Here is a 43,376-nt window from a genome sequence, read left to right as displayed (position 1 = left end):
CTGGCGTTGATTTTTGGCACGCTGTTGAGTTCTCAAGGAACGGACGCTTCCTTTGTACTCACCCTCTCGGGCTTTCCTCCGGGCTTCCCTTCGGTATTTCGTGTTTCCAGCCTAGCAGATCCGATTTTCCGTTTCTGCCACCCGCTGGAGCGGGTTCGCTGGGCAGGAATTCACTTTCGTGCTTTCCGTTCCCGGCGGGGTTGAACATTACCAGGCTTTCTCGGTCCCCCTGACCACATCCCTGCGAGCATGCAGAGGTGTAGACCACTGGGGTTAGGATCTGGCTTGATAGGTGCTGCCGACCCGCGACTCAAGGCCGCGTTGGGGTCAGGCAGGAGTACGACAGTACATCCCACCGTCAGCTGAGGCAAATCGTTTCCGGTAGTCCCTAGCTCCGCCCAACTGGTACGTCTCGTGCGGAACTGGGACTTCTTATGACATACGCTTCTGAACAGTACGCCGTCCAGGACAGGTAGTGACGGCGCCACACAATCTCCGCCCCTGGGAGGCTTCCCATGACAACCGTGACGTCGCCGCTTGCCGGACGCGCCATCGGTCTCGCCGCAGTTCCCGACCCGGTCTTCTCCGGTGCGATGGTCGGGCCCGGCACCGCCATCGATCCCGTACGTGAGCGATCGGAGGCCGTCTCCCCCATCGACGGGGTCATCGTCTCCATGCACCCGCACGCCTTCGTCGTCGTCGACAGCGAGGGCCACGGTGTGCTGACCCACCTCGGCATCGACACCGTCCAGCTCAACGGGGAGGGCTTCGAGCTCCTCGTGAGCAAGGGCGACACCGTCCAGCGCGGACAGGCCGTCGTGCGCTGGGACCCCGCCGCGGTCGAGGCCGCCGGCAAGTCCCCCATCTGTCCCATCGTGGCCCTCGAGGCCACTGCGGACTCGCTCTCCCACGTCGTCGAGGACGGCGATGTGAAGGCCGGCGACCAGCTCTTCGGCTGGAGCTGAGCCGGATCGTCCCCGGGACGACCGCGAGTTCGACATTCAACGCGGTGGCGGGTGCCGCCGCTCTATCGGAGACGGGTGAGATGGAGACAACGCTGCGAGGCGTCGGCGTCAGCCACGGTGTGGCGATCGGCGAGGTCCGGCACATGGGCACGGCGGTTCTCGAACCGCCGGCCAAGCAGATTCCGGCGGACGAGGCGGAGCGCGAACAGGGGCGCGCCCGTCAGGCCGTCGAGGCTGTCGCCGCCGACCTCAATGCGCGCGGCAACCTGGCCGGCGGCGAGGCCCAGCACGTGCTCGAGGCCCAGGCGATGATCGCCCAGGACCCGGAGCTCATCGCGGATGTGGACCGCCGTATCGCCGTGGGCAGCACGGCCGAGCGCGGTATCTACGACGCCTTCTCGCACTATCGCGAGCTGCTCGCCGGTGCCGGTGAGTACATGGCCGGCCGGGTCGCCGACCTCGACGACGTGCGGAACCGGATCGTGGCGCGCCTCCTGGGTGTGCCGATGCCGGGTGTGCCGGACAGTGACGAGCCCTATGTGCTGATCGCGCGGGATCTGGCGCCCGCCGACACGGCGCTGCTCGACCCCACGCTGGTGCTCGGGTTCGTGACCGAGGAGGGCGGGCCGACCAGTCACAGCGCGATTCTCGCGCGGGCGCTGGGTGTGCCGGCCATCGTCGCGCTGCCGGGCGCGGGTGAGCTCGCCGAGGGCACGATGATCGCGGTCGACGGTTCGACCGGTGAGATCTTCGTGGATCCGAGCGAGGAGAAGAAGGCGGAGCTGACCAAGGCGGCCGCCGCGCGCAAGGCCGCGCTGGCGACGTCCAGCGGTCCGGGCGCCACCTCGGACGGGCACAAGGTGCCGCTGCTCGCCAACGTCGGTGGTCCGGCGGACGTGCCGGCGGCGGTGGAGGCCGGTGCCGAGGGTGTCGGTCTGTTCCGTACGGAGTTCCTCTTCCTGGACGACAGCGAGAAGGCTCCGTCCGAGGAGAAGCAGGTCGAGGCCTACCGCAAGGTGCTGGAGGCGTTCCCCGAGGGCCGTGTGGTCGTGCGGGTGCTCGACGCCGGTGCGGACAAGCCGCTGGACTTCCTGACTCCGGCGGACGAGCCGAACCCGGCGCTCGGTGTGCGGGGTCTGCGGTCGCTCCTGGAGCACCCGGAGGTGCTGCGGACCCAGTTGACCGCGCTGGCGAAGGCGGTCGAGGGACTGCCGGTGTACCTCGAGGTCATGGCGCCGATGGTGGCCGACCGTACGGACGCGAAGGCCTTCGCCGACGCGTGCCGTGAGGCGGGGCTGCGGGCGAAGTTCGGTGCGATGGTCGAGATTCCCTCGGCCGCGCTGCGGGCGCGCTCGATCCTCCAGGAGGTCGAGTTCCTCTCGCTGGGCACCAACGACCTGGCGCAGTACACCTTCGCGGCCGACCGCCAGGTCGGTGCGGTGTCGCGGCTCCAGGACCCGTGGCAGCCGGCGCTGCTCGACCTGGTCGCGCTGTCCGCCGAGGCGGCGAAGGCCGAGGGCAAGAGCTGTGGTGTCTGTGGCGAGGCCGCCGCCGACCCGCTGCTCGCCTGTGTGCTGACGGGTCTGGGCGTCACCTCCCTTTCCATGGGTGCTGCCTCGATTCCGTATGTGCGGGCGACGCTGGCGAAGTACACGCTGGCGCAGTGCGAGCGTGCGGCTGCCGCGGCACGTGCCGCGGACACGGCGCACGAGGCGCGCGTGGCCGCGCAGGCGGTGCTGTCCGGGGAGTGATTCCCGGGGGTGCTTGACGAAGGGGCTTTCCGTCACCGAGGTGGCGGGGAGCCCCTTCGGCGTGTGCGGGGTCAGTGGTGGGTGGTCCAGTCGTCGTCGGGGTCGGGGGTGAGGGGGAAGCCGGCGCGGTGGTCGACGCCCGGTTCCGGGGAGAGGGGTTCTCCGGTGCGGGCGTCGGTGCAGTAGGCGGCGAAGACCTCGGCCTCGGTGAGGGGGGTGAGGGTGCCGCCGGTGAGTCGCCAGCCGTGGAGCCGGTCGCGGGCGCCGGGACGGGTGGTGCGCAGGACGAGTCCACCGGGTGCTCCGAGGGCGATTCCCGCGGCGAGGACGGCGGTGAACTCGGCGGCCGCGACGTCCTCGACGTCCGTGGGTGAGGTGGTGCCGTCGGCGTGGAGGACGGCGACGAGCTGGTCGTCGGCGGCCGGGACGCTGCAGACGAGGTGGTGGGTGCCGGGGCCGGCGGCCTCCAGGAGTCGGGCGAGGAGCCGGGCGGCGCGCTCGAAGGCGGCCCTGCCGATGTCCTTGCCGCAGGTGGCGCAGTCGCCCGCGGTGGCGAGGACGGTGGTGGCGTACTCCCACGTGGCGTGGCGGACGGCGGTGTCGACCAGCTCGGGGAGGAGGGTGCTGAGGGGCTGCCCGGTGTAGGTGACCTGGGCGCCGGTGGCGGCGAGGTGGGCGGTGAAGCGGCTGCGGCTGGTGGGGTGGTCGGGGTCGAGGGCGGTTTCGGCGCAGTAGGCCGCGTACTCCTCGGGGTCGAAGAGGGTGACGGTGGTGTGGCCGCCCTGCGTGGCGAGGGTCCTGAGGAGGGCCTCGACCTGGCGGAGGTAGGTGGTGTGGTCGTCGAAGACGAAGGTGCGGTACTGGCGCATGACCGTGAAGTCGTGCTCGTCGGCGAGGAGGCCGACGGTGCTGGGGACTTCGCGGCGCAGGGCGCGGCGGAGGTTCGCTGGGGTGGTGCCGGTCCGTGTCATGTCTCCCCCTGGAATGCGGTCCGATCAGTGCTCACTCACCGTAACCTTCGCCACTGACAGTGACGGCTCGGGGAGGCGTCGGCGGACGAGGCGGTTCTGGGCGGCGCTGGTGGCGACGAGCGCGGCGCCGAGGAAGGGCCAGGCCAGGGGGCCTGCGGAGACGAGGCCGGTCATGAGGAGCGGGCCGACGAAGCGCTGGGTGGACTGGGCGAGGCCGTGGACGCCGAGGTACGCGCCCTGTGCGTCGTCGGGGGCGAGGGCGACGGAGATCTCCCAGGACGCGATGGTGTGGATCATCTCGGCGAAGGTGAGGACGACGGCCGCGGTGATCAGGGCGGCGATGGAGAGGGTCCGGCCGCCGAGGGCGGAGACGGTCAGGGCGAGCGTACCGACGGTGAAGAGGACCGCGAGGGGCCTGAGCAGGCGGCGGGCGGCTTCGGTGGAGGAGCCGAAGCGTGAGAGCGGGACCTGGAAGATCACGACGAGGGCGCTGTTGACGACCATCAGGAGCGGGGCGAGGCCGACGGGGGCGTCGGTGGCGTGGACGATCCAGAGGGGCAGGGCGACCTGGAGGATCGAGTCGTGGAGGAAGAAGACCGAGTCCGCGGCCGTGAAGCCGAGGAAGCCCCGGTCGCGCCAGGGGTTGGACGGCTTGGCCGTGGGCGGGGCGTCGGTGGAGGCGGCGGCGATCCGGGAGGTGGCGGGGGCCGGGGGTTCGGCGCAGCGGAGGGTGAGCGCCGCCATCACGAGGTAGGAGAGGGCGTCTCCGACGAGGAGGAGGTGGAAGGCGGTGGTGCTGCCGACGGCGAGGGCTGCCGCGGCGCCGAGGCCGCCCAGGGTCCAGCCGATGTTGGAGGTGGTGCGGTTGATGGCCTGGTAGCGGATGCGGTCGGGGCCGGCGACCCGGGCGGCGTAGAGCTTGGTGAGGACGTTGGTGGCGCGGTCGGGGAGGGCGCCGGCGGCCGAGAAGAGGACGAGCAGCAGGTAGTCGTCGGTGGTGAGGAGGGCCAGGAGGGCCGCGGCGCGGAGCAGTTGGGTGCAGATGATGACGCGGACGAGGGGGAAGCGGTCGGCGAGCCGTCCGCCGAGGGGGGCGCCGGCGATGCCGGCGGCGCCGGAGACGGCGATGAGGAGGCCGACCTGGCCGAGGTCGAGGCCGGTGACGAACGTGAAGTAGAGGGCCATGGCCGTGGACCAGAGTCCGGTGCCGCACTTGTCGATGAAGCCGATGACGAGCATGCGGCGGCCGTCCCGGCCGCCGGGGATGCGGTCCTTGAGGGCTGTTCGGGCGGGATGGGTGGTGTGGGTGGAGCGGCTCAACGGGTCCCCCTTGCCAACTGCTTTGTATTGATACATACTTGATTACGTGGCAGCACAATATTCGATCGATGGCACAACGGCCAAGGGGATTGCCGCGTCCGTGGAGCGGGGTGTCACCGAGGGCGGCCTCTCCCCCGGTGACGCCCTGCCGCCCGTGCGGAGGCTCGCCGACGAGCTGGGGGTGAGTCCGGGGACGGTCGCGACGGCCTACAAGGAGCTGCGGCAGCGCGGCCTGATCGTCACGCGGGGCCGGGGCGGGACGGTCGTCGCGGAGGTGCCGTCGGTGGCCTCCCGCCGTCCACCGCGGGTCCCCCAGGGCCTGGTGGACCTGGCGGGCGGCCATCCCGACCCGGCCTTCCTCCCCGTACTGCGTCCTCCGTCGTCGGTCACTCCGGTGTACGGGTCCCATCGCGCCGCCCCGCGGCTCGCGGCGCTCGAGGAGGTGACCCGGCAGTGGTTCGCGCGGGACGGGGTGCCGACCCGGCACGTGACCTTCGCGCACGGGGCGCTCGACTGCGTCGCACGGCTGCTGTCGACCGAGCTGCGGCCCGGTGACGCGGTCGCCGTGGAGGATCCGGGCTTCCACCATCTGCTCGACCTGGTGCCCGCGTTGGGGCTGCGGATGGTCCCCGTGGCCGTGGACGGTGAGGGGCTCGTACCGGAGTCGCTGCGTGCGGCGCTGCGGGGCGGGGTGCGCGCGGTGGTGTGCAGTCCGCGGGGACAGTGCCCGACCGGGGCGTTCCTCACCCGGTCGCGACGGGACGAACTGGTCGCGGTGCTCCGGGACTTCCCCGAGGTGCTCGTCGTGGAGGACGACCACAACGCGGACATCGGCGGCGCCGCGGCGCACACCCTGGCGGCGGCCGGGCTCGAACGGTGGGCGCAGGTGCGGACCGTGTCGAAGCACCTCGGGATCGATCTGCGCTGGGCCGGGGTGGCGTGCGACGCGATCACGCTCGCGCGGCACGACGGACGGATGCTGATGACCTCGGGATGGGTCAGCCACGTCCTCCAGGAGACGGTGGTCGGCCTCTTCCGCGACAGCGCGGTACGCGCGCTCGTGGCCGAGGGGGAAGCGGCGTACACGGAGCGGCGCGCGGCACTGGTCGACGCGCTCGGGGCGTACCGGATCCGGGCGGTCGGCGCGAGCGGGCTGAACGTGTGGGTGCCGGTGCGGGACGAGTCCGCGGTGGTCAACGGGCTGCGGACGCAGGGCTGGTGGGTCGCCGCGGGAGCGCGGTTCCGGATCGCGACCCCGTCGGCCGTACGGATCACCACGTCGACGCTCGCGCCCGAGGACGCCCCGCGCCTGGCGGCGGACTTCGCGGAGGTCCTGGGGGACACGCAGGCGACGTACGGCGGTTGACGCCGTCCGAGGATCGCGCGAGCCGACGGCAGGGGGCGGGTGCCCCCACGTCCTGGTCGGGGCCGGTACGCGGTGTGGCGCGGGTCACGGGAACCCGGACGAACCCGCGTCCAGTGCTTTGTGTGGAATCACCTATGAGAGATCGTTTCCGCGCCGGGGATCCCTCCGCGCTCGGTGAGGCGTACGACGAGCACGCACGCGTGCTGTACCACTACGCCTTCCGGGTGTGCGGGGACCGGGCGGCGGCCGAGGATGTCGTCTCCGCCGCGTTCCTCGAGGCCTGGCGCTGTCGCGGGAAGGTGCACGCCGAGGGCGGCAGTCTGCGCCCCTGGCTGCTCGGCATCGCGACCAACATCATGCGCGGGTCCGCCCGCGAGGCACGGCGGCGGGACGCGGCGCTGGCCCGGATGCCCGAGCGGGGCGTCCTGCCGGACTTCGCCGACGACGTCCTCGCCCGGATGACCGACGGGGAGCAGATACGGGCCGCCCGCGCCGCCCTCGGCAAGCTCCGGAGGCGTGAGCGGGAGGTCTTCACGCTCGTCGTGTGGGCCGGGCTCGACTACGCGGCCGCCGGGGAGGCGTTGGGAGTCCCGGTCGGTACGGTCCGGTCCCGGTTGTCGCGGGCGCGTGAACGACTCCGGAAGCTCGCCGACGCCGAACTGCGGACGGCGCGCCGGAAGGAGCGGGCGGCGGCTGCCGCGGTGCGGTCGGCCGGCGGAGTGCCGGGGCGGGCCACCGGGCCCACCGCCGGCCCCCGTCCCCGTACGGGCGCCACCGCCTCTGCCTCTGTCTCTGCCTCGGTGGCGATGCGCCCGGCCGCCGGCTCCCCCGGTGCCGTGGGCAGAGCCACCGCGCCCGATGCCGTGAGCCGTGCCGATGCGGCGCCGTCCACCGTCCGTCCCGCCCTCGTGCCCCGATCGATCCCGGAGAACCAGGCATGAACGCCTTCGCCCCTCGTACCCAGCATCACCGCAAGGCCGACGCGCACGCCGACGCCCTGCTGCGGGCCGAGCTCGCCGAACTGCTGCCCCCACCGCCGGTGCCCGAGCCGGCGCCGGAGCGGGATCGCGAGCTGCGGCACGCCGTCCTGCGGACCGCCCTCGCCTCGGGTGACGGCGCCGTGGCCCACCCGCCTCGAGTGCGCCGGTCGCGCGGCGGGCTGCGGCTCGGCTGGATCGCCGCGCCCGTCGCCGCCTGCGCGGTCGTGGCCGGTGCCGTCGTGCTCGCGCCCCCAGAGGGACCCGCAGGGTCTCCGGGCCGCGTCTCGGCCGGGCAGCCCGCGGCCCCGGAGGCCGTGCGCTTCCTGTCCGGTGCCGCGCTGGTCGCCGCGGCCGCCCCCGTGCCGGACGCCCGGCCCGGCGGGTACGTCTACGTCAGGAGCCTGGTCGCCCACGCGGGGCGCGACGCGGCCGGCGGTCCTGCCACCCTGCCGCCCGCGCACCGGCGCGAGGTGTGGCTCTCCGTCGACGGCAGCCGCCCGGGGCTGTTGCGCGAGCCCGGTGCCGCCGACACGGAACTCGGGTCCGAACTGCCCGTGTACGAGCTGGACGGTCCCGGGGCCACCCCCAGGAAGACCACGCTCACGGCGGCGGAGCCCTCCGTCACGAACCCGACCCACACGTACGTGGCGGCCCTCCCCACGGATCCGGACGCGCTGCTGCGCCTCGTCCAGGACCAGACGCGTGAGGGCGAGGGCGACGCCGATCAGCGGGCGTTCACCGCGATCGGGACCCTGCTCGCCGAGACCTGGGCCCCGCCGAAGGTCACCGCCGCCCTGTACGGGGCGGCGGCGCGGATCCCCGGGGTGACCCTCCTGCCGTCCGCGAAGGACGCGGCCGGCCGTGAGGGCGTGGCCGTGGCCCGTACCGCCCACGGCGAGCAGACGCAGTGGATCTTCGACCGGTCGACGTCGGCGTTCCTCGGGGAGCGCACCGTCCTCACCGAGACCTCCTCGGCGGGCAAGGCCGGGACGGTCCTCGGGGTCTCGGCGGTGCTCGCCAAGGCGTCCGCCCCGGCGCCCGGCGTGCTGCCGAAGGGCTGAACCGAGGGCGTGGGCCGAGCTGAGCCGAAGGGCTGACCGGACAACGGCAGGGCCCGCCGATCCGACCGGATCGGCGGGCCCCGCCGTGCGCTCAGCGGCGGCGGTCGGCCGCCAGGGTCTCGTAGAAGTGCAGGAGCCCGAGGTCGTCGACCGAGCCGGCGTTGACGGCCTTGGCCAGGGGGGTGCCCTGGAGGAGGCGCTTGACCGGGACCTCGATGCGCTTGCCCGTGAGGGTGTGCGGGACTCCCGGGACCTCGATGATCTCGTCGGGGACGTGGCGCGGGGAGAGTTCGGTGCGGATCGTCCGCTTGATGCGGGCGACCAGCTCGTCGTCGAGGGTGGCGCCCTCGACGAGATGGACGAAGAGCGGCATCCAGTAGCCGCCGTCCGGCTCCTCCAGACCGATCACGAGGGATTCGCGGATCTCCGGGAGGCGTTCGACAGCCTCGTAGATATCGGCGCTCCCCATCCGGACGCCCTGGCGGTTCAGGGTGGAGTCGGAGCGGCCGTGGATGACGACCGAGCCGTGGTCGGTGATCGTGATCCAGTCCCCGTGGCGCCAGACGCCCGGGAACATCTCGAAGTAGCTGTCGCGGTAGCGGCTCCCGTCCGGGTCGTTCCAGAAGTGGATCGGCATGGACGGCATGGGGTTGGTGACGACGAGCTCGCCGACCTCGCCGATCACGGGTTTGCCGGAGGGGTCCCAGGCCTGCAGGTCGGTGCCGAGGCCGGCCGCCTGCAGCTCGCCGATGTGGACCGGGAGGGTGGGGACGGCGCCCGCGAAGCAGGAGCACACGTCGGTGCCACCACTGACGGAGGCGATCCACAGGTCCTCGCGGACCTCGTCGTGGAGCCAGCGGAAGCCGTCGGGCGGCAGCGGGGAGCCGGTGGTGGCGACGCACTTCACCGCCGAGAGGTCGAAGTCACGGCCGGGGTGCACGTCCGCCTTCGCGCAGGCCATCACGTACGCGGCGGAGGTGCCGTACAGGGTGGCGCCGGTGCGCTCGGCGACGCGCCACTGGGCGGCGGTGTCCGGGTAGCCGGGGCTGCCGTCGTACAGGACGACGGTCGTGCCGGTGAGCAGGCCGGAGACGAGGAAGTTCCACATCATCCAGCCGGTGGAGGTGTACCAGAAGAACACGTCCTCGGGGCCCAGGTCGCAGTGCAGGCCCAGCTGCTTGACGTGCTCGACGAGGATGCCGCCCTGGGACTGGACGATCGCCTTCGGCAGGCCGGTGGTGCCGGAGGAGTACAGGACCCACAGCGGGTGCGAGAACGGGACCTGCTCGTAGACCGGCTCGGCATCGCCGGCGACGAGGTCGGCCCAGGCGAGGGTGCCCTCGGGGGCCGGGGTGCCGAGCAGCGGGATGTGGACGACGGCGCGGAGGGTCGGGAGCTCGGCGCGCAGTTCGGCGACGGTGTCGCGGCGGTCGTGCTCCTTGCCGCCGTAGCGGTAGCCGTCGACGGTGAAGAGGACGACGGGCTCGACCTGCTGGAAGCGGTCGAGGACGCTGCGGGCACCGAAGTCGGGGGCGCAGGAGGTCCACACGCCGCCGACCGCGGCGGTGGCGAGGAGGGCCACGACGGACTGCGGGACGTTGGGCAGGTAGCCGCTGACCCGGTCGCCCGGCCGGACGCCGAGGGCACGGAGTTCGGCGGCGAGGGAGCCGACCTGGCGGCGGAGCTCGGCCCAGGTGATCGGTGTGGGCTCATGTGTTTCGTCCACATGGAGCAGGGCCGTCTCGTGGGGGCGCTCGTCGGCGGCGCGCAGGGCGTGCTCGGCGTAGTTGAGGGTGGCCCCGGGGAACCAGTCGGCGCCGGGCATCGAGCGGTCGCCGAGAACGCGCTCGTACGGGGTGGAGAAGCGGATGTCGAACCACTCGACGACCGCCTGCCAGAAGGCTTCGAGCTCGTCGACGGACCAGCGGTGGAGCGCCGGGTATCCGCCCTCGGCCGGAGCGCCGTGGTGTTCGGCGGCCCACGTCTGGAAGCGGGTCACGGCGGCCGTGGCGATGCGTTCCTCGTCCGGCTGCCAGAGCGGCTCGGTCTGCGCTGATGTCATTGGGGCGGCTCCCTGGCTGTACGCGGGGTCGGCGTGTGTCCCGCGCACGTGCTGGGGTGTGCGCGTGACGCGGCTGACAGGACGATGCCATGTGATCGTCTTTCGCACCAGGTCTGCCCGCCCATGGTCGGGGAGTTGAATATGTGCTCCCACCACGGGTGAACGCCAGTTGAACGGAGCCTGTTCCACCCTGGGTGGATGGCAGGCTGAGCTGCATGGACGGTCGTGAACTGGTGCGTTCGATGAAGGTGTTCGGCTCGGTGCGGGGATTGCGGACGGTGCGGGCGGCGTGGCGGCAACGTCGTACGGACGCGTGGGGGTTGCCGCCGAGGGGTGCGGAGCGGGCCCGGGTACCGGGGTCGGCGACGGGTGCGGACGCCGCGCCCGGTGGGGGGACCATCCGGTTCGCGCGCTCCTCACTGCGGATCTGCGTGTCGTCGGGCGGCACCGTGTTCTGGGGGTGGGACGGGGCCGAGCCGCTTCCCTCGTACGCCCTGGCCGGTGAGGCGCCCGATCCGGATCTGCGGGCCTCCCTGGAGCCGGACACGGACGGCGGCTGGCGGATCGTGTCGGAGCGGGTGACGGTGGCGGTGTCCCGGCACGGGGCGGTCGAGATCCGGACGCCGGGCGGGGTGATGCTGCGCCGGGACCTGCCGCCGCGCTGGTGGGAGCCGGTGGCGCAGGCCGTTCCCTCGGGTGCGAAGCCGGCTCCCGGTGTCCGGTCGGCCGCCGGCACGGCTTCGTCCGGTGGTTCGGCGCGCTGGGTGCAGCGCAGTGAGGTGCCGGCGGACGCGCGGTTCTTCGGGCTCGGCGGCCGGTCGGCGGGGCCGCGGCTGCGGGACGGCTCGTACCGCCTCTGGAACACCGACCCCGGGGGGAGGTTCGGCCCAGGGGACGATCCGCTCTACCTCACCATGCCCGTGCAGTTCGTCGTCTCGGACGCGGGGACGCATCTGGCCTTCCACGACAACTCCTGGGACGGCCGGGTCACCCTCGCCGAGGGCGAGGAGGGCGCGGGGTCCGGGCACGACCGGCCGGGGACCAGCGAGGTCCGGATGGGCGGCGGTCCGCTGCGCTGCTGGGTGGTGGTCGGCACCCCCGCGCGCGTGCTCCACGGCTGGGCGGCGCTCACCGGCGCTCCGGCGCTGCCGCCTGACTGGGCGCTCGGACCGCAGCACGCGCGCTGGGGGTTCGGCAGCGAGCGCGAGGTGCGGCGGATCGTGGCCGGATACCGGGATCGGGGGCTGCCGCTGTCCGCCGTCCACCTGGACATCGACCACTACGACGGGCACCGCGTGTTCACCGTCGACCGGGAGCGTTTCCCCGACCTGCCGGGGCTCGCGAAGGAGCTGCGGGAGCAGGGCGTGCGGCTCGTGTCGATCGTGGACCCGGCGGTGAAGGCCGAACCGGGGAACGCGGTCTACGACAGCGGGCGGGCGGCCGGGGCCTTCGTGCGGGACGCGCGGGGCAACGAGGTCCACGGGGTGGTGTGGCCGGGCGAGTGCGCCTACCCGGACTTCACCGATCCGGCGGTACGGGAGTGGTGGGGCGAGCTGTACGAGGAGCGGCTCGGTCAGGGCTTCGCCGGGGTGTGGCACGACATGAACGAGCCGGTGTCCTTCGCGCCGTTCGGCGACACGACGCTGCCGCGCTCGGCACGGCACGATCTGGACGGCCGGGGCGGTGACCACCGCGAGGCGCACAACGTGTACGGCCTCACGATGGCGCGGGCCGGCTACGAGGGGCTGCGCCGGCTGCGCCCCGACGAGCGGCCCTTCCTCTTCTCGCGTTCCGGCTGGGCCGGGATGCAGCGGTACGGGGGCACCTGGTCGGGCGATGTGTCGACCGGGTGGCCGGGGCTTCGGGCCTCACTCGCCCTGGTCCTGGGACTCGGGCTGTGCGGGGTGCCGTACTCGGGCCCGGACGTGGGCGGTTTCGACGGCAGTCCGACGCCGGAGCTGTTCCTGCGCTGGTACCAGCTGGGGGCGTGGCTGCCGCTGTTCCGCACCCACGCGGCGATCGACGCGGGGCGGCGCGAACCGTGGGAGTTCGGTCCGGAGGTCCTGGAGCACGCGCGCGAGGCACTGGCCGAACGGGAGCGGCTCCGTCCGTACTTCACGACCCTGGCGCGGCTCGCCCGGATGACGGGCGCGCCGTACGTACGCCCGCTGTGGTGGGGGACGCCCGAGGACCGGGTGCTGCGCGACTGCGAGGACGCGTTCCTGCTCGGCGACGCGCTGCTCGTGGCGCCGGTCCTGACCCGGGGCGCCGACCGGCGGGCGGTGCGGCTGCCGCGCGGTCGCTGGTACGACACGGCGACGGGGCAGGCGTACGAGGGCCCCGGGCAGGTGCTGCTCGACGCGCCGCTCTCCCGGGTGCCGGTCCTGGCGCGGGCGGGGGCGGTGCTCGCGGTGCGGGGCGACGACGGCGGCCTGGCCCTGGAGGTGTGGGCGCCCGCCGCCGGGCGGACGGGCGGCGGGCTCGTCGTACGGGACACCGGGGACGGCTGGGAGACGGCCGAGATCGAGCGGTACCAGTCGCGGCTCGTGGACGGCCGGGTGGTCGTGGAGCGGGTGACGGACGACGGGGTGGAGGCGGCGGGGCTGCCGGTGCGGGTGCGGGGGGTGTGACGGGGGCGGCGGGGTCAGGGGCTCCGGAGTGCGGAGCCCCGCCCCCTCGCCGTCGTGCTCCCGGTCAGCCGTACTCCCCCGCGAACCACTTCCGTACCGCCTCCGTGTGGAGCGGGAAGGCGAGTTCCTCGGGTGCGTGGAGCACGTGGTGGCCGCTCGTCTCGTCCGTCGGGGCCGAGGGCGGGAGCGCGGCCGCCGGGCGGGGCGGGAGGAGGCCGAAGAGGAGGAGGTGGCCGGCCGGGGAGCTGAGCGCGTCGGCGAGGCGCACCTCCTCGGCGGAGGCCTCGATCCCGGTCTCCTCCCGGAGTTCGCGGGCCACCGCGGCGCGCCAGTCCTCGCCGTGGTCGATGAAGCCGCCGGGCAGGGCGACCTCGCCGCGCGCGGGTTCGATGGTGCGGGTGATGACGACGAGGCCCGTGTCCGTTCCGTCCGTGACGGGCAGCAGGGCGACGGCGACGGGCAGCGGGTTGCGGTAGGCGGTCTGGCCGCAGGCCGGGCAGGTGCGGGGCCAGCCGGCGTCGGCCGGGTGGGCGGCGCCGCAGAACGTGCAGTGGGAGTCCTTCACGGGCCGACCGTATGCGATCACCCTTTCCCGGCGCTGCCGGAACTGATAGACGGTGCGCATGACAGGACTTGCTTCCGCCCTCCATACCCTCGCCGTCACGGCCGCGGCCGGACTGCTCGCCGTCGCGGGCGCCGTCGCCGCGCCCGCTCCCCCGGCGTCCGCCGCGCCGGAGCCGAAGGCGCCACGGGAGTTCGTGGCGCTCGCCTCGGTGGACCGGACGATCATTCAGGAGATGCGCTACACGACGGAGCACAACTTCGTGGGCGAGCCGGTGGACGGGTACCGGCAGCCGCTGTGCATCCTGACCCGGCCGGCCGCCGAGGCCCTGCACCGCGCGCAGGTGCGTCTCCTCGCCCGCGGCTACACGCTCAAGGTGTACGACTGCTACCGGCCGCAGCGGGCCGTCGACCACTTCGTGCGCTGGGCGAAGGACCTGACGGACGAGCGGATGAAGGGGGAGTTCTATCCGCTCGTCGACAAGTCGCGGCTGTTCGCGGACGGTTACATCGCGGAGAAGTCCGGGCACAGCAGGGGCTCGACCGTGGACCTGACGATCGTCCGGCTGCCGGCCCTGCCCACGCGCGCGTACGTGCCGGGCGAGAGGTTGACGGAGTGCTACGCACCGCGCGCGGAGCGGTTCCCGGACAACTCCGTGGACATGGGGACCGGGTACGACTGCTTCGACACGCTCTCGCACACCGACGATCCCCGGATCCAGGGCGCGCAGCGGGCCCATCGGCAGCTGCTGAAGAGCACCCTCGTCGGGCAGGGCTTCGTGAACCTGCCGGAGGAGTGGTGGCACTTCACCTTCAAGCCGGAGCCGTTCCCGAGCACGTTCTTCGACTTCCCGGTGGCGCGGAGGTCGGTGGCCGGTCACTGAGCCTTTCGCCCGCGGGGCTCCCGTGCCACACTCCTGACGGTTCGTCAGTTCAGGGTGGGGCGACGGCAGGCACGGGAGGCCTCGATGGCACGGACACGCACACCGGTGGTGGCCGGGTGGTTCACCGACGACACCGTGCCGGAGGCGGAGTTCCGGCTGCTCGGGACCCGTTGCACGGCCTGCGCCTCGGTCTTCTTCCCGCGCGCGGACGACGGCTGCCGCAATCCGGTCTGCCCCGGGGGCGGGGAGCTCGCCGAGTTCCCGCTCTCCCCGCGCGGCCGGGTCTGGTCGTACACCGACGGGCGGTACCGGCCGCCCGCCCCGTACGTCTCCGATCCGGACGCGCCCTGGGAGCCGTACACCCTCGTCGCCGTCGAGCTGGCGGCCGAGGCGATGGTGGTCCTCGGGCAGGCCGCGCCGGGGGTGACGACGGCCGATCTGGCGGTCGGGACGGAGGTCGAGGTCGTGCCCGGGGTCCTCGACGAGGACGACGAGCACATCTGGACCACCTGGAACTGGCGGCCCGTCGGACAGGAGGAGCGGTCGTGAACGAGATCGCCGTCATCGGGGCGGGAATGCACCCCTGGGGCAAGTGGGGCCGCAGTTTCATCAGTTACGGGACGGCCGCCGCCCGAGCCGCGATCGCCGACGCCGGACTGGACTGGACGGACGTCGGCTCCGTCGTCGGAGCGAACACCATGCGGTGCGGATACCCGGGGTACGTCGCCGGGGCCACGTTCGCGCAGGCCCTCGGGTGGCAGGGGGCCCGGGTCACCAGCGTCTACGCGGCCTGCGCCTCGGGCGCCCAGGCGATCGGGACCGCACGGGCCCAGATCCTCGCCGGACTCGCGGACGTGGTCCTGGTCGTCGGCGCGGACGCGACGCCCAAGGGCTTCCTCGCCCCGGCCGGGGGCGAGCGTCCCGACGACCCGGACTGGGTGCGGTTCCGGGTGCTCGGGGCCACCAACCCCGCGTACTTCGCGCTCTACGCACGCCGCAGGATGGCCCTGTACGGGGACACGCCCGAGGACTTCGCCCAGGTGAAGGTGAAGAACGCGGCGGCCGGCGCGCTCAACCCGCTCGCCCGCTACCGCGCGCGCGTGAGCGCCGAGCAGGTCGCCGCCTCGGCCGTCGTCGCCGATCCGCTGCGGCTCCTCGACATCTGCGCCACCTCGGACGGGGGCGCCGCGCTCGTGCTGTCCAGCATGGAGTTCGCGCGCGCCCACGGGCACCCCGACCCGGTGCGGGTCCGGGCCGTGTCGACGGTGTCCCCCACGTACCCCAAGGCGGTGCTCGACCTCCCGGACATCGCGACCGACTCGGCCGTGGCCCTCGCGCCGGCCGCGCACTCCTTCCGCGCCTCGATCGCGCGCGCCGCCTACGAGGAGGCGGGGATCGGGCCCGAGGACCTGTCCCTCGCGGAGGTCTACGACCTGTCCACCGCTCTGGAACTGGAGTGGTACGAGGACATCGGGCTCTGCGCGCCCGGCGAGGGCGCCAAGCTGCTGCGGGACGGGGCGACCGCGCTCGGCGGACGCCTGCCCGTCAACACCAGCGGCGGACTGGCCTCGTTCGGGGAGGCCGTGCCCGCCCAGGCGATCGCCCAGGTCTGCGAGCTGACCTGGCAGCTGCGGGGTACGGCGGGCGACCGGCAGGTGCCGGGGGCACGGGTCGGCATCACCGCGAACCAGGGGCTGTTCGGGCACGGGTCGGCGGTGGTGGCGGTGCGCTGAGGATGCTCCGGAGGGAGGGACCTCGGGAGGAGGGGACCTCGGATGACGGCACCGCGGGTGGAGGGACCTCCGAAGGGCACCCCGGCTGGAGGGGCCTCGGAAGGCACGCCGAGTGGAGGGACCCCGGCGGCGGGCCGCCGAGGCCACCTCAGGAGGTCACCTCAGGACGCCATCTCAGGGGGCCGCCGTCGCGTGGCTCCGGTCCGCGAGGACGAGCGCGTGCTCGACGACGGCGACGAGGACGTTCTTCACGGACTCGCGGTCCCGGGCGTCGCACATGAGGAGCTCGACCTCCGGGTCCAGGTCCAGCGCCCCTCGCACGCTCTCCGCGGGGAACCGTCGCGCGCCCTCGAAGCAGTTGACGGCCACCGTGAACGGGATCCCGCGCCGCTCGAAGTAGTCGATGGCCGCGAAGCTGTCCTCCAGGCGGCGGGTGTCCGCGAGGACGACCGCGCCGAGCGCGCCCTGCGCCAGCTCGTCCCAGAGGAACCAGAAGCGGTCCTGGCCGGGGGTGCCGAACAGGTACAGGACGAGATCCTCGCGCAGCGTGATCCGGCCGAAGTCCATGGCGACCGTGGTGGTCGTCTTGGTCTCGACGCCGTGCAGGTCGTCGACGGGCCGCCCCGCCTCGCTGAGGACCTCCTCGGTCCGCAGGGGCCGGATCTCGCTGACCGCGCCCACCAGCGTCGTCTTGCCGACCCCGAACCCGCCCGCGACGAGGATCTTCAGGGTTACCGGCTCGACGTACGGCGTCTTGCGGCTAGAGCGCCCGAAGGCCATTGATCACCTCGCGGAGAATGCTCACGTCCGGCAGCTCGGCCGGCGGAACGGGGCGGGTCACATGGACGAGTTCGTCCTCGACGAGGTCGCCGACGAGCACCCGGACCACCCCGACGGGGAGGTCGAGTCCTGCGGCGAGCTCGGCGATCGACTGGGGCTGCTCGGAGCAGCGTTCGACGATCTCCACGTGCTCGGGGGAGAGCGTCTGGTCCCGGCCGGGGTCGTCGGCGGCGGGTTCGGGCACGACCACCGCGATCAGGTCGAGCCGGTGGCGGGTGGCGGCGCTCGTCCGGCCGCGGGTCATCGCGTACGGACGGACCACCGGCCCGGCCTCGTCGTCGAACCAGTGGTGGTGGGCCGGGGTGGGGCTCTGGTCCGACTCCGTGTGCCGGTTCGCCCGGTTCAGCTGGTTCCGCTCGGCTGCGTCACTCATGCCGTCCCCACTCACCCTCCCGCGGGCAGACCGGTCCGGGGCGCCGTCGCGAGGTGGACCCCGACCCGCTTCACCATCAGCGTCATCTCGTAGGCGACCTGGCCGACGTCGGAGTCCGCGTCGGCGAGCACGGCCAGGCAGCTGCCGTCACCGGCGGCCGTGACGAAGAGGAAGGCGTCCTCCAGCTCGACGACCGTCTGGCGGACCTTGCCCGCCTCGAAGTGACGGCCGACGCCCTTGGCGAGGCTGTGGAAGCCGGAGGCCACCGCGGCCAGGTGCTCACCGTCCTCCCGGGTCAGGTCCTGGGACGCGCCGGTGGGGAGGCCGTCGCTGGAGAGCACCAGGGCCTTCCGGATGGACGCGACGCGCTGCACGAGCTCGTCGAGGAGCCAGTTCAGCTCGCCGTTTCCGTGGCCGGCGGTGGTGCTGGATGCTGCGGCGTTCGGTGCGGTCATCGACCGTCCCCCTCGGGTGTCGTTCCAGGTGCTGTCGGTTCGTCAGGGTCGGCGTTGTGCTGTCGCCCGCGCTGCCAGCCGCGCTGCATGGCGGCCATGCGCGCGCGTACCTCCTCGGCGTCGCGCTCGAAGGAGTCGGCGTCCGCGGGCGCGGCGCCGCCGCTCGTACGGGCATCGGCGCGTCCGCCCGTACCGCGCTCGGCCGGGCCGTCGGTCGCCCGCAGCTGGGGCGCGAGGCTGGCCTGACGGACGCGGCGGGGCAGTCCGCCGAACGGCTCGGGGCTCGCCGGCGGCCGCACGGGACCCTCGGGCGGTACGGGGACGAGGGTGGGGCCGGTGCCTCGCGGGGTCAGGGGCAGACCGTGCTGCCGGCCGGTGCCGCGCGGGGGTACGGGCTGGTCGCCGGACCGGCCGGTGCCGCTCGGGGTCGCCGGCCGCTCGTGCGGCCCGGTGCCGTAGGCGTGGTGGTCAGCGGCGCCGGGGCCGTCCGTCACCCGGCCGAAGCCTTCGGTCACCCGGCCGGGGGCGGGGTGCGCCCGGCCGTTGAGCGGCTGGTCCAGGTCGGGGAGCGCGTGGGTCCGGTCGGGGAGCGCGTGGGTCGTGCGGTCGGGCCCGTCCGCTCCCCCGTTCCGGTCCGGTCCTTCGACGCCATGGGCCCGGTCGGGTCCGTCGGTGCCTCGGTCGCGGTCCGGCTCGTCGAGGCGGCGGCCGTGGTCCACGACGAGGGTCGGGGTGCGGCGGCGCGGCAGCGGTACGGGGCCGAGGACGCCCGTGTCGGCGGGCTTCTCCTCCTCGCCGTGGCCGTTCGTCCGGTCCGTGGCCTGCTGGTGCTGCTCGCCCGCCGGCGCGAGTCCGGCGCGGCGCCGGCCACGGGGCCGGAAGAGCCCGCCGCGCTCGCTCTCGGTGTCGAGGAGGTCCGCCGCGCCGTCGAGGAGCACGTCGAACTCCTCGCTGCCGAGCGGCCCCTCCAGCTCGACGGGGCCGTCGAGCGGGCCGGTCGCCTCGGTCACGTCCGGGACCCTGGCGAGGGCCGGGCGGCGGCTGGGCAGGACGTCGTCGTCGGTCCCGCCGTCGGCCGGGCCGGTGCGCTCCAGGGTCTTGCGATCCAGGCGGAAGCCGGCGCCCTGGGTCTCGGGCGCGTCGGTGAGGAGCGCGGCCGGGATGAAGACGACCGCGGTGGTCCCGCCGTACGGGGAGGTCTGGAGCGAGACACGGACGTTCTGGCGCTGGGCGAGCCGGCTGACCACGAAGAGGCCGAGCCGGTCGGTGTCCGAGAGCTCGAACTCGGGGGTCTCGGCGAGCCGGAGGTTGGCGTCGAGCAGGGCGTCGGGGTTCATGCCGAGGCCGCGGTCGTGGATCTCCAGGGTGAAGCCGTTGGCGACCCGCTCGCCGAGCACCTGGACGGCGGTGTGCGGGGGCGAGAACACCGTGGCGTTCTCGAGGAGTTCGGCGATGAGGTGGGTGAGGTCCGCGACGGCGGGGCCGCCCACGCCGAGGCGCGGGAGTCGGCGGACCTCGATGCGCTCGTAGTCCTCGACCTCGGCGACGGCGGCGCGGACCACGTCCATGAGCTGGACGGGCTTGCGCCACTGCCGGGAGGGCGCGGCGCCGGAGAGGATGACGAGGCCCTCGGCGTGCCGTCGCATGCGGGTGGTGAGGTGGTCGAGCCGGAAGAGGTCGGCGAGCTCGTCGGTGTCCTCGGTGCGCCGTTCCATGGTGTCGAGGAGGGTGAGCTGGCGGTGGAGGAGGACCTGGTTGCGGCGGGCGAGGTTGACGAACACCTCGGAGACGCCGCGCCGCAGCTCGGACTGTTTGACGGCGGCTTCGACGGCGGCGCGCTGGAGGGTGTTGAGGGCCTGGCCGACCTGGCCGACCTCGTCCTGTCCGTATCCCAGGTGGGGGACCTCGGTGCCGACGTCGACCTGTTCGCCCGCGGCGAGCCGCCGCATCACGCTGGGCAGGCGTACGCCGGAGACCTCCTGGGCCTCCTTCTGGAGGCGGCGCAGGTCGCGGACGAGGTCGCGGCCGATGCGGACGGAGATGACGATCGAGGCGAGCAGGGCGAGGAAGCCGAGGACTCCGGCGACGCCGGCCTTGAGGAGGACGCTGTACGCGGCGGGCTGGACGCGGTCCTGGTAGCGGTCGCCGGCCGCGGTGTTCTCCCTGGCCAGGTCGTCGAGGACGGGGCTGGCGTTGTCCTGCCAGTAGGCGGCGGTGACGGCGCGCGGGGCGTCGGTGGGGCCCTGTTCGATGATCGCGTTCTCGGCGGTGCGCAGCGGCTGGCTGTCGGGGCTGCGCCAGTACTTCTCGAAGCGGTCGCGCTCGGCGGTGGGCAGGAGTTCGAGGTTGACCTCGTAGAACTGCTCGCGGTTGGCGACGAGGTCGGATATCTCGCGGATCTCCCGGGCGGTGACCCGGTCCGCGACGAGCGCGGAGAGGACGAGCGCGTCCTCGCGGGAGAGCAGCTCACGCGCGCGGGTGATGCCGACGAGGGCGCGGCCCTGCTTGTCCATCTCCACGTTCTCGAGGGCGTGGAGGGTGATGAGGAAGCTGTAGCAGGGGTCGACGAGCCGGTTGTAGAACTCGAGGGCCGGCATCCGGCCGATGTCGCGCTTCTCCACGGAGCGGCGCAGCGAGGCGATGCCTTCGAGCGCCTGGAGGAGTGAGGTGAGCCGCTGGGCGGTGACGGGCCGCATCTCCTCGCGTACGCCGGGGTCGGCGGCGTTGGCGCGGATGCGGGCGATCTGGCGGTCGGTCGCCCGGCGAGTCTCGTTGAGGGAACCGAGGGCGTCGGAGCCCCGGGGGTCGGCGAGGTAGATGAGGGACTGGCGCCGTTCGAGCTGGATGACCCGGGCGGTGTCCTCGAGGGGGTAGCCGACCTTGTCGACGATGTAGCCGACGTCGAGGAGTTGGTCGGCCTCGCGTCCGGTGAGGGCCGTGGCGAAACCCCACAGGCCCGTCAGGGAGACGAGCGGTACGAGGAGCAACGCCACGATCTTCCGGCGGATGGACTTCCCGCGAAAGCGCATGGCCTCCCCCAGCTCGACCTCCGTGACCCCGGAGGTCCTTCACGTTCGTGACGTCCGGCGTCAACACGCGGCGTCAACCTTGAGATTCAACAAACGGCGGCGTGAGCCTACTACTGCATCACGGCCATCCCGAAGGCATGTCCGGGCTGTTTTCAGCCTGCCGAGTGAGCCTTGATCATGAGATGTCCTGGTATTCGGGGAGTTGGCATTGGTCAATGTGGCGTAGGACACCTGACGATGCGCCATTTCTCCGGCCTGCGGAGATGGCTGGAATTATTCGTTCCGGTCCCATCCCGCTCACGTTCATCCCAGGTCGGGCGAAACCTTTTCCCTCGCTCGTGCGTCAATAAGTACGGGGCGGGTTCTGTCCGTGTATAGGCGCTCAACACGGGCAACCGTTCCTGAAGACGGTCAGTGGTGGGGAGTGACGGGACAATGGAACACGAGGCGCGGTCGGCGCGGCAGTTGTGGGTGGAGGACGACCGGGCGCGACGGCGGATGCCGGATCCGGTGCGCACCGCCGCCGTACGGGCCGTGATGATCACATCGGTGACCCTCGTCCAGGGGGTCGTGGCGTTCTTCAGCTCCGTGACGGGTTCATGGCTGGCGTTCCCGGTGACCGTCGGCGCGGTGGTCTCCACCGTCGTGGCCACCTGGAGCGTGCTCGACATCTGGATCACCCGTCAGGTGTGGCGTCAGCGCAACGGTGTGGTGTCGGAGCCGAGCAGCACGGCGCGACCGCCGCTCCGCGCGAAGCGCGAGGAGAGCCGGGCGGAGACGGCGTCGCTGTCCGAGGCGGCCTGACCCGGGCGGAACGAGACCGAGCGGCCCGGCCCCCTGTCGAGGGGGCCGGGCCGCTCACTCGTGCGCCTAGACGGACGCCGGGCGGCTCGGGTCGTCCGACATGTGGCGGCGGAACATCCGCGTCGCCGTGATCTCGCCGTGGATCGTCTCGCCCTCCGCCGCGGTCTGCGGCAGACCCGGGCGCAGGTGCTCCTCCACGCTGATGTACTTGAGACCGGCCCGCAGGTCGGCGTCGTTGCGCAGCCGGATCACCAGGGGGAACTCGGCGAGCGCGGTCGTGTCGAACAGACCCGTCGTGTACAGGAGCTGCACGCCCAGCGCGTCCGACACGGCCCGCTGGAGCTCCAGGAGGTACGTGGCGTTGGCGCGGCCGATCGGGTTGTCCAGGAACAGGGTGCCCGCGTGCCGGTGCTTGTCGCGGCCCCGGTCGTTGGAGCGGAGCGCCGCCATCGTGCAGTACAGGGCGATGGCCGCGGTGAGCAGCTGACCGCCGGAGAAGACGTCGCCCATCTGCCCGACGGGCACCCGCTCGGCGCGCAGCACCGCGTCCGGCTTGAGGATCTCGACGGAGACGCCCTTGGGTTCGAGCGCCGCCTGGACTCCGCGGAGCAGCAGGGACATGCCGTCGCGGCGCAGGTCGGAGTTCTTCTTGACGGCGGCGCGGGTCGCCTCGTCGACGACCTCGCCGAGCCGCTCCGCGAGGGTGGCCTGGTCGGGCTCCTCGAAGCGGATCCGCAGGAACTCCTGGCCCGACCACTCCCCGAGGCCTTCGGGGAGGCGGGAGAGCCGCTGCGCCGAGCGGAGCGTCGCGAGCGAGGACTCCACCAGACCGCGCAGCCGGTCGACGATCGAGTCGCGGTTGCGCTCCAGCTGCTCCAGCTCGTCGGTGAGGACCCTCAGGCGGGGCGCGAAGGCCTCGGCCCACTTGGCGGCGTGCTCGGGCAGCGCCGACGCGGGCAGTTCGCGGATCTGCTGGCGGGCCGGAGTGCGGACCTGCTCGTAGCGGGTGGAGTTGGCGTGCCGTACGAGGATGTCGCTCGCCTCGCGCACAGCGGCGTCGGCCGCCGACAGCTCGGCCGTGCAGGAGCGCAGCGAACGACGCGCCTCGGCGGCCGTCGTACGGGCCTCCTCCAGGCTGCCGGGGTACGGCTCGGTCTCCTCCCGCTCCTCGTCGGTGTGGTCGCGGAGCAGGTCCCGCAGCAGGGCGGAGGTCTCGTCGAAGCCGCCCGCCGCGTCCTCGGCGGCCCGGTGGTCCCGGAGCAGCCCGGTGTGGGCGGCGCGGGCCGACTCCAGGGCGTCGGTGCGGGAGGCCAGTTCGGCGGTGGCGGTACGGAGCAGGGCCTGGGCCCGCTCGGCGTCGGCGGGGACGAGGCCCTCGGGCAGCTCGGTGTGCTCCTCGCCGTCCTCGGGGGCGAGGCGCTCCGCCTCGCCGCGCAAGCGGCCGAGCTTCTCACTGGCCTCCGACGCGCGGGTCTCCAGCATCTGGACGAGGGCCTCGGCGCGGGCGGCGGCGGCCTGCCGGGACGGGCCGTCGGCGCCGTCCGTGGACTCCAGGAGCTGCTCGGCGCGGGTGCGGACCTTGTTGGTGAGGCGGTCGAGCTCGGCGAGGGCGGCGGACTCGTCGCCCTCGGCGCGGGCCTGCTCGGCGCGCAGGTCGGCGCCGACGCCGACCTTCTCGTACAGCTGCGACGCGGCCCGGTAGGCCTCGCGCAGGGTGGGCAGCGCGGCGCGGGGCGCGGGCGCGTCGCCCTCGGGGAGGGTGTCGGGGGCGCCGGCGATCTCGGCGCGCTCGGCCCGCAGGGCGCGGGCGGTGCGGTGGGCGTCGTCGGCGGAGCGCTGGGTCGCGCGGCGGTCCTCGTCGGCGGCACGCGCGCGTTCCAGACAGGTCTGGGCGCGGGCCTCGGCCTCGGCGGCGTCGTCGGCGAGCTCGCGGAGCTTGGCCTGCCAGGCGGACCGTTCGCGCAGCCGGAAGGCGAGGCCCGCGAGGGCGTCGGCGACGCGGCGGGCACGCTGGGCGGCCTCCTGGCGCTCGTCCCGTACCTGGGCGGCCTCGGCGGCGGCCTCGTCGGCCTCCGCGCGCGCGGCGCGGGCCTCGTCGAGGGTGGCGGTCGCGGCCTCCGCGGTCTCCCGGGCGGTCGCGGCGACGGCCGCGAGTTCGGCGAGCATCCCGGGCGGGCAGTCGGCGCGCCAGGAGCCGATCCGCGCCGCGAGGGAACGGTCGCCGGCGAGGCGGGCGGCGAGGGTGCGGATCTCCTCGTCGCGGGCGGCGGCGCGGGCACGCAGGGCGTGCCGTTCCTCGTCGGCCGCGTGCTCGTCGTGCATGGCCGGGTTCGGCGGGACGAGGAAGACGCCCGTGTCGTCCGCGGTGTCCTGCGCCGGTACGGGGGCGAGCAGGGCGGCGGCGGTGCCGACGGCCACCGCGGAGCGCGGCAGCAGGGCCGCGGTGCCGAGGACCTCGCGGGCGCGGCCGTACGAGACGGGGTCGGTGATCACGACGCCGTCGACCAGCTCGGGGCGGGCGGCGAGGACGCGCGCGTGGTCGGCGGGGTCGACGGCCTGGGCGAGGTAGCGCCAGCCGGGGAGGGCGGGGATGCCGTGCTCGCCGAGGTACTCGACGGTGGCGAGGACGTCGGGGCCCGGCGGCAGCAGGCCGCCGTCGCCGAGGGCGCCGAGGATGCGGGAGTCGTCGGCCGCGGCGGTGCGCAGCTCGAAGAGCTGGCGCTCGGCGGAGGTGACGGCCTGGTCGAGCATGCCGCGCAGTTCGTCGGCGTACCGGTCGAACTCGGTGACGGTGAGCGGGCCCTGGGGCTCGCCGCCGGTGTCCGTCCCGGCGGCCTCCTCGGTGTCGGCGCCGGGGGTCGCGGCGCGCTGTCCGGGCAGGGGCGAGCCGGCGGCCGGGAGACCGGTGGCCGGGAGGCTCAGGAGTTCGGCGAGGCGCCGCTCTCCGGCGAGCGACTCGGCGGCGCGGCGCTCCGCGTCGTAGGCGTTGCCCGCGGCCTCTGCGGCGTCCGCGGCACGGGCCGCGGCGAGTTCGGCGCGGGCCTCGGCCCCGGCGGCCTCACGCGCGCGGTCGGCTGCCGTACGGGCGGCCTCGCGTGCGGTGTCCCAGGCGGCGACCGTGGTCTTCTCGGCGTCGCTCGCGGCGAGCGCGGCGCGGGCGGGGTCGGCGTCGGGCGCGGTGTCGTCGAGCCAGCCGGCCCGTACGGCCTCGGCGGTCTCCTGCTCGACCTCGGCGAGACGCTGGCGCAGGTGCCCGGCCTCGCTGCGGGCCCGCTGGGCCTCGGTCGCGGCGGCCGTGGCGTCGCGGTGGGCGGTCTCGCCGGCTTCCTGGAGGGCGGTGGAGCGTTCCTCCTCCTCGGCCGCGTGGCGCTCGCCCTCCTCGGCGGCGGCGGAGAGCGCCCGTACGAGGTCGGCGGCGGCCTCGGCGCGGGCCGCGAGGGCCGGGGCGGCGTCCCGCTCGGCCTCGCGGATGGCGGCGGCCACGCGCGCGGAGCGGTCGCCGGCGGCGCGGTGGCGGAGGACGACCTCGGCCGCCTGCCAGGCGGAGTGCACGGTGCGGGCGTCGGTGAGTTCGCGGCGCTGGGACGCGGCGCCCTTCTCGGCGGCGGTCAGCGCCAGGGAGGCGTGCCGGTAGGCGAGTTCGGCGGCGATGAGGGCGGCGCGCCCGCGGGCGGTCTCGGCCTCGGCGACGGCGTGTCCCGCGGAGGTGACCCGCTGGGCGAGTTCGGCTCCCCGCACGCGTTCCACGGCGGCGCGGGCGGAGAGCCGGCGGGCCAGGGTACGGGTGCGGCGCTCGGCCGCCGTGTGGATGTCGCGCGCGGCGGAACGGGTCCCGGCGGCCTCGACGATCCGGTTGAGGAGGTCCACGGAACCGGCCGTGAACTCGCGCTCGGCGGTGAGCTCGGCGCGGCGGCCGAGCTTGTTGCCGAAGCCTCCGACGAGGTCGGCGAGACCGTCGGTGTCCCGGGTGTCGGTGACGGCCCGCAGCAACAGGTCGGTGAAGTCGGAGTCCTTCTTGACCGCGAAGAGGCCGGCCGCCTCGCCCTCGTCGGCGTTCATCTCGCGCTGGTAGCGGAAGAGCTCCGGGTCGAGCCCGAGCTCGCCGAGGTGCTCGTTCCAGCGGTCGTGGATCTCCTCCCAGGAGACCTCCAGGTGCGGGTACGCCTTGCCCGCCTCCGTGAGCGCGTCGCGGAAGCCCTTCATGGTGCGGCGGCGGCCGGTGGCGCCGGAGGCGCCCTCGACGGGGGCGCGGACGGACGTCGCCTCGGCGACGGGGAGGTTGTCCAGGCTGAGTCCCGGGCCGGGCCGGAACGAGTACCAGGCCTCGGCGAACTTCCGCGGGTCGGAGGAGACCTGCCGGCCGCGCCACTCGCTGGCTTTGCCGACGACGACCAGTTCGCCGGTGAGGGTGTGCTGCCACTCCAGGGCGACGTGCCCGCAGTCGTCGGCGAGGAGGAACTTGCGCAGCACGCCGGAGCTGGCGCCGCCCAGGGTGTTGCGGTGGCCCGGGAGCATGACCGAGAAGATCAGCTTGAGGAGGACGGACTTGCCGCCGCCGTTCTCCAGGAAGAGCACGCCCGCGGGGGCGGGGCGGCGCGGCGGGCCGACCGGCTCCTCCTCGAAGAACTCCGCCTGGGTGGGGGCGGGGTGGGGCACGGGCGCGCCGACCCCGCGCAGGTCCAGGACGGTGTCGGCGTAGCGCGCACCGGCGGGACCGATGGAGTACAGGCGGACCCGGGACAGCTCGTACATGGCGAGGGACTCTCGTGCTCTCGTGCTCGGGAAGAACGGTTACGCGGGGCGGGCGATGACGCCGACCGGTCGCTCGGGGCGGTGACGCCGACGGTCACGCGGGGCGGTCACGCGGACGGTGGCGCGTGGAAGGGCAGGCCCGCGTCGGCCGCGATCTCCAGGTCGTCGCCCTCGGGCGGCGGCAGGAGGGTGGCGGAGCCGTCGCTGACGGGGACGACGCCGAGTTCGAGGAGCTCGGCCATGGCGGCGGAGCCGGCCATGTCGCGGACCTGGAGCTGGTAGCGGGCGGTGGTGCGGTAGGAGCCGCCGCCCTCGTCCCCGGTGCGCTGCAGGAAACCGGAGTCGGTGAGGAAGGCGGCCGCCTTGCCGACGATGCCGGTGGTGGATCCGGCGAGGCGGCGGGCGTCCTTGGTGGCGCCGGTGGCGCTGCGACGGGCGTAGATCCGCCAGGCGGCCTCCAGGCCGGGGGCGTCGGACGCCGGGTCGGTGTTCTCGCCCTGCTCCTCGGCACGCTGCTCAAGACGCAGACAGGCCTGCCGTACGAACGCGTCGACGCCGTTGACGGTGAGCCGGCCGATGTACGCGTCGTCCGCGAGGTCCTCGGGGCGGGGGAAGGCCATGGCGGCGACGGCGAGATGGGCCAGGCCGTGCAGGAACCGGTCGGCCGAGTCGGTGGAGGCGCGGCGCGCGTAGTCGCCCATGCGGACGGCGAAGACGGAGTCCTCGCCGGCGGTGACGGCCATTCCCGCGCGCGGGGAGACCTCCAGGACGATGAGGCCGAGACCGGTCGCGACGGCGTCGGCGAGGCGCGCGAAGGCGGGGTCCTCGCGATAGCGGCGCAGCAGCTCCGCGTACTCGGCGTCACGGGCGGGGAGCAGCTTGGGCTGCAGCCCGAAGGAGACGAGGCGGGCCGCGTCGGAGGCGTCGGCGGGGGTGACGGCGGGCGTGGCGCCGCCGCCCGTGGAGGCGGCCGGGGGCTGCGGGGGCTCCTGCTCGCCCCACGCGTCGGCGTACTCGGCGTGGGTTTCGCTCACGGCTGGGGCTCCTCGGTACGGCTCTCGGTCGATGGGGGGACGGCGGGGGTGATGGGTCCGGCGGGGCGGGGTACCGGCAGGGGGACCGGGGTGACGGCCGCGGGGCGCTCGGGGGCACCGGGGAGGCCGACGGGCGTGGCCGTGGTGTCCATGAGGCGCACGGGACGCACGGACGGGGTGCCGCTCCGCCGGTCGGACGTCGTGCGGGACGGCGGGGGCACCGCCACGACACCGAGGCGGGGCGGTGTGCGGGGGACGCCCGGGGCCGGGTCGTCGCTCTCGCCTCGTGCGCCGGCGGGGGGGTCGATCCGGACGTGGCGGAGGCGGGGGCCGGGGGCGGAGCCGACGGTGGGGTTGACCGGCTCGGGCTCCTGGCCTTGTTCCGTGTCGGCCGGCCGGGGCGGAGGGACGGGCAGGCCGGACGGGACGGGCGCGGCCTCGCGCGCGCCGGTCTCCGGCCGGTCTGCGACGGCGCTGTCCACCACGGTGCTGTCCTGGGCAGCGCTGTCCACTACGGCGCTGTCCTGGGCAGCGCTGTCCACTACGGCGCTGTCCACGGTCGCGGTGTCCGGGGCCACGGTCACGTCCGCGGGAACGGGCGGGACGAGGGTCACGAGGCCTCCGTCCGGCCGGCTGCCATGCCCGCGGCGTCGAGCAGCGCCGTACCGACGATGAGGTCGGCGCCGCCGAACTCGGGGTCGTCGAGCGGGGTGCCGTCGTCGACGGCGAAGAGGAGGCGCTCCTCGCCCTGGCGGTAGGCCGTGCCGACCGGGGGGCTCGCCGCGTGGACGGCGAGGAGGGCCACGAGGTACGGCAGGTCGGCGTCGAGCTCGCGGGCCTCGGCCAGCAGGCCGGAGAGCCGCCGCGGGGCGTCGTGCTCCAGGTCGAGCAGTCGCATGGCGCTCGCGAGCTGCTCCTCGCTGAAGCGAGAGTCGTCCGGGGTGGCGATGAGGTCGGGTTCGGGCATCTCGGCGCCGAGGTGCTCGCGCTCCACGGGCGGGGTGAGGAGCAGGTCGACGAGGTCGCCGAGCCGGACGGACGCCGGGGTGCGCAGACCGGTGCCGCGCGCGAAGAACGCGTCGGTGACCTTGGCTGCCTGCTCGACGGGGAGCGGCAGGGTCGGCGCCACGAGCTGCCCGTACAGGTCGAGGCCGGTGTACGACGTGGGCGCGGCGAAGGCCTGCCGGTCCTGCTCGGCGCGGAAGAGGGGCCCGGCGTCCAGGAGGCGGGACTGGAGCTGGGTGTGGCGCCGGATGCAGTCCTTCACTATGTCGACGAGCTCGGCGGCGCGCCGCTTGTGCTCGGCCGTCTTCGCGTCGGACGTGGCCTCGGCCTCGTCGCGTGCCTTGCGGATGTTGGTGAGGATCGCGTTCTCGTGGCGGTAGCGGTCGGCGACGTGGTCGAGCGCCTCGGCGATCATGTCGGGCACCGTGTTGAGCCAGTCCACCGCGCGCACGTTGCGCCGGGTGGCCTCCAGGGTCTTGCGGAGGGTCTCGGCGTACTGCACGGTCCGGTACCGCGCCTGCTCGGCGGCGAGCTGGGCGTCGGCGAGCCGGCCCCGGTTGATGAGGACCTCCAGCTTCACCTCGGCGGCGATCTGGGCGCTGGTGACGTCGGTGTCGAGGGCGCCGACCAGGACGTTGACCGCCTCGTCGGTGGTCCGGAGGTAGACGCCACCGCCGTACCCCGGGACCTCCTCGATGAGCTTGAAGTCGTAGTCCCTGCGGACGTACACGCCGTCGGTGCCGAAGGTGCCGTAGACGGCGCGGAAGCCGCGGTCGACGCTGCCGACGTTGATCAGGTTCTCCAGGACCCAGCGGGCCACGCGCTCGTGCTCGGCGGCGGGGCGGGCGGGTGCCTGGGCGGCGACGCGGGGCAGCAGGCGGGCGACGATCTGCTCGTGGTCGGCGCCGGTGTCGAAGTCCATGTTCAGCGTGATGAGGTCGATCGCCGAGAGGGCCACCTCGGCCATCGCGTAGACGGTGTACTCGCCCGCCAGGTTCGCCTTGCGCGCGTCCAGGTCGTGCAGCGGGGCGGTGCACGCGAGCGCGCGGAGGCGCCGCGCGAGCCCTTCGTCGGCGGCCGGGCCCTGCGCGGGCCGCGGCCCCGCGCTGAGCTGGGGCGGAGCGAGGTCCGTCGAGGCAGGCGAAGTCACGGTGGACAGATTAGGTCCTCGAACTGACAACGGTCGAAACGGCGCAGATGCGACCGGTCCCGGTCGGGGCCTCGGAGCGGTCAGTCCGAGGGGCCCGCCGGGGCCTCGACGGCCTTCGCGTACGCGGCGGCGACGCGGGTGCGGGAGTCGTCGAGGTAGCGGACGAGGAGCCGTTCGGCCGTGGCCCGCTCACCGGCTCGCAGGGCGTCCAGGATCTCGCGGTTCCGCGCCAGGTACGGCTCGTGCAGCGCCCGCGGGTCGTCGACGACGTGGAACGCGAGACGGAGCTCGGCGAGGACGCCCCGCATCAGCTCGTCGGTTCGTGCGCTGCCCGCGAGGGCGACGATTTCGCGGTGGAAGTGGATGTTGGCCGTGGAGACGCCCTGCCAGTCGCCCGCGCGGGCGGCGGTCTCGCCCGCCACCACGGCCACGGCGAGCGCGTCGAGGGCGTACGGGGGCTGTCCGAGGCCGCGGACGACGGCGCACTCGACGAGCCGGCGGGTGCGGTAGATGTCGTCCACGTCGTCGGCCGCGAGGACCCGGACGAAGACCCCTCGGTTGAGCTCGTGGACGAGCAGCCGCTCGTGGGTGAGGAGCCGGAAGGCCTCCCGCAGAGTGTTGCGGGACACACCGAGCGCGCCGCCGATGCCCTCCTCGGAGAGCCGGGTGCCGGGCGGGAAGTACCCCTCGGCGACCCGGGTGCGCAGGATGTCCGCGACCCGCTCCGCCGTGCTCGTGCGCCCGAGCAGCACGCGGTCGTCGGTCAGGCCCCCGGCTTCACTCGCTGTCACGGCGCTCCCTGTCGTCCTCTGCCGTCTTCTTGTCGGATCGTTCAACAATCCTCTACGTTGACGGCATCGTACGGTCCCCCGTGCCGCCCCGGCACGGCTCCCCCCTGCTGCGAGGTGCAGATGCGCACGTCCCCGGACCAGAGCCCGGCCGAGGCCCTGATCGACCTCAACGCCGATCTCGGTGAGGGCTTCGGACGCTGGACGCTCACCGACGACGAGCAGCTGCTGTCCGTCGTGACCAGCGCCAACGTGGCCTGTGGCTTCCACGCCGGGGACGCGGCCACCATGCGGCGGGTCTGCGAGCTCGCCGCCGCGCGCGGGGTACGGATCGGGGCCCAGGTCTCGTACCGGGACCTGGCCGGTTTCGGGCGGCGCTCGATGGACGTGCCGGCGGCGGAGCTGGCGGCCGAGGTGGCGTACCAGATCGGCGCCCTGGAGGTCTTCGCGCGGGCGGCCGGCGCGCGCGTGGCGTACGTGAAGCCGCACGGCGCGCTCTACAACCGGGTGGTCCGGGACGAGGAGCAGGCGGCCGCGGTCGTCGAGGGCGTCCTGCTCGCGGACCGCACGCTGCCGGTCCTGGGGCTGCCGGGGTCGCGGTTGCACGAGGCCGCGACGGAGGCCGGGCTGCCGGTCGTCCCGGAGGCGTTCGGCGACCGGGCCTACCGGGCGGACGGCACCCTGGTGCCGCGCGGGCAGGCCGGGGCGGTCGTCAGCGACCCGGACGCCGTGGTGGAACGGTCGGTCGCCATGGCCCGGTTCGGGGTGGTCACTGCGCACTGCGGCAGTTCCGTCGCGGTGCGGCCTCGGTCGCTGTGCCTGCACGGCGACACCCCGGGCGCGGTCGACCTCGCCCGGCGGGTCCGTGAGCGCCTCCAGGGTTCCGGTGTGCGGGTCGAGGCCTTCGCGTGAGCGCCACCGCCCCGCGCGTGTTGCGCGTGGGCGAGCGGGCGCTTCTGGTGGAGCTGGCCGACGGCGAGGAGACGGAGGCGTTCCACGCGGAGCTGCTGCGGCGCCGGGCGGCCAGGGTGCTGCCCCGCGTGCGGGAGATCGTGCCGGCGGCGCGGACGGTGCTGCTCGACGGGGTGGCGGACCCGGACCGGCTCGCGGCCGAGCTGACCGGCTGGGAGGTGGAGCCGCTCCCCGCGCGCGTGGGCGGGGCGATCGAGATACAGGTCCGCTACGACGGGCCCGATCTCGCCGAGGTCGCGGCGCTGTGGGGGGTGTCCGTCGAGGCGGCGGTACGGATCCACACGGCGGCCGAGTTCCGGGTCGCGTTCTGCGGGTTCGCTCCCGGCTTCGGCTATCTGACGGGACTCGACGAGCGGTACGGGGTGCCTCGGCGAGCCACTCCGCGGACGGCCGTCCCGGCGGGCTCGGTCGCCCTGGCGGGGCCGTACACGGGCGTGTACCCGCGCTCCTCCCCCGGTGGCTGGCAGCTGATCGGCACGACGGACGTGGTCCTCTGGGACACCGGCCGTGAGCCGGCCGCGCTGCTGGCTCCGGGCACCCGGGTCCGCTTCACGGCGGAGGGCGCCGCGCCAGGGGGTGGACGATGACCGACCGGGCCGTCGTCGTGGTCCGGGCCGGGGCGCTGACCACCGTGCAGGACCTGGGGCGGACCGGCTACGCGCACCTCGGGGTGCCCCGCTCCGGCGCTCTCGACCCGGCGGCCGTACGCCTCGTCAACCGGCTCGTCGGCAACCCGGAGTCCGCGGCCGTCCTGGAGACCACCGTCGACGGCTGCGCCCTGCGGCCCCGGCGCGCTGTCACCGTGGCGGTGGGCGGAGCGCCCTGCCCGGTACGGGTGGACGGGCGCCCGGCCGCCTGGGGAACGGCGGTCCGCGTGCCCGCCGGGTCGGTCCTGGACATCGGCGCGGCCACGCGCGGGCTGCGCGCGTATGTGGCGGTCGGCGGCGGGATCGACGTCGAGCCGGTACTGGGCAGCCGCTCCACGGACCTGCTGTCCGGCCTGGGCCCGGCACCGCTGGCCGTGGAGACGGTCCTGCCTCTGGGACCGGACACGGGAACGGAGACGGCGGTGCGGGGTTCGGTCGACGCTCCCCCGTGGCCCGGCCCGCCCGACGAACTCGTCCTGCGGGTCCGGCTCGGGCCGCGCGACGACTGGTTCACGGACGCGGCGCTCCGGACCCTCGTCACGCGCGCGTACCGGGTGTCGTCGGCGAGCAACCGCATCGGACTGCGCCTGGAGGGCCCCGTCCTCGATCGGGCCCCGCACGGCGAGCTCGCGAGCGAGGGCATGGTCCTGGGCGCGGTCCAGGTGCCGCCGGACGGGCGGCCCGTGGTGTTCCTCGCCGACCATCCGACGACCGGGGGCTATCCGGTGGTCGGAGTGGTGCGGGAGACGGATCTGGGCGCGGTGGCCCAGGCGGTGCCGGGCACCCCCGTGCGGTTCACGCCGGTGCGCTGAGCGCTTCCGGCCGGTACGCGGGTGGCCGACCGGACCGGGCGGCCCCGCGTCGGCCCTCACTCCTCCTCGGGCGGCGGGCCGTAGCCACCGCCGCCGGGGGTACGGAGGACCAGGACATCGTCGGGGCCGACTTCCGTGGTGGCCGCGCCGCCGAGCTGCTCGACGGTGCCGTCCGCGCGTTCCACGAGGTTCTCGCCGAGAGCGCCCGGTTCGCCGCCCGCCATGCCGTACGGCGGGATCCTGCGGTGTCCGGTGAGGAGGGCCACCGTCATCGGCTCCAGGAACCGGATGCGGCGCTCCACCCCGTGTCCGCCCCGCCAGCGGCCGCGCCCGCCGCCGTCCTCCCGTACGGCGAAGGCGTCGACCCTGACCGGGTGGCGCCACTCCAGGATCTCGGGGTCGGTGAGCCGGGAGTTGGTCATGTGGGTCTGGACGGCATCGGCTCCGTCGAAGCCGTCGCCCGCGCCGGAGCCGCTGGCGACCGTCTCGTAGTACTGCACGCGCGCGTTGCCGAAGGTGACGTTGTTCATCGTTCCGGAGCCCTCGGCCTGGACGCCGAGGGCCGCGTAGAGGGCGCCCGTGACGGCCTGGGAGGTCTCGACGTTCCCGGCGACGGTGGCGGCCGGAGGTTCCGGCGCGAGCATGGAGCCGGGCGGGACGCGGATCTCCAGCGGCTCCAGGCAGCCGCTGTTGAGCGGGATGTCCTCGTCGACGAGGGTGCGGAAGACGTACAGGACGGCGGCCATGACGACGGCCGTGGGCGCGTTGGCGTTCCCGGGCAGCTGCGGGGAGGTCCCGGTGAAGTCGAGGACGGCGGAGCGCCGTTCGCGGTCGACGCGGACGGCCACCTGGATGACCGCGCCGCCGTCGGTCTCGTAGCGGTACGCGCCGTCGTCCAGGCGGGCGACGATGCGGCGCACGGACTCCTCGGCGTTGGCGCGGACGTGCCGCATGTAGGCGCGCACGACGTCGAGCCCGAACTCGTCGACGGCCCGGCGCAGTTCCTCGATGCCCTTCTCGTTGGCGGCGATCTGGGCGCGGAGGTCGGCGAGGTTGGTGTCCGGGTCGCGGGAGGGATGGGGGGCGCCGGTGAGCAGGGCCCGCGTCTCGGCCTCGCGCAGGTGTCCGTCGCGGACGAGCAGCCAGTTGTCGAAGAGGACGCCCTCCTCGTCGACGGTCCGGCTGAAGGCGGGCATGGAGCCGGGGGTGATCCCGCCGATCTCGGCGTGATGGCCGCGGGAGGCGACGAGGAAACGGAGTTCGGCGCCGGATGCGTCGAAGACCGGGGTCACGACCGTGACATCGGGCAGATGGGTGCCGCCGTGGTACGGGTCGTTGATCGCGTACACATCGCCGGGGCGCAGGTCGTCGCCGCGCCGCCGCAGGACCTCCTTGATGGACTCGCCCATGGAACCCAGGTGGACGGGGATGTGGGGAGCGTTGGCGATGAGGTTGCCCTCGGCGTCGAAGAGCGCGCAGGAGAAGTCGAGGCGTTCCTTGATGTTGACGGACTGGGAGGTGTTCTCCAGGCGGACGCCCATCTGCTCGGCGATGGCCATGAAGAGGTTGTTGAAGACCTCCAGGAGGACGGGGTCCACGTCCGTGCCCGCCGCCACGCGCGCGGGGCGGGGGGTGACCCGGTGCAGGAGGAGGTGTCCGGTGTCGGTCGCGGTGGCCCGCCAGCCGCTGTCGACGACGGTCGTGGCGTCGGCCTCGGCGATGATCGCCGGCCCGTCCAGGGCGCTGCCCGGCCGGAGGTCCACGCGCCGGTGGAGGGGAGCGTCGTGGGGTGTGCCGGCGCTGAACATCCGCACGGTGGCGTGTGGGGCGGGCGCGCCGTCGCGTTCCGCCGGGTGCTCGTACGCGTCGGCGGTGGGATCGGTGATGGGACCGGTGTGGACGGGCCCGTGCGGCCCCGCCCGACCGACGGCCTCCACGGAGACGGCCTCGACGACGAGCGGCCGGTCCATGGTGAAGGCGTACCGCGCGCGGTGCACCGCCGTGAACGCGGCTCTCAGCTCGTCCGCGGACGCGAGGTCGACCTGGAGGCTCGCGTCGGTGCCCGCGTACCGCAGGAGTACGCGCGCGTGGGTCGTGACCGCCTCGTCCGGCAGGCCGTCGGCGCGGAGCTCCGCGCGCGTGCGGTCGGCGAGTTCGGCGCAGAGGGCCTTCACGCGGGCGGGGGTGCCGGGCGCGTCGAGCTCCGCCTCGACGGACCGCTCCCGCATGGCGGTGGCGTCGGCGAGTCCGATGCCGTACGCGGAGAGCACGCCGGCGAGCGGGGGGACGAGCACGGTGTCGACGCCCAGGGCGTCGGCGACGGCGCAGGCGTGCTGACCGCCCGCGCCGCCGAAGCTGGTGAGGGCGTAGCGGGTGATGTCGTGGCCGCGCTGGACGGAGATCTTCTTGACGGCGTTGGCCATGTTGAGGACGGCGATCTCCAGGAAGCCCGCGGCGACCTCCTCGGGGGTGCGGCCGCCGCCGACCTCCTCCGCGAGGGCCGTGAACCGCTCCCGTACGACGTCGGCGTCCAGGGGCAGGTCGCCGCTCTCGCCGAACACGGCGGGGAAATGGGCGGGCTGGACGCGGCCGAGCATGACGTTGGCGTCGGTGACCGTGAGCGGTCCGCCGCGTCGGTAGCAGGCGGGTCCGGGGACGGCGCCCGCCGAGTCGGGGCCCACGCGGTAGCGGCGCCCGTCGAAGTGCAGCACGGACCCGCCGCCCGCCGCGACGGTGTGGATGCTCATCATCGGCGCCCGCATCCGCACGCCGGCCACCTGTGTACCGAGTTCGCGCTCGAAGGTGCCTGCGTAGTGCGACACATCGGTGGAGGTGCCGCCCATGTCGAAGCCGATGACCCGGTCGTGGCCCGCCTGTGCCGAGGTGCGGGCCATGCCGACGACACCGCCGGCGGGTCCGGACAGGACGGCGTCCTTGCCCCGGAAGTGCGCCGCCTCGCGCAGTCCGCCGTTGGACTGCATGAACATGAGGCGGATCCCGGCGAGTTCGTGGGCGACCTCGTCGACGTACCTGCGGAGGATCGGCGAGAGGTAGGCGTCGACGACGGTGGTGTCCCCGCGCGGGACGAGCTTGATGAGCGGGCTGACCTCGTGCGAGGAGCTCACCTGGGTGAAGCCCGTGTCGCGTGCGATGTCCGCGACGCGGGCCTCGTGCGCCGGATGGCGGTAGCCGTGCAGGAGGACGACGGCGGCCGAGCGGAGTCCGTCGCGGTGGGCGGCGGCGAGCGCCTCGGCGACGGCCGGTTCGTCCAGGGGCCGGACCACGTGGCCGTGGGCGTCGACCCGCTCGGGGACCTCGATCACGCGCGCGTAGACCGCTTCGGGGAGCACGATGTGGCGGTCGAAGAGCCGGGGCCGGTTCTGGTAGGCGATGCGGAGCGCGTCCCGGAAGCCCTCGGTGACGAGGAGGACGGTCGGCTCGCCGCGCCGCTCCAGGAGGGCGTTGGTGGCGACGGTGGTGCCCATCTTGACGACGGCGATCCGGTCGGCCGGGACGGGTTCGCCGGGCCCGAGGCCGAGGAGGAGGCGGATTCCGGCGACGGCGGCGTCGTGACGCCGGGCGGGATCGTGGGAGAGCACCTTGCGCGTGACGAGCCGGCCGTCGGGCCGTCTGCCCACGATGTCGGTGAAGGTGCCGCCGCGGTCGATCCAGAACTCCCAGCGCCCGTTCATCTCCCCATTGTGGCCGCGAGGGCGTCGGCGAGGGCGTCGTCCGCGCGCGCGTCGAGGGGGGCGGTGCCGGTGCCGTCGGCCCAGTGGCGCAGTTCCGCACCGGCGAGCAGCAGCAGCTGCGGGAGCAGGTCGCGGCTGCGCCGGAGGAGCCAGCCGGTGCCGGCGGTGGCGAGCCAGAACACGGCCTCCGCGCGGCTGGGCGGCGGCTGGGCGGGGTCCCGCGCAGGCGGGGCGCCGTGGGCGAGTCCCCGCTCGGCGAGCAGCCGGTGGAAGCCCCCGGCGACGGCGCGGTGGCCCCGCTCGCCGGGGTGCAGCCGGTCGGCGCTCCACAGGGTGCGGTCCTCGGTCCAGGAGTCGTCGGCGAGGTGCAGGTGGACGGCCCCGTACCGGGCGGAGAGGGCGTGCACGACGGCGTTGACCGCCCGCTGGCGGCGGGCGAGCGGGCGCGCCAGCGGGGGCGGCAGGCCGAGCATCCGGCCCGGGTCGGGCAGACAGGCGGTCAGGAGTACGGCTCCGGCGGCGTCGAGGTCGGCGCAGACGCGGCCCAGGTGGCGGGCGAGCACCCCGATGTCGAAGGTGCGGCGCAGGGTGTCGTTGACCCCGACGACGACGGAGGCGAGATGCGGCCGGAACGCGAGGGCACGCGGGGCCTGCCGGTCGGCGACGTCGCCGCTGAGGGCCCCGCTGACGGCGAGGTTCAGTAACGCCGTGTCCTGCCCCTCGGCCGCGAGCCCGTCGGCGAGCAGCGGCGCCCACCCCCGCCAGGCGCCGTCCACCCGGTCGCCGACGCCCTCGCTGAGCGAGTCCCCGAGCACGACGAACCTGACGGTGCAGGCGGGTGCCGTACGGGGGCGGGGCGGGGGTACGCGCGCGAGGACGGGCGAGGCGGCCGGGGCGGGCAGGACGGCGGGGGCGGGCAGGACGGCGGGGGCGGCGCACGGAACGGCGCGGCCCTGGACGGACGCCGACTCCCGGAACGTGACCGGGGCGGACGCCTGGTCCGGTGTCATCGCCGCACCTCCTCGGGGTGGCGCGGCTCCGCGGCCGGGAGGGCGTCGTGGGCCCGGAGGAAGGCGGTGACGGAGCGCTCCCAGGTGAAGACCTCCGCACGCGCGCGTGCGGCGCGGCGGCGGGTGGCCTCCGGCGCCGCGAGGAGCCCCCGTACGGCGGAGGCGAAGGCTCCCGGGGTGTCCACGGCGGCGGCCCCGGCCGCGCCGACGACCTCCGGGAGCGCGGAGGAGGCGCTGACGACCACGGGCGTCCCGCAGGCGAGGGCCTCCAGGGCGGAGAGACCGAACGTCTCGGCGGGCCCCGGAGCCAGGCACACGTCGGCCGACGCCTGGAGGTCCGCCAGGGCCTCGCGGTCGGCGACGTGTCCGAGGAACCGCACCGGAAGCCGCCGCTCGCGCGACCGTCGCTCCAGGGCGCCCTTCAGCGGCCCGTCGCCCGCGACCACGAGCGCCGCGTCGACGCCCGCGTCCCGCAGCTCGGCGAGGGCGTCCAGGGCGGTTCCGGGCCGCTTCTCGACGGAGAGGCGCGAGCAGAGCAGGAGCAGCACCCGCTCCCCGTCCGTGTGCCGGGCGCGGAGCACGGTGCTGCGGCGGCCGGGACGGCAGCGCTCCAGGTCCACACCGAGCGGGGCCCGTACGACGTTGCGCGCACCGATCCGTACGAACTCCCGCTCCGCCCACTCGGTCGTGCAGACGATCCGCGCGAACGCCCAGGCCGTGCGGCGGTTCAGCCGGTCCGCCGCGCGGGCGGCGAGGGCGGGCGGCACGCCCCAGGTGCGCAGCACGCCGTCGGCGGTCTCGTGGGAGACCATCACCGAGGGCACGCGGGCGCGTCGCGCCCACTCCCCCGTCCACCGCAGGGTCGTACGGTCCGAGACCTCGATCCGGTCCGGCGCGAGGTCCTGGAGCAGGTGACGCACCCGGCGCCGGTCGGCGAGGACCCGGTAGCCGCCGGTGCCGGGCAGCACCGGGCCGGGGAGGGTGATGACCCGGCCCTGCTCGGTGCGGACGTCGCTCGCGACCTCTCCGGGGACGATGAGGACGGGTTCGTGCCCGGCCTCCCGGTATCCCCGGCCGAGCCGGTCGAGAGCGGTGCGGAGGCCGCCCGAGGTGGGGGTGACGAAGTTGGCGAGCCGCACGATGCGGAGCCCGCCGCGGGCGCCGCTCATGCCGCCACCACCGTCCGCTCCCGCAGAACCTCCAGGTAGTGCCCGATCAGCTCGTCGCCGAGGGCCTCCCAGGTACGGCCCTCGACGGTGGCCCTGCCGGCCCGGCCGTACGCGGCGCGCAGGTCGGGTGCCGCCGCGAGCGAGGCGACGGCCTCGCGCAGCGCCTCCGGGTCCCCCGGCGGTACGAGGAGCCCGGTGCGCCCGTGGTCGACCAGGTCCAGGGGGCCGCCGGCAGCCGGGGCGACGACCGGGACACCGCTGGCCATGGCCTCCTGGACCGTCTGGCAGAAGGTCTCGAACGGGCCGGTGTGGACGAACACGTCCAGCGAGGCGAAGGTCCGGGCGAGGTCGTCGCCGGTGCGGCGGCCGAGGAACCGGGCGTCCGGGAGGGCGCCGCGCAGCGCCGGCCCGCTCGGCCCGTCCCCGACGACCACCAGCCGTACGCCGGGGAGCTTTCCCGCCCCGGCGAGGAGATCCACGCGCTTCTCGGGGGCGAGGCGGCCCACGTACCCGACGAGGAGCTCCCCGTCCGGGGCGAGTCCCCCGCGCAGGGCGTCGTCGCGCAGTTCGGGGCGGAAGCGGACGGTGTCCACCCCGCGGCCCCAGAGCCGTACGCGGCCGATGCCGTGGGCCTCCAGGTCGCGGACGGCGGCGGAGGACGGGGCGAGGGTGCGGTCGGCGGCCCCGTGGACGGCGCGGAGGCGGCGCCAGGCGGCGCCCTCGCCGGTTCCGACGTAGGTGCGGGCGTAGCCGGCGAGGTCGGTCTGGTAGACGGCGACGGTGGGGAGGCCGAGCCGGGTGGCGGCGGTCATCCCGCGCACCCCGAGGACGAAGGGTCCGGCGAGGTGGACGAGGTCGGCGCGGTGGGCGGCGATGGCGGCGGCGACGCGACGGCTGGGCAGGGCGACGCGGACCTGCGGGTAGCCGGGAAGGGGGAGGGAGGGCACCCGGACGACGGCGCAGGGGGCGTCGGCGTCCGCGGCCGGGTCGGCGACGGCGGGGGCGATGACGAGCGGGGTGTGGCCCCGCCGGACGAGGTGGCGCGCGGTCTGCAGGGCGCAGTGCGCCACACCGTTGACGTCGGGAGGGAAGGATTCGGTGACGATGACGACACGCATACGGGTGTTGTCGTCGCGTTCGGCGTGTCCCCGCCAACGTCGATCTGGACGGGGAGGGAACGTCCCATGAGCGTTTCGCGCGGGGCGCGCGGGTGGCCGGGAACGATCAAGCACGGGGACTTCCCGCCAGGTCCTCCACGGACCGGAGGATCAAGCGCCTGGGCCGGCGGCGGGGCTCGTCAGGCGTGGGGCCCGGCGGCCGGGCCCACCGGTCACCGGTCCTCCGGGGCGGGGCCACGCGCGGCGGGTTCTCCGCCGGGGGCCGCGCCGCCCCGGAGCCGGGTGGCGGGGGACGCCCCGGGTCCGACCGGTGGGGCCGGACCTCGACCGGGCCGCGTCAGACCTGGAGGTCCGGCCCTATGCGGTTGCGCACCGCGGTCTGGACCTCGACCTCCTCGGCCGGGTCCGCCGCGAGGCGGCGCAATCGCTCGGCGACGCGCACGTCACCGGTCTCGGCGTGCTGGGCCGCGACCTCGCGGGTGGTCTCCTCGCAGTCCCAGAGGCATTCGACGGCGAAGCCGGTCGCGAAGGTGGGGTCGGTGGCGGCGAGGGCGCGGGCCACGCGCCCGCGGAGCTGGGACGAGGCCGTCTCGCGGTAGACGTGGCGCAGCACGGGGGCCGCGCAGGCGATGCCGAGGCGGCCCGCGCCGTCCACGAGCCCGCCGAGCGCGGGCGCGTCGGGGCCTTCGGAGCGGATGGTGTCGCGGAGCGCGCCGAGGACGGAGGGGGAGTCCTGGGCGGTGCCACGGCAGGCGAGGACGTCGGCGGCGGCCGCGCCGAGGGCGTCGGTCCGGCGGACCCAGGCGCGGGCGCGGGCGACGGCGTCCTCTCCGCACATGCGGCGGTACGCGGCGATCGCGGCCTCGGCGACCTCGCGGGAGTCACCGTCGGCGGCGGCCTCGACGAGGTCGAGGACGGCGGGGTCCCGTGACTCGGCGAGGTGGTGCAGGGCGGCGCCCCGGGCTCCCACGGAGCCGTGCCGGGCCGCGGCGAGGAGTTCGGGCCGGTCCTCGGGTCCGGCGACGGCGGTGAGGCAGCGGGCGGCGGGGCCGTACAGCACGGCTCCGCGCTCGTATCCCTCCTGTGCCCAGTCGAGGACGGCGCGCACGCTCCAGCCGGGGCGGGGCCCGGCGGGGCTCATCTGGCGCTGCCAGCGGTCGAAGGAGCCCTGTTCCTGGGCGGCCCTGACCCGGGCGCCGACGGCGTCGCGCTGGTCCTCGGCCCACAGCCGCCACGGGCGGGGCTCGAAGGCGTCGCGCACGACGCCGGCCAGCTCGGCGTCGCCCTCGGCGTCGGCCGGGAAGCGGGCCAGCACGGGAACGGCGAGCGCGCGGAGGCCGGCGTCGTCGTCGCGGAGCGCCAGCTCGTCGAGGGCCCAGGCCCAGTTGGTGCCGTTCGCCGCGTACCGCCGGAGCAGCAGCAGGGCGTCCTGGCGTCCGTAGGAGGCGAGGTGCCCGAGGACGGCGAGCGCGAGCCCGGTCCTGGACTCCTCGGTGTCGAGGATGTCCTCGGCGCCGAAGAGATGCGCCTCGATCTCGTCGAGACCCCCGTGGAGGTCCAGGTAGAGACGGGCGTAGTAGAGGGAGCGGTTCTCGACCTGCCAGTCGTGGCGGGGGTCTTCGAGAACGCAGTGGTTGAGGGCCGCGAGGGCCTCGGCGCGTGGCGCGGCGAGCGCGTGCAGGGTGCCGTCGCCGCGGCCCCGCTGCAGCAGGCCGAGCAGGGTGCCGCTCGGCGCTATGACTGGATCGAACATGGGGAGACGCCTCACATCAAGCTGTCGACACGACCGGGGGATACCGGGAAGACCCGGGTCGGGCGGTACTTCGCCCGTACGCCTAGGCCGTGCGGCGACATGTCGGGCCGCTCGTCGTCCATCGCCTGCCAGTGACCATCTTCCTCAGCCTCTCGTCGGTGGCCCGTTTTGCCGGGCCCGACGTCATGATGACCCACCCATTTCGCCACCGCGACCACATTTACGACGCCGCTCTCACCTGGGGTTCAGCGCTCGTTCACCGGGATCCGAAGAGCTCGACGAGTTCGGCCTTGCCGAACATCCGGGCGGTGTCGACGGCGGACGGAGTCCCGGCTTCCGGATTTGCGCCGCCGGCGAGGAGGGCGCGGACGACGGCGTCCTCGCCCTTGAAGACGGCTCCGGCGAGCGGGGTCTGGCCGCGGTCGTTGGCGCGGTCGGCGTCGGCACCGCGCGCGAGGAGGGCGGAGACCGCGGCGGCGTGACCGTGGTAGGCGGCGAGCATGACGAGGGAGTCGCCCTTGTCGTTGGTGAGGTTCGCGGGGACCCCCGCGTCGACGTAGGCGGCCAGCGCGTCGGCGTCCCCGGTGCGGGCGAGGTCGAAGACCTTGGACGCCAGCTCGATGACCTCGGGGTCCGGAGTCTCGCTCATCGGGTGGGCCCGCCCTTCTCCTGCGTTGTCGACCTGTGCACGGCAAGCGCGGCCGTACGAGTGAATCGACAGGGTACTGCCCGTTCGCCGACATGACCGCGCCCGGCCGAGGCAAAGATCACGGCAGTCCGCCGTCGGCCGCTCCTCTAGCGCACGCCGGGCATTTCGCCACTCGACAGCCCGTTCGACGTCCGCCGGTCAAGTGAAATCGCCCGTTTTTCACTCTAATGCACCTTTAGTCACATAGATACTTGCTGTGAACTTGGAAGGACTCATGGTGACTGTCCCCTCAACCAGGAGAACAACCAATGATCCTGTCCATCTCAGGCGTGGTCCTGCTCGGCATCATCTGCTTCCTGTTCTTCAAGAAGGACGGGATGAAGGCCTCGCACGCCCTCGTCAGCGCGCTGTTCGGCTTCTACCTCGCGGGTACGGCCATCGCCCCGAGCATCACGGCGGGCGGGCAGAGCCTCGCCGGCCTTCTGGGCGGGATCAAGTTCTGACGCCCTTCCGTCCCTTCCACCACCTCAGGAGTACCTCGTGGCCCGGCGACCACTCCCCCGCATTCTGAGCAGCGGCAGCGCACAGATCGCTCGTAGCCGAGAGATCGCGCGCACGGCCGCCGACAGTGCCACCGACGTGCTCCATCCACTGATCACGGTCTCCCGTGGTCTGCGGAAGCTGGCCGTGTCCGCGCGCGCCAGGTGGGCCGCGACCCCCAAGGAGCGGCGTGGTCCTACGCTGCTCCTGGTCGCGGCCTGCGTCCTGGTCGTCGCGCTGATGCCGTACGGGCCGCTCCTCGCGCTCGTCACGCTCATGGCCGCGGCCGCGTGGAGGGGGCGCGAGCGCCCGGTCGTCAAGACCGGGCCCGACGACGCGGAGATCGCCCGGCTCAAGGGCCTGTACGAGGCCCTCGTGCCGTACTTCTCCGTCCCGGACGACCCCGCCCCGCTCTTCGCCCACGGCGGCGACTGGAGCGGCGCCTTCACGGAGTACGCCTTCGACGAGGACGGGCGTCCCACCCGGCTGAAGATCGCCTA

The 43,376-nt window shown here is 74.3% G+C and carries 35 protein-coding genes (1 of these 35 cut by a window edge); 16 read left to right on the top strand and 19 right to left on the bottom strand.

All coding sequences use genetic code 11. From position 1 onward, the window contains the following. From ACIP8Z_RS28460 to ptsP, 3 genes are all read left to right on the top strand, one after another. On the top strand, positions 1 to 204 hold a 204-nt coding region (locus ACIP8Z_RS28460; RefSeq protein WP_401799422.1), incomplete at its 5' end, for a hypothetical protein. Between the two features lie 311 nt (positions 205 to 515). After that, positions 516 to 965, top strand: coding sequence for a PTS glucose transporter subunit IIA (locus tag ACIP8Z_RS28455; protein ID WP_402088282.1), 450 nt, complete (start codon positions 516 to 518; stop codon positions 963 to 965). A gap of 80 nt (positions 966 to 1,045) precedes the next feature. After that, a complete protein-coding gene (ptsP, locus tag ACIP8Z_RS28450) occupies positions 1,046 to 2,716 on the top strand; it encodes a phosphoenolpyruvate--protein phosphotransferase (RefSeq protein WP_383870922.1) in 1,671 nt (556 codons plus the stop codon). 71 nt (positions 2,717 to 2,787) lie between these two features. On the opposite strand, the gene ACIP8Z_RS28445 is transcribed toward ptsP, so the two are convergent. Beyond that, positions 2,788 to 3,687, bottom strand: a complete 900-nt coding sequence (locus ACIP8Z_RS28445) for a hypothetical protein (RefSeq protein ID WP_402088280.1) — start codon at positions 3,685 to 3,687, stop codon at positions 2,788 to 2,790. A gap of 24 nt (positions 3,688 to 3,711) precedes the next feature. After that, positions 3,712 to 5,007: an MFS transporter gene (locus tag ACIP8Z_RS28440; protein ID WP_402088278.1), complete on the bottom strand. Its 1,296-nt coding sequence runs from the start codon at positions 5,005 to 5,007 to the stop codon at positions 3,712 to 3,714. A 46-nt stretch (positions 5,008 to 5,053) separates the two neighbouring features. Here ACIP8Z_RS28440 and ACIP8Z_RS28435 point away from each other — a divergent pair, with 46 nt between their 5' ends. The 3 genes from ACIP8Z_RS28435 to ACIP8Z_RS28425 all read left to right on the top strand — a co-directional run bounded on the left by ACIP8Z_RS28435 (position 5,054) and on the right by ACIP8Z_RS28425 (position 8,414). Then, a complete protein-coding gene (locus ACIP8Z_RS28435) occupies positions 5,054 to 6,373 on the top strand; it encodes an aminotransferase class I/II-fold pyridoxal phosphate-dependent enzyme (RefSeq protein ID WP_402088276.1) in 1,320 nt (439 codons plus the stop codon). Positions 6,374 to 6,507: 134 nt separating this feature from the next. Next, positions 6,508 to 7,314: an RNA polymerase sigma factor gene (locus tag ACIP8Z_RS28430; RefSeq protein WP_402088274.1), complete on the top strand. Its 807-nt coding sequence runs from the start codon at positions 6,508 to 6,510 to the stop codon at positions 7,312 to 7,314. Further along, complete coding sequence (locus ACIP8Z_RS28425) at positions 7,311 to 8,414, top strand: CU044_5270 family protein (protein ID WP_402088272.1); 1,104 nt, start codon at positions 7,311 to 7,313, stop codon at positions 8,412 to 8,414. The genes ACIP8Z_RS28430 and ACIP8Z_RS28425 overlap by 4 nt, the downstream gene beginning before the upstream one ends. A 91-nt stretch (positions 8,415 to 8,505) precedes the next feature. Here the strand turns inward: ACIP8Z_RS28425 and ACIP8Z_RS28420 are convergent, their stop codons facing one another. Then, a complete protein-coding gene (locus tag ACIP8Z_RS28420; protein WP_402088269.1) occupies positions 8,506 to 10,476 on the bottom strand; it encodes an acetoacetate--CoA ligase in 1,971 nt (656 codons plus the stop codon). A 215-nt stretch (positions 10,477 to 10,691) separates the two neighbouring features. Between ACIP8Z_RS28420 and ACIP8Z_RS28415 the strand changes: the two genes are divergently transcribed. After that, entirely contained in the window at positions 10,692 to 13,106 is a 2,415-nt protein-coding gene (locus ACIP8Z_RS28415; RefSeq protein WP_402088266.1) for a TIM-barrel domain-containing protein, read from the top strand. A 64-nt stretch (positions 13,107 to 13,170) separates the two neighbouring features. On the opposite strand, the gene ACIP8Z_RS28410 is transcribed toward ACIP8Z_RS28415, so the two are convergent. Next, positions 13,171 to 13,731 carry an NUDIX domain-containing protein gene (locus ACIP8Z_RS28410; protein ID WP_402088264.1) on the bottom strand — a complete coding sequence of 187 codons (561 nt, stop codon included), beginning with the start codon at positions 13,729 to 13,731 and terminating at the stop codon, positions 13,171 to 13,173. Here ACIP8Z_RS28410 and ACIP8Z_RS28405 point away from each other — a divergent pair. From ACIP8Z_RS28405 to ACIP8Z_RS28395, 3 genes are all read left to right on the top strand, one after another. Next, positions 13,730 to 14,551, top strand: a complete 822-nt coding sequence (locus tag ACIP8Z_RS28405) for a M15 family metallopeptidase (protein ID WP_402088262.1) — start codon at positions 13,730 to 13,732, stop codon at positions 14,549 to 14,551. The genes ACIP8Z_RS28410 and ACIP8Z_RS28405 overlap by 2 nt on opposite strands. A gap of 84 nt (positions 14,552 to 14,635) precedes the next feature. Continuing rightward, a complete protein-coding gene (locus tag ACIP8Z_RS28400; protein WP_402088259.1) occupies positions 14,636 to 15,100 on the top strand; it encodes a Zn-ribbon domain-containing OB-fold protein in 465 nt (154 codons plus the stop codon). After that, positions 15,097 to 16,284: a lipid-transfer protein gene (locus ACIP8Z_RS28395; protein WP_402088257.1), complete on the top strand. Its 1,188-nt coding sequence runs from the start codon at positions 15,097 to 15,099 to the stop codon at positions 16,282 to 16,284. Before ACIP8Z_RS28400 ends, ACIP8Z_RS28395 begins: the two co-directional genes overlap by 4 nt. A gap of 174 nt (positions 16,285 to 16,458) precedes the next feature. Here the strand turns inward: ACIP8Z_RS28395 and ACIP8Z_RS28390 are convergent, their stop codons facing one another. From ACIP8Z_RS28390 to ACIP8Z_RS28375, 4 genes are read right to left on the bottom strand one after another with little or no spacing between them, the layout of a single operon-like run. Further along, on the bottom strand, positions 16,459 to 17,064 hold the full coding sequence (locus ACIP8Z_RS28390) for an ATP/GTP-binding protein (RefSeq protein ID WP_355969578.1): 606 nt from the start codon (positions 17,062 to 17,064) through the stop codon (positions 16,459 to 16,461). Next, positions 17,045 to 17,497 carry a DUF742 domain-containing protein gene (locus tag ACIP8Z_RS28385; RefSeq protein ID WP_254047395.1) on the bottom strand — a complete coding sequence of 151 codons (453 nt, stop codon included), beginning with the start codon at positions 17,495 to 17,497 and terminating at the stop codon, positions 17,045 to 17,047. Before ACIP8Z_RS28385 ends, ACIP8Z_RS28390 begins: the two co-directional genes overlap by 20 nt. Positions 17,498 to 17,508: 11 nt before the next feature. Next, on the bottom strand, positions 17,509 to 17,952 hold the full coding sequence (locus ACIP8Z_RS28380) for a roadblock/LC7 domain-containing protein (protein ID WP_229315576.1): 444 nt from the start codon (positions 17,950 to 17,952) through the stop codon (positions 17,509 to 17,511). After that, positions 17,949 to 20,981: a nitrate- and nitrite sensing domain-containing protein gene (locus ACIP8Z_RS28375; RefSeq protein WP_402088255.1), complete on the bottom strand. Its 3,033-nt coding sequence runs from the start codon at positions 20,979 to 20,981 to the stop codon at positions 17,949 to 17,951. The genes ACIP8Z_RS28380 and ACIP8Z_RS28375 overlap by 4 nt, the downstream gene beginning before the upstream one ends. 435 nt (positions 20,982 to 21,416) lie before the next feature. Between ACIP8Z_RS28375 and ACIP8Z_RS28370 the strand changes: the two genes are divergently transcribed. Then, positions 21,417 to 21,785 carry a hypothetical protein gene (locus tag ACIP8Z_RS28370; protein ID WP_402088254.1) on the top strand — a complete coding sequence of 123 codons (369 nt, stop codon included), beginning with the start codon at positions 21,417 to 21,419 and terminating at the stop codon, positions 21,783 to 21,785. Between the two features lie 66 nt (positions 21,786 to 21,851). Here the strand turns inward: ACIP8Z_RS28370 and ACIP8Z_RS28365 are convergent, their stop codons facing one another. The 5 genes from ACIP8Z_RS28365 to ACIP8Z_RS28345 all read right to left on the bottom strand — a co-directional run bounded on the left by ACIP8Z_RS28365 (position 21,852) and on the right by ACIP8Z_RS28345 (position 30,517). Beyond that, on the bottom strand, positions 21,852 to 26,537 hold the full coding sequence (locus ACIP8Z_RS28365; RefSeq protein ID WP_402088252.1) for a hypothetical protein: 4,686 nt from the start codon (positions 26,535 to 26,537) through the stop codon (positions 21,852 to 21,854). Positions 26,538 to 26,644: 107 nt separating this feature from the next. After that, on the bottom strand, positions 26,645 to 27,571 hold the full coding sequence (locus tag ACIP8Z_RS28360; protein ID WP_319322256.1) for a hypothetical protein: 927 nt from the start codon (positions 27,569 to 27,571) through the stop codon (positions 26,645 to 26,647). Continuing rightward, positions 27,568 to 28,185 carry a hypothetical protein gene (locus tag ACIP8Z_RS28355; protein ID WP_402088249.1) on the bottom strand — a complete coding sequence of 206 codons (618 nt, stop codon included), beginning with the start codon at positions 28,183 to 28,185 and terminating at the stop codon, positions 27,568 to 27,570. The genes ACIP8Z_RS28360 and ACIP8Z_RS28355 overlap by 4 nt, the downstream gene beginning before the upstream one ends. Continuing rightward, the gene (locus ACIP8Z_RS28350; RefSeq protein WP_402088247.1) at positions 28,182 to 29,726 is read right to left on the bottom strand and encodes a hypothetical protein; all 1,545 of its coding nucleotides are present in this window, start codon (positions 29,724 to 29,726) and stop codon (positions 28,182 to 28,184) included. Before ACIP8Z_RS28350 ends, ACIP8Z_RS28355 begins: the two co-directional genes overlap by 4 nt. An 80-nt stretch (positions 29,727 to 29,806) precedes the next feature. After that, on the bottom strand, positions 29,807 to 30,517 hold the full coding sequence (locus ACIP8Z_RS28345; RefSeq protein ID WP_402088245.1) for a GntR family transcriptional regulator: 711 nt from the start codon (positions 30,515 to 30,517) through the stop codon (positions 29,807 to 29,809). A 120-nt stretch (positions 30,518 to 30,637) separates the two neighbouring features. On the opposite strand from ACIP8Z_RS28345, the gene ACIP8Z_RS28340 reads away from it, so the two are divergent. From ACIP8Z_RS28340 to ACIP8Z_RS28330, 3 genes are read left to right on the top strand one after another with little or no spacing between them, the layout of a single operon-like run. Continuing rightward, complete coding sequence (locus tag ACIP8Z_RS28340) at positions 30,638 to 31,426, top strand: LamB/YcsF family protein (protein ID WP_402088243.1); 789 nt, start codon at positions 30,638 to 30,640, stop codon at positions 31,424 to 31,426. After that, on the top strand, positions 31,423 to 32,073 hold the full coding sequence (locus tag ACIP8Z_RS28335) for an allophanate hydrolase subunit 1 (protein ID WP_402088241.1): 651 nt from the start codon (positions 31,423 to 31,425) through the stop codon (positions 32,071 to 32,073). The genes ACIP8Z_RS28340 and ACIP8Z_RS28335 overlap by 4 nt, the downstream gene beginning before the upstream one ends. Next, complete coding sequence (locus ACIP8Z_RS28330) at positions 32,070 to 32,945, top strand: biotin-dependent carboxyltransferase family protein (RefSeq protein ID WP_402088240.1); 876 nt, start codon at positions 32,070 to 32,072, stop codon at positions 32,943 to 32,945. The genes ACIP8Z_RS28335 and ACIP8Z_RS28330 overlap by 4 nt, the downstream gene beginning before the upstream one ends. Before the next feature lie 56 nt (positions 32,946 to 33,001). Here ACIP8Z_RS28330 and ACIP8Z_RS28325 read toward each other — a convergent pair whose 3' ends face one another. The 6 genes from ACIP8Z_RS28325 to ACIP8Z_RS28300 all read right to left on the bottom strand — a co-directional run bounded on the left by ACIP8Z_RS28325 (position 33,002) and on the right by ACIP8Z_RS28300 (position 42,336). After that, positions 33,002 to 36,637, bottom strand: a complete 3,636-nt coding sequence (locus tag ACIP8Z_RS28325; RefSeq protein WP_402088238.1) for a hydantoinase B/oxoprolinase family protein — start codon at positions 36,635 to 36,637, stop codon at positions 33,002 to 33,004. Continuing rightward, positions 36,634 to 37,647 (bottom strand): SGNH/GDSL hydrolase family protein, encoded by a 1,014-nt coding sequence (locus ACIP8Z_RS28320; protein WP_402088236.1) that lies wholly within the window; start codon positions 37,645 to 37,647, stop codon positions 36,634 to 36,636. Before ACIP8Z_RS28320 ends, ACIP8Z_RS28325 begins: the two co-directional genes overlap by 4 nt. Then, positions 37,644 to 38,816 carry a glycosyltransferase gene (locus ACIP8Z_RS28315; protein WP_402088233.1) on the bottom strand — a complete coding sequence of 391 codons (1,173 nt, stop codon included), beginning with the start codon at positions 38,814 to 38,816 and terminating at the stop codon, positions 37,644 to 37,646. The genes ACIP8Z_RS28320 and ACIP8Z_RS28315 overlap by 4 nt, the downstream gene beginning before the upstream one ends. Further along, entirely contained in the window at positions 38,813 to 39,934 is a 1,122-nt protein-coding gene (locus ACIP8Z_RS28310; protein ID WP_402088231.1) for a glycosyltransferase family 4 protein, read from the bottom strand. Before ACIP8Z_RS28310 ends, ACIP8Z_RS28315 begins: the two co-directional genes overlap by 4 nt. A gap of 337 nt (positions 39,935 to 40,271) precedes the next feature. Continuing rightward, on the bottom strand, positions 40,272 to 41,687 hold the full coding sequence (locus ACIP8Z_RS28305; protein WP_402088229.1) for a HEAT repeat domain-containing protein: 1,416 nt from the start codon (positions 41,685 to 41,687) through the stop codon (positions 40,272 to 40,274). Between the two features lie 256 nt (positions 41,688 to 41,943). Continuing rightward, complete coding sequence (locus ACIP8Z_RS28300) at positions 41,944 to 42,336, bottom strand: ankyrin repeat domain-containing protein (RefSeq protein WP_402088227.1); 393 nt, start codon at positions 42,334 to 42,336, stop codon at positions 41,944 to 41,946. A gap of 308 nt (positions 42,337 to 42,644) precedes the next feature. On the opposite strand from ACIP8Z_RS28300, the gene ACIP8Z_RS28295 reads away from it, so the two are divergent. Further along, a complete protein-coding gene (locus ACIP8Z_RS28295; protein WP_015032212.1) occupies positions 42,645 to 42,839 on the top strand; it encodes a hypothetical protein in 195 nt (64 codons plus the stop codon). A 37-nt stretch (positions 42,840 to 42,876) separates the two neighbouring features. Then, positions 42,877 to 43,376: the beginning of a hypothetical protein gene (locus tag ACIP8Z_RS28290; protein ID WP_402088225.1), read on the top strand. It continues 1,126 nt past the right edge of the window; only the first 500 of its 1,626 coding nucleotides appear in the window; its start codon is at positions 42,877 to 42,879; its stop codon lies off the right edge, out of view.

Origin of the sequence: Streptomyces sp. NPDC088553, from assembly GCF_044752965.1 — a bacterium.
Classification (GTDB): domain Bacteria; phylum Actinomycetota; class Actinomycetes; order Streptomycetales; family Streptomycetaceae; genus Streptomyces.
The sequence above is the reverse complement of the archived record's forward strand: the minus strand, read 5'-3'. Positions and strand labels throughout refer to the sequence as shown.

What these genes read in the sequence shown, in the direction of transcription:
- ACIP8Z_RS28425 (WP_402088272.1), top strand. Translation starts at nt 7,311, where the DNA reads ATGAACGCCTTCGCCCCTCGTACCCAGCATCACCGCAAGGCCGACGCG.
- ACIP8Z_RS28420 (WP_402088269.1), bottom strand. Translation starts at nt 10,476, where the DNA reads ATGACATCAGCGCAGACCGAGCCGCTCTGGCAGCCGGACGAGGAACGC.
- ACIP8Z_RS28365 (WP_402088252.1), bottom strand. Translation starts at nt 26,537, where the DNA reads ATGTACGAGCTGTCCCGGGTCCGCCTGTACTCCATCGGTCCCGCCGGT.
- ACIP8Z_RS28385 (WP_254047395.1), bottom strand. Translation starts at nt 17,497, where the DNA reads ATGAGTGACGCAGCCGAGCGGAACCAGCTGAACCGGGCGAACCGGCAC.
- ACIP8Z_RS28375 (WP_402088255.1), bottom strand. Translation starts at nt 20,981, where the DNA reads ATGCGCTTTCGCGGGAAGTCCATCCGCCGGAAGATCGTGGCGTTGCTC.
- ACIP8Z_RS28340 (WP_402088243.1), top strand. Translation starts at nt 30,638, where the DNA reads ATGCGCACGTCCCCGGACCAGAGCCCGGCCGAGGCCCTGATCGACCTC.
- ACIP8Z_RS28405 (WP_402088262.1), top strand. Translation starts at nt 13,730, where the DNA reads ATGACAGGACTTGCTTCCGCCCTCCATACCCTCGCCGTCACGGCCGCG.
- ACIP8Z_RS28315 (WP_402088233.1), bottom strand. Translation starts at nt 38,816, where the DNA reads ATGAGCGGCGCCCGCGGCGGGCTCCGCATCGTGCGGCTCGCCAACTTC.
- ACIP8Z_RS28445 (WP_402088280.1), bottom strand. Translation starts at nt 3,687, where the DNA reads ATGACACGGACCGGCACCACCCCAGCGAACCTCCGCCGCGCCCTGCGC.
- ACIP8Z_RS28320 (WP_402088236.1), bottom strand. Translation starts at nt 37,647, where the DNA reads ATGACACCGGACCAGGCGTCCGCCCCGGTCACGTTCCGGGAGTCGGCG.
- ACIP8Z_RS28400 (WP_402088259.1), top strand. Translation starts at nt 14,636, where the DNA reads ATGGCACGGACACGCACACCGGTGGTGGCCGGGTGGTTCACCGACGAC.
- ACIP8Z_RS28430 (WP_402088274.1), top strand. Translation starts at nt 6,508, where the DNA reads ATGAGAGATCGTTTCCGCGCCGGGGATCCCTCCGCGCTCGGTGAGGCG.
- ptsP (WP_383870922.1), top strand. Translation starts at nt 1,046, where the DNA reads ATGGAGACAACGCTGCGAGGCGTCGGCGTCAGCCACGGTGTGGCGATC.
- ACIP8Z_RS28305 (WP_402088229.1), bottom strand. Translation starts at nt 41,687, where the DNA reads ATGTTCGATCCAGTCATAGCGCCGAGCGGCACCCTGCTCGGCCTGCTG.
- ACIP8Z_RS28295 (WP_015032212.1), top strand. Translation starts at nt 42,645, where the DNA reads ATGATCCTGTCCATCTCAGGCGTGGTCCTGCTCGGCATCATCTGCTTC.
- ACIP8Z_RS28310 (WP_402088231.1), bottom strand. Translation starts at nt 39,934, where the DNA reads ATGCGTGTCGTCATCGTCACCGAATCCTTCCCTCCCGACGTCAACGGT.
- ACIP8Z_RS28390 (WP_355969578.1), bottom strand. Translation starts at nt 17,064, where the DNA reads ATGGCCTTCGGGCGCTCTAGCCGCAAGACGCCGTACGTCGAGCCGGTA.
- ACIP8Z_RS28330 (WP_402088240.1), top strand. Translation starts at nt 32,070, where the DNA reads ATGACCGACCGGGCCGTCGTCGTGGTCCGGGCCGGGGCGCTGACCACC.
- ACIP8Z_RS28415 (WP_402088266.1), top strand. Translation starts at nt 10,692, where the DNA reads ATGGACGGTCGTGAACTGGTGCGTTCGATGAAGGTGTTCGGCTCGGTG.
- ACIP8Z_RS28455 (WP_402088282.1), top strand. Translation starts at nt 516, where the DNA reads ATGACAACCGTGACGTCGCCGCTTGCCGGACGCGCCATCGGTCTCGCC.
- ACIP8Z_RS28410 (WP_402088264.1), bottom strand. Translation starts at nt 13,731, where the DNA reads ATGCGCACCGTCTATCAGTTCCGGCAGCGCCGGGAAAGGGTGATCGCA.
- ACIP8Z_RS28325 (WP_402088238.1), bottom strand. Translation starts at nt 36,637, where the DNA reads ATGAACGGGCGCTGGGAGTTCTGGATCGACCGCGGCGGCACCTTCACC.
- ACIP8Z_RS28370 (WP_402088254.1), top strand. Translation starts at nt 21,417, where the DNA reads ATGGAACACGAGGCGCGGTCGGCGCGGCAGTTGTGGGTGGAGGACGAC.
- ACIP8Z_RS28380 (WP_229315576.1), bottom strand. Translation starts at nt 17,952, where the DNA reads ATGACCGCACCGAACGCCGCAGCATCCAGCACCACCGCCGGCCACGGA.
- ACIP8Z_RS28300 (WP_402088227.1), bottom strand. Translation starts at nt 42,336, where the DNA reads ATGAGCGAGACTCCGGACCCCGAGGTCATCGAGCTGGCGTCCAAGGTC.